This window comes from Bradyrhizobium sp. WSM2254 (genome assembly GCF_000472645.1).
In the GTDB taxonomy this organism is placed as follows: domain Bacteria; phylum Pseudomonadota; class Alphaproteobacteria; order Rhizobiales; family Xanthobacteraceae; genus Bradyrhizobium; species Bradyrhizobium niftali.
In genome coordinates this window covers 1-55,635 of sequence record NZ_AXAB01000027.1, presented here as the reverse complement: position 1 = coordinate 55,635, position 55,635 = coordinate 1, and the positions used below count along the sequence as shown (strand labels likewise).

At 64.9% G+C, this 55,635-nt stretch carries 54 protein-coding genes (1 of these 54 only partly in view); 35 read left to right on the top strand and 19 right to left on the bottom strand.

Annotated elements, in window-relative coordinates; genetic code table 11:
- Positions 1–359, top strand: the 3' portion of a protein-coding gene (locus tag A3M7_RS0120450) for a TetR/AcrR family transcriptional regulator (RefSeq protein ID WP_008136878.1). Its footprint begins 322 nt before the window's first position; only the last 359 of its 681 coding nucleotides appear in the window; its start codon lies off the left edge, out of view; its stop codon occupies positions 357–359.
- Between the two features lie 150 nt (positions 360–509).
- Here A3M7_RS0120450 and pyk read toward each other — a convergent pair whose 3' ends face one another.
- Entirely contained in the window at positions 510–1,946 is a 1,437-nt protein-coding gene (gene pyk, locus A3M7_RS0120445; protein ID WP_027545567.1) for a pyruvate kinase, read from the bottom strand.
- The gene (locus tag A3M7_RS0120440; protein ID WP_027545566.1) at positions 1,943–2,542 is read right to left on the bottom strand and encodes a DUF1036 domain-containing protein; all 600 of its coding nucleotides are present in this window, start codon (positions 2,540–2,542) and stop codon (positions 1,943–1,945) included. The genes pyk and A3M7_RS0120440 overlap by 4 nt, the downstream gene beginning before the upstream one ends.
- Positions 2,543–2,722: 180 nt before the next feature.
- On the opposite strand from A3M7_RS0120440, the gene A3M7_RS0120435 reads away from it, so the two are divergent.
- The 3 genes from A3M7_RS0120435 to A3M7_RS0120425 all read left to right on the top strand — a co-directional run bounded on the left by A3M7_RS0120435 (position 2,723) and on the right by A3M7_RS0120425 (position 4,102).
- Positions 2,723–3,028 (top strand): DUF1244 domain-containing protein, encoded by a 306-nt coding sequence (locus tag A3M7_RS0120435; RefSeq protein WP_027545565.1) that lies wholly within the window; start codon positions 2,723–2,725, stop codon positions 3,026–3,028.
- 196 nt (positions 3,029–3,224) lie between these two features.
- A complete protein-coding gene (locus A3M7_RS0120430; protein WP_008546273.1) occupies positions 3,225–3,497 on the top strand; it encodes a DUF2312 domain-containing protein in 273 nt (90 codons plus the stop codon).
- 185 nt (positions 3,498–3,682) lie between these two features.
- Entirely contained in the window at positions 3,683–4,102 is a 420-nt protein-coding gene (locus A3M7_RS0120425; RefSeq protein WP_027545564.1) for a hypothetical protein, read from the top strand.
- 155 nt (positions 4,103–4,257) lie between these two features.
- Here the strand turns inward: A3M7_RS0120425 and A3M7_RS0120420 are convergent, their stop codons facing one another.
- The 3 genes from A3M7_RS0120420 to A3M7_RS0120410 all read right to left on the bottom strand — a co-directional run bounded on the left by A3M7_RS0120420 (position 4,258) and on the right by A3M7_RS0120410 (position 10,203).
- Complete coding sequence (locus tag A3M7_RS0120420; RefSeq protein ID WP_245284295.1) at positions 4,258–5,853, bottom strand: DUF882 domain-containing protein; 1,596 nt, start codon at positions 5,851–5,853, stop codon at positions 4,258–4,260.
- 280 nt (positions 5,854–6,133) lie between these two features.
- Positions 6,134–8,356: a murein L,D-transpeptidase gene (locus A3M7_RS0120415; protein ID WP_027545562.1), complete on the bottom strand. Its 2,223-nt coding sequence runs from the start codon at positions 8,354–8,356 to the stop codon at positions 6,134–6,136.
- A 347-nt stretch (positions 8,357–8,703) separates the two neighbouring features.
- Positions 8,704–10,203 carry a sigma-54 dependent transcriptional regulator gene (locus A3M7_RS0120410; RefSeq protein ID WP_027545561.1) on the bottom strand — a complete coding sequence of 500 codons (1,500 nt, stop codon included), beginning with the start codon at positions 10,201–10,203 and terminating at the stop codon, positions 8,704–8,706.
- Positions 10,204–10,330: 127 nt separating this feature from the next.
- On the opposite strand from A3M7_RS0120410, the gene A3M7_RS0120405 reads away from it, so the two are divergent.
- Positions 10,331–12,283 carry a M3 family oligoendopeptidase gene (locus A3M7_RS0120405; RefSeq protein WP_027545560.1) on the top strand — a complete coding sequence of 651 codons (1,953 nt, stop codon included), beginning with the start codon at positions 10,331–10,333 and terminating at the stop codon, positions 12,281–12,283.
- Between the two features lie 19 nt (positions 12,284–12,302).
- Here the strand turns inward: A3M7_RS0120405 and A3M7_RS44695 are convergent, their stop codons facing one another.
- Positions 12,303–13,085 carry a sterol desaturase family protein gene (locus A3M7_RS44695; RefSeq protein ID WP_049823590.1) on the bottom strand — a complete coding sequence of 261 codons (783 nt, stop codon included), beginning with the start codon at positions 13,083–13,085 and terminating at the stop codon, positions 12,303–12,305.
- Between the two features lie 87 nt (positions 13,086–13,172).
- Between A3M7_RS44695 and A3M7_RS44690 the strand changes: the two genes are divergently transcribed.
- The 14 genes from A3M7_RS44690 to A3M7_RS0120330 all read left to right on the top strand — a co-directional run bounded on the left by A3M7_RS44690 (position 13,173) and on the right by A3M7_RS0120330 (position 25,787).
- Positions 13,173–13,871, top strand: a complete 699-nt coding sequence (locus A3M7_RS44690) for a TetR/AcrR family transcriptional regulator (protein WP_049823589.1) — start codon at positions 13,173–13,175, stop codon at positions 13,869–13,871.
- 72 nt (positions 13,872–13,943) lie between these two features.
- Positions 13,944–16,913 carry a patatin-like phospholipase family protein gene (locus A3M7_RS0120390; protein WP_027545559.1) on the top strand — a complete coding sequence of 990 codons (2,970 nt, stop codon included), beginning with the start codon at positions 13,944–13,946 and terminating at the stop codon, positions 16,911–16,913.
- A 68-nt stretch (positions 16,914–16,981) separates the two neighbouring features.
- The gene (locus A3M7_RS0120385) at positions 16,982–17,206 is read left to right on the top strand and encodes an AbrB family transcriptional regulator (protein ID WP_027545558.1); all 225 of its coding nucleotides are present in this window, start codon (positions 16,982–16,984) and stop codon (positions 17,204–17,206) included.
- Positions 17,207–17,220: 14 nt separating this feature from the next.
- On the top strand, positions 17,221–17,619 hold the full coding sequence (locus A3M7_RS0120380; protein ID WP_027545557.1) for a type II toxin-antitoxin system death-on-curing family toxin: 399 nt from the start codon (positions 17,221–17,223) through the stop codon (positions 17,617–17,619).
- A gap of 97 nt (positions 17,620–17,716) precedes the next feature.
- On the top strand, positions 17,717–17,869 hold the full coding sequence (locus A3M7_RS0120375; protein ID WP_008136857.1) for an aa3-type cytochrome c oxidase subunit IV: 153 nt from the start codon (positions 17,717–17,719) through the stop codon (positions 17,867–17,869).
- A gap of 138 nt (positions 17,870–18,007) precedes the next feature.
- The gene (locus A3M7_RS0120370; protein ID WP_027545556.1) at positions 18,008–19,135 is read left to right on the top strand and encodes a Re/Si-specific NAD(P)(+) transhydrogenase subunit alpha; all 1,128 of its coding nucleotides are present in this window, start codon (positions 18,008–18,010) and stop codon (positions 19,133–19,135) included.
- Between the two features lie 11 nt (positions 19,136–19,146).
- A complete protein-coding gene (locus tag A3M7_RS0120365; RefSeq protein WP_027545555.1) occupies positions 19,147–19,464 on the top strand; it encodes a proton-translocating transhydrogenase family protein in 318 nt (105 codons plus the stop codon).
- A gap of 39 nt (positions 19,465–19,503) precedes the next feature.
- The gene (locus A3M7_RS0120360; RefSeq protein ID WP_027545554.1) at positions 19,504–20,901 is read left to right on the top strand and encodes an NAD(P)(+) transhydrogenase (Re/Si-specific) subunit beta; all 1,398 of its coding nucleotides are present in this window, start codon (positions 19,504–19,506) and stop codon (positions 20,899–20,901) included.
- Positions 20,902–20,921: 20 nt separating this feature from the next.
- Positions 20,922–21,092: a hypothetical protein gene (locus tag A3M7_RS49750; protein ID WP_165448174.1), complete on the top strand. Its 171-nt coding sequence runs from the start codon at positions 20,922–20,924 to the stop codon at positions 21,090–21,092.
- A 22-nt stretch (positions 21,093–21,114) separates the two neighbouring features.
- Complete coding sequence (locus tag A3M7_RS0120350; protein ID WP_027545553.1) at positions 21,115–21,912, top strand: alpha/beta hydrolase; 798 nt, start codon at positions 21,115–21,117, stop codon at positions 21,910–21,912.
- A complete protein-coding gene (locus A3M7_RS0120345) occupies positions 21,866–23,344 on the top strand; it encodes a sodium:proton antiporter (RefSeq protein WP_027545552.1) in 1,479 nt (492 codons plus the stop codon). Before A3M7_RS0120350 ends, A3M7_RS0120345 begins: the two co-directional genes overlap by 47 nt.
- A 44-nt stretch (positions 23,345–23,388) precedes the next feature.
- Positions 23,389–24,486, top strand: coding sequence for a calcium:proton antiporter (locus tag A3M7_RS0120340; RefSeq protein WP_027545551.1), 1,098 nt, complete (start codon positions 23,389–23,391; stop codon positions 24,484–24,486).
- Between the two features lie 23 nt (positions 24,487–24,509).
- Positions 24,510–24,794 (top strand): cupin domain-containing protein, encoded by a 285-nt coding sequence (locus A3M7_RS0120335; protein ID WP_027545550.1) that lies wholly within the window; start codon positions 24,510–24,512, stop codon positions 24,792–24,794.
- A gap of 93 nt (positions 24,795–24,887) precedes the next feature.
- Positions 24,888–25,787 carry a hypothetical protein gene (locus A3M7_RS0120330; RefSeq protein WP_027545549.1) on the top strand — a complete coding sequence of 300 codons (900 nt, stop codon included), beginning with the start codon at positions 24,888–24,890 and terminating at the stop codon, positions 25,785–25,787.
- A gap of 120 nt (positions 25,788–25,907) precedes the next feature.
- On the opposite strand, the gene A3M7_RS0120325 is transcribed toward A3M7_RS0120330, so the two are convergent.
- Together A3M7_RS0120325 and rpsU are read right to left on the bottom strand one after the other, a co-directional pair.
- A complete protein-coding gene (locus tag A3M7_RS0120325) occupies positions 25,908–26,558 on the bottom strand; it encodes a tetratricopeptide repeat protein (protein WP_027545548.1) in 651 nt (216 codons plus the stop codon).
- Positions 26,559–26,774: 216 nt separating this feature from the next.
- Entirely contained in the window at positions 26,775–27,071 is a 297-nt protein-coding gene (gene rpsU, locus A3M7_RS0120320; protein ID WP_027545547.1) for a 30S ribosomal protein S21, read from the bottom strand.
- Between the two features lie 261 nt (positions 27,072–27,332).
- Here rpsU and aqpZ point away from each other — a divergent pair, with 261 nt between their 5' ends.
- Complete coding sequence (gene aqpZ, locus A3M7_RS0120315; RefSeq protein WP_027545546.1) at positions 27,333–28,055, top strand: aquaporin Z; 723 nt, start codon at positions 27,333–27,335, stop codon at positions 28,053–28,055.
- A 97-nt stretch (positions 28,056–28,152) separates the two neighbouring features.
- Here the strand turns inward: aqpZ and A3M7_RS0120310 are convergent, their stop codons facing one another.
- Positions 28,153–29,259, bottom strand: a complete 1,107-nt coding sequence (locus tag A3M7_RS0120310; RefSeq protein WP_027545545.1) for a 5-(carboxyamino)imidazole ribonucleotide synthase — start codon at positions 29,257–29,259, stop codon at positions 28,153–28,155.
- Positions 29,256–29,744: a 5-(carboxyamino)imidazole ribonucleotide mutase gene (gene purE / locus A3M7_RS0120305; RefSeq protein ID WP_011089851.1), complete on the bottom strand. Its 489-nt coding sequence runs from the start codon at positions 29,742–29,744 to the stop codon at positions 29,256–29,258. Before purE ends, A3M7_RS0120310 begins: the two co-directional genes overlap by 4 nt.
- Positions 29,745–29,886: 142 nt before the next feature.
- On the opposite strand from purE, the gene A3M7_RS0120300 reads away from it, so the two are divergent.
- Positions 29,887–30,609 (top strand): GGDEF domain-containing protein, encoded by a 723-nt coding sequence (locus tag A3M7_RS0120300; protein WP_027545544.1) that lies wholly within the window; start codon positions 29,887–29,889, stop codon positions 30,607–30,609.
- 108 nt (positions 30,610–30,717) lie between these two features.
- Here the strand turns inward: A3M7_RS0120300 and A3M7_RS0120295 are convergent, their stop codons facing one another.
- From A3M7_RS0120295 to A3M7_RS0120285, 3 genes are all read right to left on the bottom strand, one after another.
- Positions 30,718–30,969: a hypothetical protein gene (locus tag A3M7_RS0120295; RefSeq protein WP_027545543.1), complete on the bottom strand. Its 252-nt coding sequence runs from the start codon at positions 30,967–30,969 to the stop codon at positions 30,718–30,720.
- Between the two features lie 22 nt (positions 30,970–30,991).
- Positions 30,992–31,204, bottom strand: coding sequence for a hypothetical protein (locus A3M7_RS0120290; protein ID WP_027545542.1), 213 nt, complete (start codon positions 31,202–31,204; stop codon positions 30,992–30,994).
- A gap of 138 nt (positions 31,205–31,342) precedes the next feature.
- Positions 31,343–31,549 (bottom strand): YdcH family protein, encoded by a 207-nt coding sequence (locus A3M7_RS0120285; protein ID WP_027545541.1) that lies wholly within the window; start codon positions 31,547–31,549, stop codon positions 31,343–31,345.
- A gap of 329 nt (positions 31,550–31,878) precedes the next feature.
- On the opposite strand from A3M7_RS0120285, the gene A3M7_RS0120280 reads away from it, so the two are divergent.
- The gene (locus tag A3M7_RS0120280; protein ID WP_027545540.1) at positions 31,879–32,061 is read left to right on the top strand and encodes a YdcH family protein; all 183 of its coding nucleotides are present in this window, start codon (positions 31,879–31,881) and stop codon (positions 32,059–32,061) included.
- 113 nt (positions 32,062–32,174) lie between these two features.
- On the opposite strand, the gene A3M7_RS0120275 is transcribed toward A3M7_RS0120280, so the two are convergent.
- Positions 32,175–33,278: an NAD(P)/FAD-dependent oxidoreductase gene (locus A3M7_RS0120275; protein ID WP_027545539.1), complete on the bottom strand. Its 1,104-nt coding sequence runs from the start codon at positions 33,276–33,278 to the stop codon at positions 32,175–32,177.
- A gap of 203 nt (positions 33,279–33,481) precedes the next feature.
- Between A3M7_RS0120275 and A3M7_RS0120270 the strand changes: the two genes are divergently transcribed.
- The 8 genes from A3M7_RS0120270 to A3M7_RS0120235 all read left to right on the top strand — a co-directional run bounded on the left by A3M7_RS0120270 (position 33,482) and on the right by A3M7_RS0120235 (position 44,370).
- Entirely contained in the window at positions 33,482–36,169 is a 2,688-nt protein-coding gene (locus A3M7_RS0120270) for an EAL domain-containing protein (RefSeq protein WP_027545538.1), read from the top strand.
- Positions 36,170–36,310: 141 nt separating this feature from the next.
- Entirely contained in the window at positions 36,311–37,810 is a 1,500-nt protein-coding gene (locus tag A3M7_RS0120265) for a glycerol-3-phosphate dehydrogenase (protein ID WP_027545537.1), read from the top strand.
- Positions 37,811–37,840: 30 nt separating this feature from the next.
- Entirely contained in the window at positions 37,841–39,013 is a 1,173-nt protein-coding gene (locus A3M7_RS0120260; RefSeq protein WP_027545536.1) for an ABC transporter ATP-binding protein, read from the top strand.
- A complete protein-coding gene (locus tag A3M7_RS0120255; RefSeq protein ID WP_027545535.1) occupies positions 39,010–39,924 on the top strand; it encodes an ABC transporter permease in 915 nt (304 codons plus the stop codon). The genes A3M7_RS0120260 and A3M7_RS0120255 overlap by 4 nt, the downstream gene beginning before the upstream one ends.
- Before the next feature lie 4 nt (positions 39,925–39,928).
- The gene (locus A3M7_RS0120250; RefSeq protein WP_027545534.1) at positions 39,929–40,741 is read left to right on the top strand and encodes an ABC transporter permease; all 813 of its coding nucleotides are present in this window, start codon (positions 39,929–39,931) and stop codon (positions 40,739–40,741) included.
- A gap of 11 nt (positions 40,742–40,752) precedes the next feature.
- The gene (locus tag A3M7_RS0120245) at positions 40,753–41,250 is read left to right on the top strand and encodes a DUF6622 family protein (protein ID WP_027545533.1); all 498 of its coding nucleotides are present in this window, start codon (positions 40,753–40,755) and stop codon (positions 41,248–41,250) included.
- 178 nt (positions 41,251–41,428) lie between these two features.
- Entirely contained in the window at positions 41,429–42,328 is a 900-nt protein-coding gene (locus A3M7_RS0120240; RefSeq protein ID WP_084302329.1) for a TRAP transporter substrate-binding protein, read from the top strand.
- Between the two features lie 14 nt (positions 42,329–42,342).
- On the top strand, positions 42,343–44,370 hold the full coding sequence (locus A3M7_RS0120235) for a methyl-accepting chemotaxis protein (RefSeq protein ID WP_027545531.1): 2,028 nt from the start codon (positions 42,343–42,345) through the stop codon (positions 44,368–44,370).
- Positions 44,371–44,429: 59 nt separating this feature from the next.
- On the opposite strand, the gene A3M7_RS0120230 is transcribed toward A3M7_RS0120235, so the two are convergent.
- From A3M7_RS0120230 to A3M7_RS44685, 4 genes are all read right to left on the bottom strand, one after another.
- On the bottom strand, positions 44,430–45,281 hold the full coding sequence (locus tag A3M7_RS0120230) for a carbohydrate ABC transporter permease (RefSeq protein ID WP_027545530.1): 852 nt from the start codon (positions 45,279–45,281) through the stop codon (positions 44,430–44,432).
- The gene (locus A3M7_RS0120225; protein WP_027545529.1) at positions 45,278–46,150 is read right to left on the bottom strand and encodes a carbohydrate ABC transporter permease; all 873 of its coding nucleotides are present in this window, start codon (positions 46,148–46,150) and stop codon (positions 45,278–45,280) included. Before A3M7_RS0120225 ends, A3M7_RS0120230 begins: the two co-directional genes overlap by 4 nt.
- A 95-nt stretch (positions 46,151–46,245) precedes the next feature.
- A complete protein-coding gene (locus A3M7_RS0120220) occupies positions 46,246–47,631 on the bottom strand; it encodes an ABC transporter substrate-binding protein (RefSeq protein WP_027545528.1) in 1,386 nt (461 codons plus the stop codon).
- Positions 47,632–48,029: 398 nt separating this feature from the next.
- Positions 48,030–49,010 (bottom strand): LysR family transcriptional regulator, encoded by a 981-nt coding sequence (locus tag A3M7_RS44685; RefSeq protein WP_049823592.1) that lies wholly within the window; start codon positions 49,008–49,010, stop codon positions 48,030–48,032.
- Between the two features lie 116 nt (positions 49,011–49,126).
- On the opposite strand from A3M7_RS44685, the gene A3M7_RS0120210 reads away from it, so the two are divergent.
- Positions 49,127–50,200, top strand: coding sequence for a 4-oxalomesaconate tautomerase (locus A3M7_RS0120210; protein ID WP_027545527.1), 1,074 nt, complete (start codon positions 49,127–49,129; stop codon positions 50,198–50,200).
- A 54-nt stretch (positions 50,201–50,254) separates the two neighbouring features.
- The gene (gene dctA, locus A3M7_RS0120205) at positions 50,255–51,634 is read left to right on the top strand and encodes a C4-dicarboxylate transporter DctA (protein WP_156936946.1); all 1,380 of its coding nucleotides are present in this window, start codon (positions 50,255–50,257) and stop codon (positions 51,632–51,634) included.
- Positions 51,635–51,645: 11 nt separating this feature from the next.
- Here dctA and A3M7_RS0120200 read toward each other — a convergent pair whose 3' ends face one another.
- Complete coding sequence (locus tag A3M7_RS0120200; protein WP_027545525.1) at positions 51,646–53,574, bottom strand: AsmA family protein; 1,929 nt, start codon at positions 53,572–53,574, stop codon at positions 51,646–51,648.
- 304 nt (positions 53,575–53,878) lie between these two features.
- Here A3M7_RS0120200 and A3M7_RS0120195 point away from each other — a divergent pair, with 304 nt between their 5' ends.
- The 3 genes from A3M7_RS0120195 to A3M7_RS51300 all read left to right on the top strand — a co-directional run.
- Entirely contained in the window at positions 53,879–54,586 is a 708-nt protein-coding gene (locus tag A3M7_RS0120195) for a CoA transferase subunit A (RefSeq protein ID WP_011089830.1), read from the top strand.
- 16 nt (positions 54,587–54,602) lie between these two features.
- Positions 54,603–55,253, top strand: coding sequence for a 3-oxoacid CoA-transferase subunit B (locus A3M7_RS0120190; RefSeq protein ID WP_027545524.1), 651 nt, complete (start codon positions 54,603–54,605; stop codon positions 55,251–55,253).
- A gap of 276 nt (positions 55,254–55,529) precedes the next feature.
- On the top strand, positions 55,530–55,635 hold a 106-nt coding region (locus tag A3M7_RS51300; RefSeq protein ID WP_156936942.1), incomplete at its 3' end, for a helix-turn-helix domain-containing protein.

Genomic DNA, 55,635 nt, shown 5'->3' with positions numbered 1-55,635 from the left:
GGCTGGCCTGGGGCATCCTGGCCGAGCCGGTCGATGTCGATGTCAGCGCCTCGCGCCTGGCCAGCCGGCGCGAGATCGCCGGCGAGATCGCAGGCCGGATCGATGCAGCCGTGCGCGCCGGTCACCTGCCGGCGCAGGACACGGCGCTGGCCGCCACCGCGCTGCTCGGTGCGCTGCATGAGGCGCTGGTCGGGCCGCTCGCGCCTGACAATCTCGAAGATCCCGTCAAGATGCGCGATGCGGTGCAGACCGTGACGCTGCTGGCGCTGCGCGCCGTCGGCGTCATGGACGCCCGCGCCCGTGGCCTGGTGGTGCAGCAGACGCTGCTCCCGACGACGAAGGCGCTGGTGGGGGCTTAAATCGAGCGTGCGGCCGGGGCAGGGGCCTGATCGCGCTCAGGCCGTTGTCCGAACGCGCCTTTTCGAACAATCCGAGCAGGCTCGCCGGACTGGCCGGCTACTGTGCATGGGGTTGTTTTCGACGTTTTTGTTTGCCGGACGCCCGCGGACCTAGATATCCGCGCCGCCCTCGGGGCCGACCGAGGCGATGCGCACCATGTTGGTGGTGCCGGGGATGCCGAGCGGCACGCCGGCGACGATGATCACGCGCTGGCCGGCGCGGACGAAGCCGTCCCGGAACGCGATCTGGCCGGCGCGGCTCACCATGTCGTCCTGGTCGCGCGCGTCTTCCGCCACCACGCAATGCACGCCCCAGACCACCGCCAGCCGGCGTCCGGCCGCGATGTTCGGCGTGATCGCAACGATCGGCGGCTTCGGCCGCTCGCGCGCGACGCGCACCGCGGTCGAGCCCGAGCTGGTCCAGCAGATCAGGGCCGGCAGGTCGAGCGTCTCGGCGATCTGGCGCGCGGCGTCCGCGATGGCGTCGCCGGCAGTGGATTCCGGCGGGGGGCGCTGCGCGGTGAGCACGGAACGATAAATCGGGTCGCGCTCGACCTCTTCGCCGATGCGGTTCATGGTCGAGACCGCTTCGACCGGGAATTTGCCGGCCGCCGATTCCGCCGACAGCATGATGGCGTCGGCGCCTTCATAGACGGCGGTGGCGACGTCCGAGACCTCGGCGCGGGTCGGCACCGGCGACTGGATCATCGATTCCAGCATCTGGGTTGCGATCACCACCGGCTTGCCGGCGCGGCGCGCCATGCGCGTCATCTGCTTCTGGAGGCTCGGCACGCGCTCCAGCGGCAGCTCGACGCCGAGGTCGCCGCGCGCCACCATCAGCGCGTCGGAGGCCTCGATGATGTCGGCGAGGCGGTCGATCGCCTGCGGCTTCTCGATCTTGGCCATGACGGCGGCGCGGCCGCGGATCATCTTCTTGGCCTCGATCACGTCGTCCGCGCGCTGCACGAAGGACAGCGCGATCCAGTCGACGCCGGTGACCAAGGCCGCCTCGAGGTCGGCGCGGTCCTTCGGCGTCATCGCCGAGACCGGCAGGTCGGTGTCGGGCAGGCTGACGCCCTTGCGGTCGGACATCTTGCCGCCGACCACGACGCGCGTCACCGCGTGCTCTTTCGAGGTCTCCTCCGCGATCAGCCGTACCTTGCCGTCATCCAGAAGCAGCGCATGGCCGGGCCTGAGCGCAGCCAGGATCTCCGGATGCGGGAGATTGACGCGCGTGGCATCGCCCGGCGTCTTGTCGGAATCGAGCGTGAAGATCTGGCCGTTCTGGAGCTGGACCGCGCCTTCCGCGAAGGCGCCGAGCCTGAGCTTCGGGCCCTGGAGGTCGACCAGGATGCCGATCGGCCGGCCGTAGCTGCTCTCGACATTGCGGATCGTCGCCACTAGCTCCCGCATCTTGTCATGCGGGGTGTGGCTCATGTTGATGCGGAACAGGTCGGCGCCGGCCTCGAACAGGCGGCGGATCATCGCGAGGTCCGAAGAGGCAGGTCCCAGGGTCGCGAGAATCTTGATACGGCGAAGACGCCTCATGGCTTATTTCCAGACGGTGGCGAGGGGGCTGGCGGAAGGCCAGGCGCGGCGGGGGGCGTACCACTGGGCGGACTATTGGGCAAACCCGGAACGCCACCACCCGGGCCAACAGGGCCCGGCAGGCCGGGTACGCGCTGCTGCTGTGACGGCTGCTCGTTGGCGTCGGTGAGCTGAACCGTCCAGGCGCGCTGCTCGCCGGTGTCGACCTCGAAATAGCCGGTCCGGTCGTAGCCGCGCGCGAGGCAATCCTCGGTGCCGCGGATGGTGAATTCCTTGTCGCGCGAGCACATGAAGGCCTGGCCCGACCATTCGCCGCCGCGGTCGTAGTCGATCGCGTAGATGTAATAGTAACGGGCGACCAGCGTTCCGCGCAGCAGGGTCTCGCAGGAGCGGGAGGAAATGTTCCACCAGCCCTCGGTGGTCCAGCCCTCGGCGTCCTTGTAGCCGAGCGCAATGCCGACCCGGCTCGAGGTGTTGTTGCACAAGCGGAAATCGGCGGAGGCCGGGCTGGTCCAGAGGCACAGCACGGCAATCGCCAGCACCGGGACCAACCGGGCGAGCAGGCGAAGGGGAGCGCGGGGAGATTCGGCGATCATTGTCGCGGAAGCTATATCAGATCATTGACGATTTGGCGTAGAGGCGGGGAACTGCCCCAAAGCCGGGCTTGCGCCCGTTTGCGCCGCGATGTGGCAAAATCTGTGACAGGACCCCACCTGATTCCGTAAGGGTAACCGCCATCGGGGTCAGAGCCGGGTCGGAGCGTAAGGAATTCAGCTATGGCAATCGACGACAAAACCAGAACGGAGCTCGAAGCGGCCGCTTTCCGGCGCCTGGTCGATCATTTGAAGACGCGGACGGACGTCCAGAATATCGACCTGATGAATCTGGCCGGCTTCTGCCGCAACTGCCTGTCCAACTGGCTCAAGGACGCCGCCGACGCCCAAGGCGTCGCCCTGAGCAAGGACGAGAGCCGGGAGGCTGTCTACGGCATGCCCTACGAGACCTGGAAATCGAAATACCAGGGCAGGGCCACGCCGGAGCAGCTCGAGGCCATGAAGAAGGTCCATCCTCACGGGCACTGAACGGCGCCGGCGCGCATCGGCTGAGTCGCACCACACAACAGCTTTCTTCGAGCAGCCGCACGAAGGTGTGGGCGCGCTGTGGACGAGCGTGATGCTTGCTTGAACGCGGAGGGCACCAACCCTAAGGGTCTTCCAGCACGCGCGGTGACGGATGCCGGCGTCACCTCGTTTTGCCAGTTCCATTGGGAGTACCAAGATGGCCACCTCCGCCGCCGTCCGCGACGACGAGCCCGCGACGAAATTTGCCAAGGACCAGCTCAAATCCATCATCGAGCGCATCGAGCGGCTGGAGGAAGAGAAGAAGGCGATCTCCGACGACATCCGCGACGTCTATGCCGAGAGCAAGGGCAATGGCTACGACGTCAAGGCGCTGCGCACCATCGTGCGCCTGCGCAAGCAGGACCCCAACGAGCGCGCCGAGGCCGAGACCATTCTCGAGACCTACATGCAGGCGCTGGGGATGATCTGAGGCCTGTGTTGTCGTCCTGGCGTAAGCCAAGACCCATCGCCACGGGATGTGGTTGTTGCGAAGGCCGGCAGTTGCATTATCGTCGCGCGGGATCGGTACCGCGCGTCACCGATAGATTCCGCGGTATGGGTCCTGGTTTTTGCCAGGACGACACCGGTGTTGTGGGTCCATCGAGGGAGACCGCCGTGGCCGCGCCGCCAATGCCGCGCGAGGTGAGCCGCGCCTTCGACGCTCTTCCGGCGTCGATCGGCAAGCGGTTGCTTCAGGTGCGTGCGCTGATCTTCGCGACCGCTGCAGCGCATGACGACGTCGGCCGGCTCACCGAGACGCTGAAATGGGGCGAGCCAGCTTACATGACCGATGAGACCGGCAGCGGCTCTACGATTCGGCTCGGGCGCGTGAAGGGCGCCGAGCAGCCGGCCATTCTGTTCAACTGCAAGACGACACTGGTCGACACCTTCCGCGAGCGCTTTCCCGATCAGTTCGAATACCGGCAGACGAGGGCGTTGCTGTTGCCCGTATCCGGCGCGCTGCCAAGGCAGCCGCTGTCGATCTGCCTGTCGCTGGCGCTGCGCTATCATTTGGACCGGCGGGATCGGAAATAGCGTCGTCGTCCTGGCGAAAGCCAGGAGTTGACTGTAGCCCGGATGGAGCGCAGCGAAATCCGGGATGTCTCGCCACGCGGCGCCGTTCCCGGATTGCGCTGCGCTCCATCCGGGCTACGAGACTGAATTCCTGGAAACGACGGAGGTTATCGGCCTCAGCGCAACGCGGCGGTGCGCACGACGAAGGACCTCGTCTCGAGCTTCGCGGTGGCGCTGCCGGAGAAGCTGTCGCAGGACAGGCCCTGCATCGGATCGTCGGTGAAGCCCATCGCGATCACGGCCTGCGGCTTGACGAAATAGCCGCGCATCGCGGCCATATCGAGCTCGCCCATCAGCGTCACCGACATCGCGCGGCTGGCGCTCGGCGACAGCATGACGATCTTGAGCCAGATGCTCTCGCCCTTGGCCGCGGAGAGCCGGGTCGCGGTTGCCACCATGCCGTCGATGCTCTTGCCGACCACCGTGTTGATCTCGGTTGCCTGAGCGACGTTGCGGGACGCGGCGGGACGGGCCGAGCGCGGGATCGGCGCGGAAGCGGCGACGACGTTGGTACGGTCGACCGGGGAGGCGGCCGGCGCGTAAGCCAGCGCCTGAAGAGTTGCGTTGGAGACGCTCGCGGTCGGCTGCGGATCGGTCGCGGCGGCAAGCGCCTGGCGGGCCTTCAACGCGGCGACCTGCGCCGGTGTCGCCTGCTGTGGCGTAGCCGGGATGTCCCAGAAGCCGCGGGCATTGATGATGTCGGCCGGGGTTTCAGGTTTGCCGGCGGCCGGCTTGTCGGCCACGGGCTTCAGCTTGGGTGGCGCAACGATCTGCGCATCGGCCGAGGCGAGCTGGAGCGTGGCGGCGATCTGCGGCTTGGCGCGCGGCGTCGGCACCGGATCGGCCGGCTTGGCCGCGGCGGCGACCACGGTGGGCGCCACGGGCTTGGCGGCCGGGGCAGGTGCGCCCTCGTCGTCCTCGTCGCTGGTGGCGGCGGTCGGGGCCGACTTGCTCTTGAACAGGGCGGCGAAGAAGTTCGGCTTGCTGCCGGAATCGTCACCGTTGCCGCGGCGCTCGATCTCGGCCTTGGCGAGCTCATAGCCCTTCAGCGGCGTGCCGTCGGTCGGCAGATGTACCGTCTTTCCGTCCGGGAACACGCGGGCGAGCTGGTCATGCGTCATGCGCGGCCAGTGCCGGATGCTGCCGGTGTCCAGATGCACGAAGGGCGAGCCGGAGGTCGGGTAGAAGCCGACGCCGCCGCGCTGGAGGCGCAGGCCGGCGAAGCGGATCTGCTCCAGCGGCACGCCCGGAATGTAGAAGTCCATCGCATGCCCCAGCATGTGCTGGCTGAAGCGCGCCACGCCGGAGGAGCGGCGGCGGAGCATCGCGTTGGTGGCGGGGGAGCGGTAGGAGGAGATGATCTGGATCGGCTGCTTGCCGTCGACGTCGCGATAGACTTCCCAGAGGATGTCGAACAGGTGACGGTCCATGACCGTCTCGTCCTGGGTGCGCCAGTCGCGGAGGAAGTGGTTGAGCTGCTTCAGCGACGCCTCGTCGTAGCGGCCGTCGCGCTTGAAGGTAACGGTGAGGTCTTCGCCGGAATGGGTGTGGTGGAAGGAGAGCGTCTTGGTCTCGTTCAGCGCGGCGGCGTTATGGACCGAACCCGCGGCAGCAAGCAGCCACACGGCAGCGAGGCCGATCCGGGATCCGGCCTTCACTCCCGCATGGGACGACGACAGCACAGCGAATTGGCGTGCGAGTCCAGACAGCACGTATGAGCCCACCCAGTCGACGAGCGTTCAAAATCTCCCGCCAACCCCGTTAGCGCGCGAAAGAGGATGAACGCTTTCTTAAAGCGAGAAGGTTAATTCGAGGTTGACCTTCCCGCGCCCAAACCAAGTCAGAATACAAACCTAACCGGTTGAGTGTGGCAAAAAAACGCCCGCTGCCGGAGGCCAAGTGGGGGAGTGGTTAACGTTAAGCGACCCCATCCAGGGGACGGGGTCGCTGATTTCATTGCATAATTTTAGGAAACAAGAGGCCGGACCGGGCTCAGCGGGTGAACACCCGCTGCGGCCTACGGCCCACTGGAGCCGGCGGCGGGGTCGGCGCCCCGAACAGCCGCTCGAAGAAGTTCGGACCGGACGAGCCGAAGCCGCCGCCATTGTTGGCCACCGCCACGCCCGAGGGCAGCGTCGTCGCCGGGCGCGAATAGCTCGGCTGCGAGTGGGCGACGATGTTCTCGAGGTCCTTGCCGCGGCTGTTCTTCAGGATGTTGATCATGGTCGCGTCGCGGCCATAGACGTCCTTGCGGAATTGCAGCTTGCCGGCATCGTCCACGAACGCGGTCTGGTAGGTGATGTTGACCGGGATCGGCGTCGGGAATTTCAGGTCGATCTCGCTCTTGCCGTACATGCTGCGCACGCGCTCCGGCGTGTACTTCTCGTTCGGCATGGCGATGTTGAGCAGCACGGAGGCGTACTGATCCGGGTTCTGCACGCGCATGCAGCCGTGGCTGAAGGCGCGCTCGTCCCGGGCGAACAGGTTCTTGTCCGGCGTGTCGTGCTGATAGACCAGGAACTTGTTCGGGAAGTTGAAGCGGATGCGGCCGAGCGCGTTGGCTTCACCGGGCGGCTGCGAGATGTGCACCGAACCGTCGCGGTTCTGCTCGAGCTTGAGGCCCATGCGCTGAAGCACGGTCGGGTCCTGCTGAAGCGCCGGCAGGTATTCGTTGTAGACGATCGACGGCGGCACGTTCCAGGTCGGGTTGACCGTGATGTACTTCATCGTTTCGGTGAGCAGGGGCGTCGCATGCTGGCCCGGCTTGCCGGTGACGACGCGGGTGGTCCAGACCTGCTGGCCGCGCTGCATCACCTTCAGCGTGTAGTCGGGAATGTTGAGGATGACATAGGCATCGCCCAGCGAGGGCACGCCGAGGTCGCGCGGCAGCCAGCGCCAGCGCTCCATGTTCACCAATACCGTGTCGATCTGCCTGTCACGCTTCGGCGTGTTGATCGCCTTGACCGTCTTGTCGTCGAGGACGCCGGTCGCCTTGAGCTCGGCGCTGTTCTGGAATTTTCGCACGGCTTCGGCGACCGTGGCGTCATAGCGGGTGTCGCTGGCATTCTCGGTGATGCCGAGCTTGGCGCGGAGCTGCGGCACGCGCGGATCCTCAACGACGACCTCAGCCTGCTTCTTGCCGGCGGGGGTATATTTCAGCGCCGGGCCATCGGCGACCTCGACCACCGGGCCGTTGCCCTGGCCGCGGAGCTCCGCGAGCTTGGCCTTCAGTTCCTTGTAGAGCTTCTGCGGCGGGTTGTAGCTGTCGAGCGCCGCGGAAGCGTCAGCCGCGGTCGTGACCTTGGTGAGCACCTCGCTCGGGTCGACCGGGTGCTCGGGATAGAGGATGTCGGCGCTGACCTGCGACCAGTGCATGCGGCCGCTCTGCGCCTGGCGCGCATAGTCGAACATGCTGGCGGTGAGCTTGAGCTCGGCGTCGGCGAGCGCATCGGGGTTCGTGGCGGCGGCGAAATCCGGCACCGGATAGTCGGCCGGATTGAGGCCGTCGGAGGCCGCATCCTTCAGCCGCGCGATCACGCCCTTGGCCGCGGCGGTCAGGCTGCCGCCCTGGGTCCAGACCGGGGCGAAGTCGCGCGCACCGTAGAACTTTTCGATGGCGGCGCGCTCGTTCTTCCGGTCGAAATGGCGCGAGGTCTTGGCGCCGATGATGTCCTTGAGCCTGTCCGCGACCGGCTGGTCGGCGGCGGGAACGGCGCTCGCGGCCTTCACGGGCTCGGAGGCCGGCTGCTCCTTGGCGACGTCCTTCGGCGGCTCGGCCGGAGTCGCTGCGGCGGCGGGGGCCGTCGCAGTGTCGGCCTTGGCCGGCTCGGTCTTGGCAGGCTCGCTCTTGGCAGCTTCGGATTTGGCAGGTTCGCTCTTCGGCGCCTCGCTGGCGGGCGTGGTGGCGACGTCGGCAGGCTTGGTCCCGACCTTGTCGGGCGCAGGTGCGGCTTCGGCCTTCGCAGCTTCCTTGGCCGGCTCCTTCGCGGAATCCTGGACCGTGGCGGTGGTGTCGAGCTTGATGTCGGACGCGGTCGGGGGCGGGACGTTGGCGGGCTCGGGACGCGGGATCGCGGCTTCGATCGCCAGTTCGGCGGCGCTGCTGCGCACCTGATCCTGCGCCAGGGCTGAGCTGGCCGACACCGTGAGGAAGGTTGCCGCAACCGTCATCAAGACACGGTCAAAGCCTGCACGGTGGTTCAAACAGTCACGCATTGTGTCGCACCCCTCGGGTGAACTGTCCCTCGTGGAACAGCTTCGTTATCGCCTAATTGAGTTTCGGCTAAACCGCGCCGGCCTCTGGAAAGTTGCACGCCTGCACGCAACGATTCATACGCAGACGATATACAGGCCCCGGATTTGCAGCCAGCGCTACCCGGGACAACTCACGACAAACTGACTTCAAGGGAGCCTCTTGGCAACGGATTGTGGGCCTTGGCCACACGCTTTTCCCTCTGTCTGTCACTTCCAAGTCACGGTTCAAATCGCAGTCGAATTCTGTCGTCATGCGAACGGCTTACAGCGTCACCCTGCCGTCGCGCGAACCTCCGTTCGCATCAGGCTCAGTGCGTCTCCTCGCCGCTTTTCCCGCCATGTCCGGGAACCCCGGCCTCGTCGAGTTTTCGGTAGAGCGTGGACCGGCCGATTTTGAGGCGGCGGGCGACCTCGGACATCTGCCCGCGATAATGCGAGATCGCGAAGCGGATGATCTCGTTCTCCATGTCCTCCAGCGGGCGGACGTCGCCGGTCGCGGTCAGCATGGGAAGAGTTCCCACCGAGGGGAGCGGTGCAATCGGTATTTCGCTACCCGACGACACGACCGAAGGCGCCGCGATCGGCTCGAGCATCAGCGGCGCCGTCGGGATGTCGGTCGCGGGATGCGGCTGCGAGGTGAGCAGGGGGAAGTCGGCAAGGTCAAGCTGGTCGCCCTCGCTCATCACCACCGCGCGGTAGACCGCGTTTTCGAGCTGGCGGATGTTGCCGGGCCAGTCGAGCTGGGCGAGGTGCGCCACGGCCTCGCCGCTGATGCCGGTGATGTGGCGGTTCTCCTCGGCGGCAAAGCGCGCCAGGAAATGCCGGAGCAGATGCGGGATGTCCTCGCGCCGGGTCCGCAGCGAGGGGATCGTCAGCGGCAGCACGTGCAGGCGATAGAACAGGTCTTCGCGGAAATGGCCCTGCTTCACCCGTTCCAGCAGCCTGCGGTTGGTTGCCGAGATGATGCGGACGTCGACCTTCACCGGCTTGCGGCCGCCGACGGCCTCGACCGCGCCTTCCTGCAGCGCGCGGAGCAGCTTGACCTGCGCGGCAAGCGGCAGCTCGCTGACCTCGTCCAGAAATAGCGTGCCGCCATGGGCCTCGACGAACTTGCCGGTGTGGCGTTCGGTGGCGCCGGTGAAGGCGCCCTTCTCATGGCCGAACAGGATGGACTCGACGAGGTTGTCGGGGATCGCGCCGCAATTGACCGCGACGAACGGCTTGGCCTTGCGCTCGCCGCTGCCATGGATAGCGCGTGCGAACATCTCCTTGCCGACGCCGGACTCGCCCTCGATCAGCACGGGGATCGAGGAGTTCGCCGCCTTCTGCGCGGTGCGCATGACGCCCGCCATTGCTTCCGCGCGGGTGATGATGTCGGAGAAGGTCAGCCGGCCCTCGCGGCTGTGACGGATGCGCTGCAATTCGCCCTTGAGCGCGGAGGCGTTGAGCGCGTTGCGAAGCGAGACCTGGAGCCGCTCCATGCCGACCGGCTTGACCACGAAATCGGCAGCACCTGCGCGCATCGCCGAGATCACGTTGTCGATGCCGCCATGGGCGGTCTGCACGATGACGGGCACGCTGAGGCCGGCTTCGCGGATCTTCGCCAGCACGCCCATGCCGTCGAGGCCGGGCATCACGAGGTCGAGGATGACGCCGTCGATAGCAGGTGCATCGGGGGCGGTGAGGGCGGCGATCGCGGCGTCGCCGGAGTCCACGACGACCGTCTCATAGCCGCATTTCTGCACCATGTTCTCGATCAGCCGGCGGGCTACAGCGTCGTCGTCGGCGATCAAAATACTGGCAGCCATGGTGTTCCCCGCACGCTACTACTATCTGTCTCGAATCGGGGCACTCTGGCCGAAGCCGATTAACGCACTCTTAAACCTTGATGCCCCCGCCCGCCGTCGCGCTTGTTGAACACAGGTTTCCCACAGAATGACTTCGCGCTCCAAATCTGCCTTGAAGAAGCCCGCTCCCAGCAAACCCGCTCTCCGCAAGCCGAGCACCAGGAAATCCGCCGCCAAGAAATCCATCGTCAAGGCAAAGCCCTCCAAATCTTCACTCGCCAAGTCTTCACTCGCCAAATCTTCACCCGCCAAGCCTGCGAGCAAGGCCGGCAGGCTTCCTGAATGGAACCTCGCCGATCTCTATTCCGGGATCGACGCGCCGGAAGTGGCGCGCGATCTCGAAAGGATGGATGCCGATTGCGTCGCGTTCGAGACCGACTACAAGGGCAAGCTCGCGACAGGGACAGCAAACGAAGATGGCGGAAAATGGCTCGCCGAGGCGGTGCGACGCTATGAGGCGATCGACGATCTCGCCGGCCGTCTCGGCTCCTATGCCGGCCTCGTCCATGCCGGCGACAGCGTTGATCCCAAGATTTCAAAGTTTTACGGCGATGTCTCCGAACGGCTGACGGCGGCGTCCACCCATCTTCTGTTCTTCGCGCTCGAGCTCAATCGTGTCGATGACGATTTGTTGACCCGCGCGATGCAGGCGCCGGAGCTGGCGTATTACCGTCCCTGGATCGAGGATCTGCGCAAGGAGAAGCCCTATCAGCTCGACGACAAGCTCGAGCAGCTTTTCCTGGAGAAGGCGCAGACGGGTTATTCCGCCTTCAACCGGCTGTTCGACCAGACCATCTCCAGCCTGCGCTTCAAGGTCGGGCCTAAGGAGCTCGCGATCGAGCCGACGCTCAATTTGTTGCAGGACCGCGACGGCGCCAAGCGCAAGAGCGCGGCAGAGGCGCTGGCGAAGACCTTCAAGGCAAATGAGCGCACCTTCGCACTGATCACCAACACGCTGGCCAAGGACAAGGACATCTCCGACCGCTGGCGCGGCTTCAAGGACGTCGCGGATTCCCGCCACCTCAACAACCGCGTCGAGCGCGAGGTGGTGGATGCGCTGGTCGCCTCGGTGCGCGCGGCCTATCCAAGGCTGTCGCATCGCTATTACGCGCTGAAGGCGAAGTGGTTCGGCAAGAAGCGGCTTGCCTATTGGGACCGCAACGCGCCGCTGCCGTTTGCGGCGACCGACGTCATCGGCTGGCCTGATGCCCGCAACATGGTGCTGACGGCCTATCGTGGCTTCTCGCCCAAAATGGCCGACATCGCCGAGCGCTTCTTCACCGACCGCTGGATCGACGCGCCGGTGCGTCCGGGCAAGGCGCCGGGCGCGTTCTCGCATCCCACCACGCCGTCGGCGCACCCCTATGTGCTGATGAACTACCAGGGCAAGCCGCGCGACGTGATGACGCTCGCCCATGAGCTCGGCCACGGCGTGCATCAGGTGCTGGCGGCCAAGAACGGCGCGCTGATGGCGCCGACGCCGCTGACGCTGGCGGAGACCGCGAGCGTGTTCGGCGAGATGCTCACCTTCAGGCGGCTCCTGGCACAGACCAAGAGCGCCAAGCAGCGCCAGGCGCTGCTCGCCGGCAAGGTGGAGGACATGATCAACACCGTGGTCCGGCAGATCGCCTTCTATTCCTTCGAGCGCGCGGTCCACACCGAGCGCAAGAACGGCGAGCTCACCGCGACGCGGCTCGGCGAGATCTGGCTGTCGGTGCAGGGCGAGAGCCTGGGGCCGGCGATCGAGATCAAGGCCGGCTACGAGAACTACTGGATGTACATCCCGCACTTCATCCATTCGCCGTTCTACGTTTATGCCTATGCCTTCGGCGACTGCCTCGTGAACTCGCTCTACGCGGTCTACGAGAACGCGGCCGAGGGCTTTGCCGAGCGCTATCTCGACATGCTCGCCGCCGGCGGCACCAAGCACTACTCCGAGCTGCTGCGGCCGTTCGGGCTCGATGCCAAGGATCCCAAATTCTGGGACGGCGGCCTCAGCGTCATTGCCGGCATGATCGACGAGCTGGAGGCGATGGGCTGAGCGGCGCGGACGCTTCGCGCTAGCTGGTCGGGTTGGCCCTGCGGCCGAGGCTATTCTGCCCGGCCGCAGGTTCGTTCACGTCGGCGAAGGCGAGCATCGCGCCAAACCGGTCGGTCGCCGGCTTGTCGAAGCCGACCGCGCCCTCGAAGCTCGCAGGATTGCGAAAGGTGCCGAGCAGCATGTCCCAGATCGGCAGGTCGCCATAGTTGAAGGCGTGCACGTCACGCTGGTGATGGATGCAATGCGCCTCCGGCCGCTGGATGATGAAGCCGAGCCATTGCGGCGTGCGCACATTCATATGCTGGAAGTACCCGTAGAAGGCGGCGATGTAGCCGGTCGCGGCGGCTGCGACCGGATCGAGCCCGAGCACCAGCGTCGTGACCACGGATGCGATCGCAAAGAATGCGATCGTCTCCAGCGGATGGAACAGCGCCGCGCCCGACATGTCCATGCGCTGCGGGCTGTGATGGATCTGGTGGAATAGTCGCCACATCAGGGGGAAGGTGTGGGCGCTGCGGTGCCAGCCGTAATTGACGAGCGAGAGCACGGCATAACCGAGCACCGCGCCGCCGGCGACGCCAAGGCCGGTGAGGTCCATCAGCCTGTGCCGCTCCAGCCAGGCTTCCGGGATCAGTAATGGGGTCAACGTGGCAAGCAGGCCCTGCACGGTCAGGAAGCAGAAGCCCCTGAGCCGCCAATAGGGAATATCCGGGAATTTCCGCGCCGGGATCAGACGCTCGATTCCGAGCATCACGAGATAGGTCGCGGGCACCAGCAGGCTGAACAGGTCAATCGCAGACATCGCCTCAGCTCCAACCTTACACTGTAAGCTTTGCTTCACAATACAGCCTTTCGGTGTAAGGTTGCAAGCGGGTTCGATTCGGACGTCATGATCAAGAAAGCCAAAGCGCGCCGGAAAGCTCCGCCTGCGCCGCGCAAGCGCCGCGCCGCGGGCCACGGGGGCCGAGGACTGTCGCGCGAGCGGATTGCGGCCGTCGCGATGGCGCTGGTCGATCGCGACGGGTTGGCCCAATTCTCGACGCGCAGGCTCGGCGAGGAGCTCGGCTGCGAGGCCATGAGCATCTATCATCACTTCCCGAGCAAGGCGCACCTGATGGATGCGCTTGTAGACCTGATGCTTGCGGAGGCGCAGGTTGCGATGGAGCCGCAATGGGACTGGCGCGAGCGCCTGCGCCGAGCCGCCCACGGCTTCCGCGCCATGGCGCTGAAGCACCCTGCGTTCTTCCCGTTCTTCGCGGTGCATCGGCTCAACACGGCTGCCGGTGTCGCCTATATCGACGGCATCATCGGCATCCTGCGCGACGCCGGCTTTTCCGACCGCGAGGCGGCCATCTATTTCCGGGAACTCGGCTATTACCTCACGGGTGCCGCGCTTGATGAGACGGCGGGCTACGCCCGCGGTCCTTCCTCGGCCGAACCGGTCCCGGACGAAACGATCGCCGCGAACTTCAAGCATCTTGCGGCCGCTGCGCCGTATTTTCAGCCTGCGCATTTTGACGCGACGTTCGAGACCGGCCTCGAGATCCTGCTCGCCGGCATTGAACGTTCGAACCAGAGGCAAGACTAATCCTGTAGATACTTGATTTACTTTTTCAACCGCTGATTGCCGATTGCTTTTTATTGCTCGGGGGAGGCTCGCATGCCCGATCAGGGACAGGTCCCGCGACCTGGAGCGGCGCGGAACGCCGCAGCCTTCGAGGAGGAAACGCCCTGGTGCGAGAAGCATCAGCAGATCGTTCGCGACGAGATCGAGGCCATCAACACGCGCCGCGAGGAAGCCCGGCAACTCGATCCCGACGGCATCGTCGCCTGCCAGATGCTCGACGTCGTCGGGCTCGCCTTGTCCGGCGGCGGCATCCGCTCCTCGGCCATGTGTCTCGGCGTGCTCCAGGCGCTGAACCACCACGATCTGATCAGGCGGATCGATTATCTCTCCACCGTATCGGGCGGCGGCTACATCGGCACCTCGCTCAGCACGACCATGACGGTGACAGGGCGTTTCGTATTCGGCGAGCGGCCGGCCGGGGACACCGTGACCGCCAGCGAGATCAGCGATACGCCCTCGGTCGGGCACATCAGGAATTATTCCAACTACCTGGTTCCGGCCGGCTTCCGCGATCTCCTGACCGGGATTGCAATCGTGGCGCGCGGACTGATCGCCAATATCGGGCTGACGCTGCCGGCCGTGCTGCTGCTCGCCGCCGTCACCATCTGGTCGACGCCGCTGCGGAGCTGCCTGACCGTCGCGAACTTCTTCGGTGTCGATCTTGCCGACGGCGCTTCGCCGCAATGCGAGCTGCACCATTTCGGCTGGATCGCGGACCGTTTCGGCTTCACCGCGATCGGCGCGATCGTCGCGCTGGCGCTGCTTGCCTGCGGCGGAATTGCCTATCTGCGCTCACGGGCGGAGCGGGGCATCGGCCCAACCGTCTTCCTGACCTATGCCGCGGGCATCGCGTTCCTGCTCGGCATCGCGTGCGACTTCGCCCGCATCCTTCAGATCAGGAATTTCGCGCTGACGCTGGCAACGGCGATCATCGGCGTCGCCCTGTTCTTCGGCTGGGCGCTCAAGCAGTCGTTTGCAAGCCCCGAGAAACGCCAGGAGTTTCGCTCGCATTGGCCGACCGCCGGCGCGACCTTCCTGGTGCTGCTTGCCGTGATCGCGTTCTTCGAGTTCCAGCCCTTCATGCTGTCGCAGATGTTCGATGTCGTCGACAGCAACACGATCGGCGGGCCGGTCGGCGGCGTCGCCGTCACCTGGATCAAATCGCTCGCCGCGATTGCCGCGCCGATCGGCATATTCGTCACTGCCTTCAGGCAGCAGTTCGCCGAATTCCTGAAGGGCAACAGCGTATCTTCGCAATGGGGCTCGCTGGTGCTCGCGATCATCGCCAAGATCGCGCTGTGGATCGCGGGATTGGCGCTGCCGCTGATCATCTGGGTCGCCTATCTCTATCTGTCCTATTGGGGCATCGCCAACGATCCGATCGAAAAATGTCAGGCACCCCTGACCGCAATTGCGCAGAAAGGCTGTCTCGCCGCCAACAAATCGACCGTGCCCGCGTCGGGAAACCTGTCGGGCAAGATCGAGTTTGACGCTGCCGCCGGCACCTTCACGGCCGAGATCACGCCAAGGCCCGCCGCAACGACGGCGGCGACGGACTGGTTGACGCCGGTATCCCACGTTCCGGCCTGGCTCGTATTTGCCGCGGGCAATGTCGCAAGACAATTCGATTGGACGGATCGAGGCTCCGGCTACGCGCACAGCCTGCCCGTGGTGATCCTGTACACGCTCGTCGGCATGTTGCTGTTTGCGATCTCCTGGTCGCTGACGCCGAATGCCAATTCGCTGCATCGCTTGTACCGCGATCGGCTGAGCAAGGCTTTCCTGTTCGACCCCGGCCGCTCGGCCGACGGCAATATCGCGCGCGCCGAGGCGAGCCTCGACCAGGGGCGCGATCTCAAGCCGCTCGATCGCATGAAGTTGAGCGAGCTCTTCGCGGTCGCGGACGACGGTGCCACGACGAACGGTGGGCCGGCCGCGCCGAAGCTGCGGGCGCCCTATCATCTCATCAACACGGCGCTCAACATCCAGGGGTCGGACTTCGCCAACCGGCGCGGCCGCAATGCGGACTTCTTCGTCTTCTCGCCGCTCTATGTCGGCAGCGAAGCGACGCGCTACGCCAGGACCCCGGCGGTCGAGCGTCTGGAGCAAAGCCTCGACCTCGCCACCGCCATGGCGATCTCGGGGGCGGCCGCGTCGTCGAACATGGGCTCGAACTCGATCAGGGCGCTGACGCCGACGCTGGCGCTGTTGAACGTGCGGCTGGGCTACTGGCTGAGCAACCCGCGCTATGTCGGGGCCACTGCCCGGCCGCAGCGCCGCTCCACGCCGCTGTTCCTGTGGTCGGAAATCTCGGGCCGTCTCTACGAGAACAGTGACGGCGTCTATCTCACCGACGGCGGCCACATCGAAAATCTCGGCGTCTACGAGCTGCTCCGCCGGCGCTGCAAGGTGATCGTCGCGGTCGACGCGGAAGCCGACGCGCCGATGAATTTCTCCTCGCTGATGAAGCTCCAGCGCTATGCGCGCATCGATCTCGGCGTCCGGATCGATCTGCCCTGGACGCCGATCCGCGACCGCACGCGCGCCATCATGGCGGAAAATGCCGGGAAGTCCGCACAAGCATCCCCTGATGCATCGGACGAGGCCGCGGAGGACCATGTTCACGTGGCGATCGGCATCATCGACTATGGCGGCGATGACAAGGGCTATCTCGTCTATATCAAGTCCTCGCTCTCCCGCGACGAGAACGACTACATCCGCGACTACGCGCGACGTAACGACACCTTCCCCCACGAGACCACCGGCGATCAGTTCTTCTCGGAGGAGCAGTTCGAGGTCTATCGTGCATTGGGGTTCCACATGACCCATGGTTTCCTGGCCGGCGACCATTCCGTCGCGGTCGGTCCCGGCACGCATCCGCGCATGGTGCGATTTACCGAGGCGGGCGAGGAGGCCGTTGACGAGGTGCGCCGCTCGTTCGGATGGCCGGTCGTCCAGCGCCGGGCGCTGTCCTCACGCTGGATCGCGGGCAGGGAGCTGTAAAACATTTGTTGAACGACCCATGCTGGGATGTTATACAGGTGTATAACACTTCTTTCGCGAGCAAGATCATGAAGATCGAGATCAAGAAGATCGGCAATTCGGACGGGCTGTTGTTGCCGCGCGAGCTGATGCAGCGGCTCGACCTCAAGCGCGGCCAGCAACTTCACATCGTGGAATTGCCCGGCGGGGGTTTTCAGGCGCTGCCATATGATCCCGATTTCGAGCGGACGATGGAAATCGCCGACGAGGTCATGGACAAGTATCGCGATACGCTTGCCGCGCTCGCAAAGTAGTCGGCTCACTCAGAATGAGCGAGCCTGAAGAGCCGCTTTGGATCACCTACGAACAGGCTGTCGCTATTCATAGCAGGCAACTCCGCCGTTTCGGCGGTGCGCCGGGATTGCGCGACGAAGGGATGTTGCGCTCGGCGCTGGTGGAGCGGCCGATCAACAAATGGCGTTACGAGCAGGCTTCGCTCGATGAACTCGCCGCAGCCTACGCATTCGGGCTCGCAAGGAATCACGCATTCGTGGACGGGAACAAGCGCATCGCCTTCATGGCGATGATGGTCTTTCTTCACAAGAACGGCGTGGCCCTCAATCCCGATCCCGCGGAAGCAACAGCCATCGTCCTCTCCCTCGCCGCCGGCGAAGTCAGCGAGCAGAGCCTGACGCGCTGGATTCGCGACAATCGGAATTCCAAATGACCTGATTTGCGGGAAAACCCCGCCTGCCTGCCGTTGCCCTGCCCGGCGGTTTGCGCTATTGCCAGCCGGGAATTCGGCTTTCGACTGGGGACAATCCATGGCTGACCATAGCGAAGTGGCGTACACCACTGCCGACGGCAACGACTACGTTGCCCACGAGCAGACCTATGAGGGCTTCATCAAGCTGGTGAAATACGGCACGGCCTCGGTCGCGCTCATCGTGATCCTGATGGCGATCTTCCTCACCTGATCCATCGACTGCCGCACCGCCAGCGTCGTCGGTGCCCATAAAATTTGCATCCAAGCCGGATTGAAAAACCGGTATCCAACGTTGCGGGAGTAACGCTAAGTTCGCGTGCGCGCTTTTGCCCGCGTCGCCGGAGGGCCTATGAAGATCGCCGTTGCCAAGGAAATCGATCCGTCGGAGCCGCGCGTTGCCGCTTCGCCTGATACGGTGAAGAAGTTCAAAGCGCTCGGCGCCGAGATCGCCGTCGAGCCGGGCGCCGGCCTCAAATCGGGGCTGCCGGATTCCGAGTTCACCGCGGTCGGCGCCACCGTCAGCGCCGATGCGCTGAAGGACGCCGACGTCATCATCAAGGTGAAGCGCCCCGAGGCGTCGGAGCTTGCGCAGTACAAGCGCGGAGCGCTCGTCATCGCCATCATGGATCCCTACGGTAACGATGCCGCGCTGAAGGCGATGGCCGATGCCGGCGTTTCCGCCTTCGCGATGGAATTGATGCCGCGCATCACGCGCGCGCAGGTGATGGACGTGCTGTCCTCGCAGGCCAACCTCGCCGGCTACCGTGCCGTGATCGAGGGCGCCGAAGCCTTCGGCCGCGCCTTCCCGATGATGATGACCGCGGCCGGCACCGTGCCCGCCGCCAAGGTGTTCGTGATGGGCGTCGGCGTCGCCGGTCTTCAGGCGATCGCGACCGCGCGCCGTCTCGGCGCCATCGTCACCGCGACCGACGTGCGGCCCGCGACGAAAGAGCAGGTCGAATCGCTTGGCGCAAAATTCCTCGCCGTCGAAGACGAGGAGTTCAAGAACGCGCAGACCGCCGGCGGCTACGCCAAGGAAATGTCCAAGGAATACCAGGCCAAGCAGGCCGCGCTCACCGCCGAGCACATCAAGAAGCAGGACATCGTGATCACCACGGCGCTGATTCCGGGCCGGCCGGCGCCCAAGCTGGTCTCGGCCGAGATGGTCAAGTCGATGAAGCCCGGCTCGGTGCTGGTCGATCTCGCCGTCGAGCGCGGCGGCAATGTCGAAGGGGCCAAGGCCGGCGAGGTCGTCGACCTCGATGGCATCAAGATCGTCGGCTACACCAATGTCGCAGGCCGTGTCGCGGCCTCGGCCTCCAGCCTCTACGCGCGTAACCTGTTCAATTTCATCGAGACCATGATCGACAAGGCTAGCAAGGCACTTGCCGTGAACTGGGACGACGAACTCGTGAAGGCGACTGCGCTCACCAAGGACGGCGCCGTTATCCACCCGAACTTCCAGCCGAAAGCTTAAGGAGAGCCGCCATGGAGCATGTTGCACAGGTCGTCGACCCCTTCGTCTTCCGGCTGTCGATTTTCGTTCTCGCCGTCTTCGTCGGCTATTTCGTGGTGTGGTCGGTGACACCGGCATTGCATACGCCGCTGATGAGCGTGACCAACGCGATCTCCTCGGTGATCGTGGTCGGCGCGCTGCTCGCCGGCGGCGTCGCGAACGTCTCGAGCGGCTCGGGCTGGGCCCGCGCCTTCGGCTTCGTGGCGCTGATCTTCGCCTGCGTGAACATCTTCGGCGGCTTCCTTGTCACCCAGCGCATGCTGGCGATGTACAAGAAGAAGTCGAAGTAAGCGGCCACCTCGGGCTGAAGGGATCAATGGGGACCTGAGATGAACGCCAATCTCTCTGCATTCTTGTATCTCGTAGCGGGGGTGCTGTTCATCCTGTCGCTGCGGGGATTGTCGAGCCCGGCCTCTTCGCGACAGGGCAATTTGTTCGGCATGATCGGCATGGCGATCGCGGTCGCCACCACGCTCGCCAACCATCCGCCGGCTGACGGCCTGGCCTGGGTGCTCGTCATCGTCGGCATCGCCATCGGCGGCGCCATCGGCGCGGTCATCGCGCGCCGCGTGCCGATGACCTCGATGCCGGAACTGGTCGCTGCCTTTCACTCGCTGGTCGGCATGGCCGCGGTGCTGGTTGCCGCCGGCGCGTTCTACGCGCCCGAGGCCTTCGACATCGGCACGCCCGGGAACATCCATGCGCAGAGCCTGGTCGAAATGTCGCTCGGCGTCGCCATCGGTGCGCTGACCTTCACCGGTTCGGTGATCGCGTTCCTCAAGCTGTCCGCGCGGATGAGCGGCGCACCGATCATCCTGCCGTTCCGCCACATCATCAACATCGCGCTCGCCGTGGCGCTGGTGTTCTTCATCGTCGGTCTCGTCCTGACCGGCAGCGCGTTCGACTTCTGGATGATCGTCATCCTGGCGCTGGCGCTCGGCGTGCTCATGATCATCCCGATCGGCGGCGCCGACATGCCGGTCGTGATCTCGATGCTGAACTCCTACTCCGGCTGGGCCGCGGCCGGCATCGGCTTCACCCTCGGCAACTCCGCGCTGATCATCACCGGCGCGCTGGTCGGCTCCTCGGGCGCGATCCTGTCCTACATCATGTGCCACGCGATGAACCGGTCCTTCATCTCGGTCATCCTCGGCGGTTTCGGTGGCGAGACCGCCGCGGCCGGCGGCGGTACGGGCGAGCAGAAGCCCGCCAAGCTCGGCTCGGCGGACGATGCGGCCTTCATCATGAAGAATGCCTCCAAGGTCATCATCGTGCCGGGCTACGGCATGGCGGTGGCGCAGGCCCAGCACGCGCTGCGCGAAATGGCCGACATGCTGAAGAAGGAAGGCGTCGAGGTGAAGTACGCCATTCACCCCGTCGCCGGTCGCATGCCCGGCCACATGAACGTGCTGCTGGCCGAAGCCAACGTGCCCTATGACGAGGTGTTCGAGCTCGAGGACATCAACTCCGAATTCGCGCAGGCCGACATCGCCTTCGTGATCGGCGCCAACGACGTCACCAACCCGGCCGCGGAAGAGGACAAGACCTCGCCGATCTACGGCATGCCGGTGCTCCAGGTCTGGAAGGCCGGCACCGTGATGTTCATCAAGCGCTCGCTCGCCTCGGGCTATGCCGGCATCGACAATCCGCTGTTCTATCGCGACAACACCATGATGCTGCTCGGCGACGCCAAGAAGGTCACCGAGAACATCGTCAAGGCGATGTAGCGCGCGAAGGAAGTGGGACCGTGGCCATCAACAAGGAATGGCACCGGTCCCATCGCATGCCGCCCAAGGCGACGCGCGAGCAGCGCGTCAAATGGCACGCCGCGCATGCGGCGGCGTGCGGTTGCCGCGACGTTCCCGCGAGCATCCGGCTCGACGTCATGAAATTGCTGCGGAGCCGGCGCAAGCCCTGAGCCGGAGACCGGCCGCATCATCATGACCATCGTCAAGTGGATCGCCATCCTGCTCGCGGCCGTCTATTGCGCCGGTCTCGTCGTGCTGTATGTCCGGCAGCGCGAGATGCTGTTTCCGATCCCGCCGGTCGGTCGCACCGCGCCGGATGCCGCAGGCCTGCCCGAGGCGGAAGAGCATGTCCTGACCACGTCCGATGGCGAGAAGGTCGTCGTCTGGCACGTGCCGGCCAGGCCCGGCCGTCCCGTGATCCTGTATTTCCCTGGTAATGGTGATTCTCTCGCCGGCTGTGTCAGCCGTTTCAAGGCGATGACGGCAGACGGCACCGGCCTCGTCGCCTTGGCCTATCGCGGCTATGCCGGCTCCTCCGGCGCGCCGAGCGAAGAGGGCCTGCTGCGCGATGCCGCGGCCGCCTACGCCTTCACCACGGCGCGTTACGCGGCGGAACGAATCGTCGCCTGGGGCTTTTCGCTCGGAACGGGCGTTGCGGTCGCCATCGCCTCCGAACATCCGGTCCGCAGACTGATCCTGGAGGCGCCATACACGTCGGCGGTCGATGTCGCCGCCTCGCTGTACCGCTTCGCTCCCGTTCGCCTCCTGATGCACGATCAGTTTCGCTCCGACGAACGGATTGCGCGCGTCACGGTGCCGCTATTGGTGATGCATGGCACCAATGACCTTGCCATTCCGATCGGGTTCGGAGAGCGTCTGTTCGCGCTCGCGCATGAACCGAAGCAGTTCGTTCGCTTTGCGGGCGGCGGACACGACAACCTTGATGCTTTCGGTGCGGTCGAAACAGCAAAGCGCTTCATTGCTTCCTAGACGGCTCGTGACGCTGCGCGGCGGCGTGCCCGTCGCAGCGATCCTCGCGCTGTTGCCGCAGCCCGCATGGGCGGCGGCAGGGCTCGACGGCGCGGCCATGCGCTGGCCCTATGCGCTGCCCTTTGCCGGCCTCCTGCTGTCGATCGCGCTCGGGCCGCTGCTGTTTGCGAAATTCTGGCACCATCATTACGGCAAGATCGCCGCGGCCTGGTCGCTGCTGGCGCTCGGCTCGCTGGTCTGGCTCGCAGGAGGCATGGCGACGCTGGCCGCACTCGTCCATGCCATGCTTGCCGAATATCTCGGCTTCATCGTGCTGCTGTTCTCGCTCTATGTCGTGGCCGGGGGCATTCTCATCACGGGCGACATCAGGCCTACGCCGTCGGCCAATACCGGCATCCTCGCGCTGGGCACGCTCATGGCGAGCATCGTCGGCACCACCGGTGCCGCCATGATCCTGATCCGTCCGCTGATCCGCGCCAACCGGCCGCGGCGCCACAACGCCCACGTCGTGGTCTTCTTCATCATCCTGGTCGCCAATGTCGGCGGTGCGCTGAGCCCGCTCGGCGATCCCCCGCTGTTCGTCGGCTTCCTGCATGGCGTCGACTTCTTCTGGACCACCCGGACCATCTGGCTGCAGACGGCGATCGTTGCCGGATTGCTGCTGGCGATCTTCGTCGTCATCGACGTCTGGCGCTTCCGTAGCGAGCCGGTGCGGGGAGACGCCGGCCCCGCGAAGCCGCTGCGGATTCGCGGCCTCATCAACCTCGTGCTGATCGCAGCGATCGTCGCGAGCCTGCTGGCCTCCGCGATGTGGAAGCCCGGCATAGCCTTCGACATTCTCGGAACGAAGCTGGAGCTGGAAGACATCGCCCGCAATGCGGCGCTGCTCGCCATTGCCGCCCTGTCGGTGTGGCTGACGCCGGAGGAGCACAGGCTGGCCAACGGCTTCACCTGGGAGCCGATCCGCGAAGTCGCAAAGCTGTTCGCGGGCATCTTTGTCGCCATCATCCCGGGCATTGCCATGCTCGATGCCGGGCATCACGGCGCCTTCGCCTGGCTTTTGTCCGCCGTCACGGCACCGGACGGAACGCCGCGCGAGGTCGCCTATTTCTGGTTCACGGGCATGATGTCGGCGTTCCTCGACAATGCGCCGACCTACCTGCTGTTCTTCGAGCTCGCCGGCGGCGACCCGCAGGTGCTGATGCATACGCTCTCGGGCACGCTCGCCTCCATCTCCATGGGCGCGGTCTACATGGGGGCGCTCACCTATATCGGCAATGCGCCGAACTTCATGGTCGCCAGCATCGCCAGCGAGAACGGCGTCGAGATGCCGAGCTTTTTCGGTTATTTCCTGCGCGCCGGCGCCGTGCTGATCCCGCTGTTCCTGCTGCTGACCGTGCTGCCGGTCGCGCCGTTCCTGCACTGGCATTGAATCTGCGGGCTTGCTACTGCTCGACTGACAATTGGAGCCGGTGGATGAGCGCGCATAATCCGATGCCCCGGTCGGCCTGGATATTTCCGGCGCTGGCCGTGCTGATGTTCGCGGCCGTCAGTGCGACGGGCTACGTCTTCACGCTCTCGCTGGGCGGGCTCGTCTTCGCCGTCGTCCTTCTGGTCATCCTGTTCGGCACGGTGTTTGCCGCCGTTCATCATGCCGAAGTGATCGCCGAGCGGGTTGGCGAGCCCTATGGCACGCTGGTGCTGACGCTCTCGGTGACGATCATCGAGGTGGCCCTGATCACCACGATCATGCTGGGCGACAAGCCGGCGCCGGAACTGGCGCGCGACACCGTGTTCGCCGTCGTCATGATCGTCTGCAACGGCCTCGTCGGGCTCTGCATCTTTATCGGCGGCCTGCGCTATCGTGAGCAGGGGTTTCAGCTCTCCGGGGCCAACGTCTATCTCAGCGTCCTGTTCGCGCTCGCGACCATCACGCTGATCATGCCGAATTACACGACCACCACGCCGGGCCCGGTCTATTCGGCGGTTCAGCTCGGCTTCGTCGATGTGGTGACGCTCGCGCTCTATGCGGTGTTTCTCTACACCCAGACCGTCCTGCACAAGGATTACTTCGTTCATGAACGGGCGAAGGGCGAGGGCGGGGAGGCGCACCTGTCGGTCGGAGCGCTTGCGCTTACCGTGGGGATGCTCCTGGTCTCGCTCCTGGCCGTCGTGCTGCTGGCCAAGAAGTTCTCGCTCGTGGTCGATGCCGTGGCCGCCAGGATCGGCGCGCCGCCGGCCTTCGCCGGGCTTCTGGTCGCGCTCCTGATCCTGATGCCCGAAGGTGTCTCGGCCATCGCGGCGGCCCGCAAGAACGATCTTCAGAAGAGCATCAACCTGGCGCTGGGCTCCTCGCTCGCGACCATCGGCCTCACCATCCCGGCCGTCGGCATCGCCACCTACGCCTTCGACAAGGAGCTCGAGCTCGGTCTCAGCGGCCAGGGCAGCGTCCTTTTGCTCCTGACCTTCTTTTTGAGCATGCTGACCTTCGGCACGGGCAGGACCAATGTCCTGTTCGGCCTGGTCCATATGGTGGTATTTGCCGTCTACGTGTTCATGGTTTTCGTGCCCTGAAGCGATTCTCCAGGAGATTTTCGATGCTTGCCGCCAAGTCCGAGGTTCAGATCGACAACGAAGAGGTCCGGGTGACCGAATGGCGGCTCGCCCCGGGCAGCGCGACCGGGCACCACACCCACGGGATGGACTATGTGATTGTTCCCGTCGTTGCCGCCGAAATGACCATCGTGGCACCCGGCGGCGAGCGCTCCAAGGCGCAGCTTGCGGCCGGAAAATCCTACTTCCGCAAGGCCGGCGTCCAACACGACGTACTTAACGAAACCTCAACTGAGATCGTGTTCCTTGAGATCGAGCTGAAGCCGTAAGTCTGGCTTACCGTTTGCCATCGATCCGTCGCAGTTGATCCCTTACAATGCCCCAAAGTTCCCGCATCAGATCGCGCGGGGAGTGGCCGAGAAATGCTGAAATACCTCGCTAAAATCTCGATGGATATTTTCCCCTCGGTGCTCGCGACGATCATCGGGGCGTACATCGTTAATCACTACATCAACGCCAAGCCGGCGGCCGATACCCCTGCGGCCGTGGTGGCACCTGCCGAAGCCGGCAAGAACGGCAAGCCCGCCGACGTCGCCAACCTGCCGGCGCCCGGCGTCAAGGCCAAGGGCGTCTCCGAAAAGAGCGTTTCCGAGAAGAGTGCGACGGACAAGGCTGCGGCCGAGAAGCCCGCCGACAAGCCTGAGACCAAGGCTGCGGACGTCGCTCCCGCCGACGCCGCCTCGCATGGCCGCCCCCCGGCGCGCGAGAAGGCGGCCGCGAAGTCGACCCCCGCAGCTACTGCCCCGGTGGTGGAGGCCAATTCTGCGCCGGCCGCGACGTCCCCGGCTGCGACCCCCGACGCCAACGATCTGGCGCGTGCCGCCATCGAGCGTCTTCGCAAGTCGCCTGAGGGCAAGGCTGCCGAAGCCAAAGCCGCCGAGACCAAGCCGGTCGAGCGGACCCCCGAGCCCGCGGTGCGCGAAGCCACCCGCGTCCCCGAGGCCCCGCGTGTCGTCACCACGGAGCCGTCCGCGGTCCGTCCGCTGCCGCCGCCGATCACGGTGTCCACGCCCTCACCCGAGGCGTATGGCAATGGCGGTTCGTCGCCGTCCTACACGGCCTCGGTCGGCAATGACGACCCGAATCGGCTGACGCCGCCGGCTGACATTCCCGTGCCGGTGATCGCGCCGCCGCTCGACCTGCGTGCCGATGCCGGCGCAACCATGCCCCGGCCGAAGAAGACCAACGTCGCGGACGAGATGCTGTCGGGCATGAAGTCGATGTTCCACTCCGTCTTGCCGAAGAGCTCCACCCCCGATTAAGGTGCTGGCTTAGAGCGTTTTCGGGCGAAGTGGACCCCGGTCCGCGTGAAGAAAACCCCTCACACCGAGATCCCAGAGCTTCGGGTCTGATCCAGTCAGAACCGAAGCCATAGCTGCTTGTCAGCCGCCGACGCGGGCGAGGCCGCTGCGGGCGGCATCATCGCGTGGACGAAGTGCGACAGCCTTGGTGTAGGAGGCCGCCGCCTTGGCCTTGTCGCCCAGCCGCTCATAGGCCTGCCCCCGCGCGGTCCACACCTGGGCATTGTGCGGATCGGCCTCGGAAGCCTCGTCGAGATCGGCCGCAGCCTCCTTGATCTTGCCGAGGGCGAGATGGCTGATGGCGCGGCCGAGCAGCGGCTCGGCCTTTTGCGGGTTGAGCCCGCTCGCGGCGGTGAAATCGGCGATGGCGAAATTGTGCTCGTTATTGCCCTGGTAGATCAGCGCGCGGCCATAGAGCGCCTGCGCGTTGTAGGGATCCAGCCCGACCGCGCGATTGAATTCGTCCAGCGCTGCTGCCGTCTCGCCTGACTTGGCCAGGGTCTGGGCCTTTGCGGTGCGGGCCTGGGCCTCAGTGACGTTGCCGGGGCTGACCGCGCTCTCCGTGGCGACCGCCGGCTTGGGGGCCTCCTGCGGCTTTTCCTTCTCCGGCGTCAGCGATCCCAGATCGAAGGAGCAGCCGCACAGTGCGATCCCCATCAAGGCCAGCGCGAGCGGCTGCCGCCAGATCTGGCGCAGTCGCGCCAAGCCACGCTCGGGGAAAGGGGAGGCCATCTACGGTTCGCTCGCGCTAGAGCATGATCCGGAAAAGTGTGCCGCGGTTTTCCGAAAAGATCATGCTCAAACAACAATCTAAAGCGCGATGACCAACCTCATCGCGCTTTAGCGCCGCATCGGTAGTGCCCCGTCCCAGAAAGGCACTGCTCACAAACAATAACGCGGGCCAGCGGCCCGCGTTATCGAAAACTGAGGTCTTAAAAACTCGGCGAATCAGCGCGGTCCGCGCGGACCTGCACCCGGGCCGCCACGGCCGCCACGCTCACCACCGGGGCCAGCGCCGAACACCGGCTTCGGCTTCATCGGCAGCAGGCCTTCACGCTGGAGCTTCTTGCGGGCCAGCTTGCGCGCGCGGCGCACGGCTTCGGCCTTTTCGCGAGCCTTCTTCTCAGAGGGCTTTTCGTAGTGACCGCGGAGCTTCATCTCGCGGAAAATACCCTCGCGCTGCATCTTCTTCTTCAGCGCCTTGAGGGCTTGATCGACATTGTTATCGCGAACGAGAACCTGCACGCGGCATCCTCTTCAGTGGACAGGATTTGAATTCTGGTAAGTCAAAGGGGATGGCAAAACGCACAAGCCCTTAGCCTTGAGCGCGCGGATGTATCAGACAAAACCCTGGATGTCCACCTGCCAAGCGGGGTTTCGGGCCAAGTTCAGCCATTAAATAAGGCGAAAAGACCTCTGTGCGGCCCCGATTTGGGAGATTTGGCGTCCTTGACGGGGCTGCGACCGGAGCTTCGTTCCGGAAACTTTGAAATCAGGGGACGACACATGGATATGAAGAAATATGCTGCCGAGGCCATCGGCACCTTCTGGCTCACATTCGCAGGTTGTGGCAGCGCGGTGATCGCAGCCGGCTTCCCGCAGGTCGGAATCGGCCTGGTCGGCGTGTCCCTGGCGTTCGGCTTAAGCGTCGTCACCATGGCCTACGCGATCGGTCACATCTCGGGCTGTCATCTCAATCCGGCTGTCACGGTCGGCCTTGCCGCCGGCGGGCGCTTTCCGGCCGGCCAGATCCTGCCCTATGTGATCGCGCAGGTCTGCGGTGCGATCGTTGCCGCCGAACTGCTCTACGTCATCGCCAGCGGCGCCCCAGGCTTCGACGTCACCAAGGGCTTCGCGTCGAACGGGTACGATGCGCATTCGCCCGGCCAGTACAGCATGGTGGTCTGCTTCATCACCGAGGTGGTGATGACCATGATGTTCCTGTTCGTCATCATGGGCGCAACTCACGGCCGTGCGCCCGCGGGCTTCGCGCCGCTCGCGATCGGGCTCACGCTGGTGATGATCCATCTCGTCAGCATTCCCGTCACCAACACGTCGGTGAACCCGGCGCGCAGCACGGGCCCCGCGCTGTTCGTCGGCGGTTGGGCGCTGGCGCAGCTCTGGATGTTCTGGGTCGCGCCACTGATCGGCGGCGCGCTTGGCGGGGTGATCTATCGCTGGCTCAGCGAGGAGCCCGCCGGCGTCGTGGCAGGCGTGAAGACGGCCTAGAGCGTTTTCGAGCGAAGTGGATACCGGTTCGCGTCAGAAAAACGCGTCAGAACAAACCTAGTCGGCAAGCGGGATCGCGGCGGTTGCCGCGGTCCCGTCACTTCTCCCGGGGCGGCCGGACTTCGGTGACATGGCCCATCTTGCGGCCGGGGCGCGGTCCGCCCTTGCCGTAGATGTGGATGGTCGCGCCCGGAACGCTCAGCCACTTCTCGTAATCGTTGATCTCGTCGCCGATCAGATTGGTCATGGTGACGATCTCGCCGTGGCGGACCGGCTTGCCGAGCGGCCAGCCGGCGATGGCGCGGATGTGCTGCTCGAACTGCGAGATGGAGGCGCCGTCGAGAGTCCAGTGTCCGGAATTGTGCACGCGCGGGGCGATCTCGTTGACCAGCACCTTCGGCCCGGTGCCGTTGGCGAGCACGAACATTTCCACCGCGAGCACGCCGACATAATCGAGCGCGCCGGCGATCTTGCCGGCGATGCTGCGCGCTTCTTCCGCGAGCGCATCCGGAATCTGTGCGGGCGCGCGGGATATCTTCAGAATGTGGTCGCGGTGCTCATTCTCGGTGACGTCGAAGCACTCGACCTGGCCCGTCGCCGATCGCGCCGCAATCACGGAGATCTCGCGCTCGTAGGGGATGAAGGCTTCGAGGATCGCCGATTTGGTGGCGAGGCTGGTCCAGACCTTGGCGATGTCGTCGCCCTCGCGGATGATGGCCTGGCCCTTGCCGTCATAGCCGAAGCGGCGGGTCTTCAGCACGGCCGGAAGACCGATCCTTACAATCGCCTCGCGCAACGAGGAGACGGAGGTGACGTCGGCATAGGCTGCGGTGCCGATGCCGAGCCGCGTCACGAAATCCTTCTCCGCGAGCCGGTCCTGGGTCGTCTCCAGGATCTTGCGGTTGGGCAGCACGGGGCGGCGCGCATCCAGCACCATCGCGGCCGCGGCCGGCACGTTCTCGAATTCGTAGGTGATGACGTCAACGTCGTTGGCGAACAGCTCGAGCGCCTCGACGTCGGCATATTCGGCGCAGGTCGCGTTCAGCACAACGTCGAAGGCCGGCGAGTCAGGATCGGGCGAGAACACCTGGCAGCGCAGGCCGAGCCGCGCCGCGGCCATCGCCAGCATCCGCCCCAATTGTCCGCCGCCGAGGATTCCGATGGTGTCGCCGGGCTTCAGCTTCACCTGCTTTGCGTCAGTCACGCCTTGTCCTCCGGGCGCTCGGCAACCGCCTCGGTCTGCGCCTTGCGCCAGGCGGCGAGGCGGTCGGACAAGGCCGGGTCGGACAATGCCAGTACGGCGGCAGCAAGCAGCGCCGCGTTGATCGCGCCGGCCTTGCCGATGGCAAGGGTGCCGACCGGGATGCCCGCGGGCATCTGCACGATGGAATAGAGCGAATCGACGCCCTTGAGCGTCTTCGATTCGACGGGAACGCCGAAGACGGGGAGTTCCGTCAGCGCCGCCGCCATGCCCGGCAAATGTGCAGCGCCGCCCGCGCCGGCGATGATGATCTTGTAACCCGCCGCCTTGGCGCCCTTGGCGAAAGCGACCAGCCGGTCGGGGGTGCGGTGGGCCGAAACGATGCGGGTCTCGGCGGCAACGCCGAGCGCTTCAAGCGTGTCGGCGGCATGCCGCATCGTGTCCCAGTCCGACTGGCTTCCCATGATGATGGCGATCGGCGCGGTCATGACGTTAATTGTGCTCGGGAAAACAGAAACATAGGCCAGATTAACGGTTCCGGCCGGCGGCTCGCAAGGCGGTGGCAAGGAGAAGGGAATGCACTATCCTGTCTTGGTGAATCCCCGCAAGCCTTCATTGAGCAGGATGCCCATGAAGAAACCAAAAAGGGCAAGCGCTGCGAAGGCCAAAAAGGGCCGGAAGACCAGTGCCAGCCGATCCAAAGCCGCCCCCAAGCGTTCAGTCAGGCGTGGGGTCAAGGCGCCGCGGCGCGGAGCGTCGGCCGATGATGGGGGCAACGACGGTGCCAAGGTCATCCGCGGCCTGCGGACCAAGCTCAAGCAGGCCTTGCAGCGCGTTGCCGAACTCGAGGCGGCCGCCGACACCGATTTCCTGCTCGAGATTCCGAACCGGCGCGGCTTCGAGCGCGAGCTCACGCGCGCCATTGCCTACATGAAGCGATATCACGCCAGCGGCGCGCTGATCGTCCTCGATGTCGATCGGCTGAAGCCGATCAACGATTCCTTCGGCCACGCCGCCGGCGACGAGGTGCTCAAGGCGATCGTCGGCGCGCTGACGCGGCAGGTCCGTGCCTCCGACGTGGTCGGCCGGCTCGGCGGCGACGAGTTCGCGCTGCTGCTGTGGAATCTCAACGAGACCGATGCCAAGGCGAAGGCCGCGGTCTTCGAGCAGACGATCGACGAATTATCCTTCGTCTTCCGCGGCCAGCATGTGACCGCGGGCGCCTCTGCCGGCGTCGCATTGCTGGGGGCGCAATCCGACGCGGGCCGCGCCCTGGAGGAGGCGGATGCCGCAATGTATGTGCGCAAGGCGTGCCGGCGGCACGAGCCGCGGATCAGGCTCGTCAGCAACTGAGCATGATCCGGACCCGAAGGGCCGCGTTAGCGCAAAGTGTGCAGCGCTTTTCCTCGCGACAAACGCGAAACGCGTTTGCGCGGAGATCATGCTCAAACAATAAATGCCCTACAACGTGGCCAGATCTTCCGGCACGTTGCCGAACTTGCGCAGCAGCGTAGCGTCGCCGAATTCGCCGGTCATGGGATCACCGCTGCGGCAAAACGCGATCGCGCCGATGTGGCCGGCGCCGCGCGCCAGAATCTCGGCGCGCCGCAGCGCTGCCGTCGAGGACTGACATTCCTCCGCGGCGCCCGCGACCGGTGATCCGTCGTCATCGATCAGGAAGGGCATTGCAACGTAGTAGGTGACGTCCGACATGGCGTTGCTCCGGTCATCAACATCAGGCGGCGCTGCTCCGCGCCTTGCTGCGAGAGGTCTCCGGAATGCAGCCGGCTGAAATCGCCGCCTGCAATTCCTCGAGTTCCGCCTCCAGATATTCGTTGGCCATGATCAGCGCCTTGATGGTGCTGCGCAGATTGCCGTCGCACATCGCGATCGCCTGATCGCAGGCCTGTTCATAATGGCTGTTGTCCAAAAGGGCGGTTGCCGACATCTGCGTTGTCCTTGCTGGTTCCTTGGGCGCTTCTCTGGGCGTTTCCTGGGGGCGTTGGATGCCGGAATGTTCCTATTTTGTTCTTTTGGAGTCAAGCGGATTCACTGCGGCGCCCTGCCGCGAAAAGCCCGCTGGGGATCAGGCGATGATGTCAGGCGTGATCTGGTCTTCGATGAAGGCGATGCGGTCGCGCAACAACAGCTTGCGCTTCTTCAGCCGCTGTAACCGCAATAGGTCGGGGGCTGGCGATTGATGCAGTGCATCGATCGCGGCATCGAGATCTCGGTGTTCCTGCTGCAACCGGGCGAGCTCGGCTTCGAGTTCGCGCTCGTCTTCATGGGTCATGTCTGCGGTGGCCGAAAAACCGATGGCGTGAGATTTAAGGCTGTGGATGCCCTGTGGAAATTATCGTCCTTGCGCGCCGTGACCGCAAGCGATCTCGGGCCGTCGCTCACCGATCTCTCGCAAGATATTTTCAACGGTTCGCTGCGGCGCTGCGCAAGCGCATTGATATCATGGATTTTTCCCAGCGTGGTTCCTTACTCACGCTTCGTTACATATGAATTTTCAAAAATGACATTGCGACGACGGATATTCGTCGACAGAACGAATCGGTGATGTACACTTGCTCGTCCGGATCGAATCCAAGGTCACCCCTACCGAGGAGGTTTCGAATGACAATTCAGGCACATCTGGTTGAATTGGAACGGAAGCACAAAACTCTCGAAAACGAATTGCACGAAGCTCTCGTGCACCTTTCAACAGACGACCTGCAAATTGTTGAGTTGAAGCGCCGGAAGTTGATGGTCAAGGACCAGATCGAGCGTCTGAAGCAAACTAGCGACACGCTCCACTAGTAAACCCCGTAACAGTGCAAAGTTTGATCGTACCCTTTCAGGCAGGGGTGAGAGCCGTTGCGCTCATCCCTGTTGGAGGGTGCAAAAGCGCGCAAGGACATTTGCGCGGCGCCCTAGATTCCTGCGAGCTCGGCGACGTGATCCGCGATCGCGAGCGAGGACGTCAGTCCCGGCGATTCAATCCCGAACAGGTTGATCAGGCCTGCGACGCCGTGATCGCGCGGGCCCTGCATCAGGAAATCCTGCGTGGCGACCGCCGGCGGCACGATCTTCGGGCGGATGCCCGAATAGCTCGGCATCAACGCGCCGTCAGGCAGCGTCGGCCAGTATCTCCGGATTGCCGGATAGAAGCGATCGGCGCGTGACGGATCGACCTCGTAGTTGATCGTCTCGATCCACTCGACGTCAGGGCCAAAACGCGCCTGCCCTGCCATGTCCAGCGTCAGATGCACACCGAGGCCGCCGGGCTCGGGGACCGGATAGATCAGGTGCGAGAACGGCGCCTTGGCATTGCAGCTGAAGTAATTTCCCTTGGCGAGATAGGCCGGCGGAATCCGGTCCAGCGGCATGCCGTCGATGTTGCGCGCCACTGTTGTCGCCGCGAGGCCCGCAGCGTTGACGAGCAGGCTGCATTGCAGCGCCATCGGTGCCTCGCCGCCGGCCTCGACCTCGATCACGCCGGCGGCCGCCTTGGCGCGGATCAGCGGGGTGTGAAACGCGAAGGCCGCGCCGGCTTCCTCGGCTTCACCGCGCAGCGAGAGCATGTAGGCGTGACTGTCGATGATGCCGGTCGAGGGCGAGAGCAGCGCGGCGTCGCAGGCGAGCGCCGGCTCCAGCGCGCGTGCGGCCTCACCCGTGAGCAACTGCATGTCGAGCACGCCATTGGCCTCGGCGTGCGCCTTGATCGATTGCAGCTTCTCGGTTTCCTTCGCATTGGTCGCGACGATCAGCTTGCCGCAATTCTTGTGCGGGATGCCGCGCTCGCCGCAGTAGCGGTAGAGCGCGTGCTTGCCGCTGACGCACATGCGCGCCATCCAGCTCCCGGCGCGGTAGTAGATGCCGGCATGGATCACCTCGCTGTTGCGCGAGGAGGTGATGGTGCCGATGGCCTCGGCCTCCTCGAGCACGATGACCTCGCGCCCGGCCTGAGCCAGCTTTCGAGCTACCGCGAGCCCGACCACGCCGGCTCCGATGACGATGCAGTCGACCCTATCCATGGTTGTGCAGGAGGTCCGCTGGAAGCGCCGGTGGCATCAAGCCCGGGAACGACGGCGCGGGGTCATTTTCCGTTAAGGAAGCATTTATCATGTCAGGGCAATTGCCGTATTTCACGTCAGATTTTTTCTGTTGCGCGTACAGGCGTTTACCCGATCCAAACCCGTGAAGCCAGACAATCCGACGTTGAAATCGCGGGTGGCTGATGGCTGAGAAGAACTGGCACGCGGACAGCACGATGCCGATTGCTGTGCAGGCCGTCGTGTGCCTGATCGGCACGGTCGCGCCTGCGCGTGCCTTTGCGCTGTCGGACAGCTTCGCTCCGCCGAGCTCGCTCGACAACCTCGATCCCAACCTGATCTGGGAAGCCCTGATCGGGGGCATCGTCGTCTGCGCGTTCCTGGTGGCAATCGCGTTGTGGATCCACTCCGCGCTGCGCCGGACCAGGCGGTTGCAGCTGCGGCGCAACGCCTTCGTCTCCTCCGCCATGAACAATCTCAACCAGGGCGTGGTGATGACCGATGCGCAGCGGCGCGTCATCTTCTGCAACGACCGCTATCTCGAGATCTATGGCCTGTCACGGTCGGATCTGTGGGCCAACATGAACGGCCACGACCTCCTCGAGCTGCGACGCAAGCGCGGGGTCCTCGGTGGCGTCTCCGACAAGGAGTTCTACGAGAAGGCGGCAAGCGCCAACGGTCTGATCGCCGAACTGCCTGATGGCCGGGCCATCCTGGTGAAATATTTCGTGCTGCCGAACGGCGGCTCGGTGGCGACGCATCTCGACGTCAGCGAGGAGCGCAGGCTGTCGCGGCAACTCGCCTCGACCAAGCAGTTTCTGGAAACGGTGCTGGACAACGTGCCGGCCTGCGTCGCCGCGAAGAACATCGAGGACGGCTGCTACATCTTCGCCAACAGCGCCTATGAGCGGTTCTGGGGTTTCTCGCGGGACCAGGTCGTCGGCAAGAACGCGCGCGAGCTGTTTGCCCCCGTCTCGGCGGACAGAATCGAGGCGACCGACCAGGCCGCGCTCAATTCGCCGGACGGTCAGTTCCGCAACGAGTTCGAGGTCGACCGCGGCGGTGAACGGCGCATGGTAGCCTCGATCCGGATCGTGGTCCGCAACGAGAACAACAAGCCCGAATTCCTGCTGCTCGTGTTCGAGGACATCACCGACCGCCGCTCGCTGTCGCAGGAGCTGGAGAGCACCAAGAAATTCCTCGAACTCGTCGTCGACAACATCCCGGTGGCGCTGATCGTGGAGCAGGTCAAGGACGGCCGCTATCTGCTCGCCAACCGCAGCGCCGAGTCGATCCTCAACCGCAGGCGCGAGGAAGCCACGGGCCTGACCGCGTCCGACATCTTCAATCCCAAGGAAGCCAAGCTGATCATCGCGCGCGACGAGGCCGCGATCAAGAAGCGCGGGATGATCACCGAAGAGCATCCGATCTCCACCAAGGACGGCCTGCGGCTGTTCCTGACCCGCCGCGCCACCGTGCTCAGCGATGCCGGCGAGCCGCAATATCTGATCAAGACCCACGAAGACGTCACCGACCGCCGGCAGACCGAGTCGCGCATGGCGCACATGGCTTATCACGACGGCCTCACCGATTTGCCGAACCGCGCCGCCTTCCTGCAGGCGCTGACCCAGATGATCGAGGCCTGCGAAGGCACCGGCGAGGAGTTCGCCGTCCTCTGCGTCGACCTCGACGGCCTCAAGGAGGTCAACGACGTCTTCGGCCATGCGCTCGGCGACAAGCTCCTGGTCGAGGTCGCCCAGCGGCTCCAGGATTCCGCGCGTGGCGGCGTGGTGGCACGCCTGTCCGGCGACGAGTTCGGCCTGATCATCGACGGCAAGCAGCCGGAGGCGGGTCTTGCGCTGGCGCAGCAGCTCGGCGAAGCGGTCGCGCGGGAATTCCAGATCGACGGCCGGCCGGTCCGCGCCGGCGTCACCACCGGCATGTCGATCTTCCCGCACAATGGCGCCGACGGCGCCTCCCTGCTCGCCAATGCCGGTGCGGCGCTGTTCCGCGCCAAGCAGAAATCGCGCGGCACGATCAGCCTCTACCAGCCGGAGATGGACCAGCAGATCCGCGATCGCCGCGTGCTGCATCAGGACCTGTCGATGGCGATCAAGAACGGCGAGCTCTCGCTCGCGTTCCAGCCGCAGGGCGCCGCCGGCCATAGCGTCGCCGAAAGCGAGATCATCGGCTTCGAGGCGCTGGCGCGCTGGCAGCATCCGGTGCGCGGCCAGGTCTCGCCGGCCGAATTCATCCCGATCGCCGAGGAAAGCGGCCTGATCGTCGAGATGGGCGAGTGGATCCTGCGCGAGGCTTGCCGCGAGGCGGCGTCCTGGCCCAAGCCCCTCCAGGTCGCGGTCAATCTGTCGCCGGCGCAGTTCATGCACGGCGACGTGGTCGGGCTGGTCCATTCGATCCTGATCGAGACGGGGCTGGCGCCCGGTCGGCTCGAGCTCGAGATCACCGAGGGTGTGCTGATCGAGGATTTCGATCGGGGCCTGGCGCTGCTGCGCCGGCTGAAGGCGCTCGGCGTGCGCATCTCCATGGACGATTTCGGCAGCGGCTATTCCTCGCTGAGCTATCTCCAGGCGTTCCCGTTCGACAAGATCAAGATCGACCGCGCCTTCATCATCAATCTCGGCCGCAACCCGCAATCGGCGGCGATCGTGCGCGCCGTGATCGATCTCGGCCACGGCCTCGAAATGTCCATCATCGCCGAGGGCGTCGAGACGCTCGACCAGCTGGCCTTCCTCGCCAAGGAGGGCTGCGACGGCGTGCAGGGCTATCTGCTCGGCAAGCCGCTGCCGATCGGGAAGTATGCCGGCCTCGTCGGCCGCGCCGAAGCCGTGGAGCTCGCGCTCAAGACCGGCTAGAGCGTTTTCGAGCGAAGTGGAAACCGGCTCGCGTCAAGAAAACACGTCAAAACAGGAATCCGGAGCCGCGTTCCGATACCATCGGAACGGAAATGGCTCTAGTGATGAGAGCGCTTCGTTTCGCTCCTTCTCGACGGCTTCATGGCGGATTACGACCTTGCGATCATCGGCGGCGGCCTGAACGGTGTCAGCCTCGCGCGCGATGCGGCCGGCCGCGGCCTGCGGGTCATTCTGTTCGAACAGGGCGATCTCGGCGGTGCCGCCTCGTCGGCGACGCCGCGGCTGATCCATGGCGATCTGTCGGTGCTGGAGCGCCGCGGGTTCTGGCGGGTGCGCCGGGCGCTGGCCGAGCGCCGCACCTGGCTCCGGATCGCGCCGCATCTGGTCCGGCCGATGCGCTTCGTGATTCCCGCCCATTCCGAGGAGCGCCCGCCATGGCTGCTGCGGGCCGGCCTGTATGTTTATGACGGCCTCACGAACCGGGGTGGCCTGCCGCCATCAGCGACCCTCGACATCACGCATCATCCGGTCGGCAACGCGCTGAAGCGCCCGTTCGGAACAGCCTTCGAATATTCGGACTGCGTCGTCGATGATTGTCGCCTGGTGGTGCTCACGGCGCTGGATGCCGCCGAACGCGGCGCCGCGATCCATACCGGGGCACGCTGCGTGCGCGCTGACAGAACCGACACATGGCGCCTTGCGGTGGTCGATCGCGGCCACCGCCGCGCGATCACGGCGCGGGCGCTGGCCAACGCCACCGGCGGGTGGACGTCGATGGTGGCGGACACCGTGCTGCGGCAGCCGCTGCCCGCTATGGCCGCCATGCAGATGAGCCAGATCATCGTGCCGCGGCTGTTCGATTCCGGGAACGTCTACGTCTTCCAGAACAATGATGGACGGCTGATCTTCGCCCGGCCCCTCGAACGCGACTTCACGCTGATCGGCACGGTCACGCATGCTTTCACCGGAGATCCCGCCATCGTCGCGATGGCGGGCGCCGACGTCAGCTATCTCTGCGAAGCGGCCAGCCGCTATTTCCGCGAGCGCGTCGCCCCGACCGACGTGGTCCGCACGGTCTCGGGCGTCAACCTGACGCTGGCGTCCGCGCGGGGACGCGACGGCACGACGCTGTTCCATGCGCGCCGGCGCAAGGCGCCGCTGATCACGCTGTTCGGCGGTGACGTCACCACCTCGCGCCTGCGTGCGGAGCGGGCGGTGACACGGCTGACGCCGTTCTATCCGATGTCGCCGCGCTGGACCGCCGGGGCGGCGCTGCCCGGCGGCGATTTCGCCTGGGATCGTTTCGATACTGAAGTCGACCTTGCACGCGACCGCTGGCGCTTTCTCTCGGAGGAGGAGGCCCAGCGCCTGGTCGCGGCCTATGGCTCGCGACTGCCGATGGTGCTCGGCGAGGCAAAGAGCCGTGACGAACTCGGTCCCGCCTTCGGCCCCGAACTGACCGGCGCCGAGGTGCGCTATCTGATCGGCCACGAATGGGCACGCTTCCCCGAGGACGTCTTGTGGCGCCGCTCCAAGCTCGGTCTGACCATGCCGGCAGCGGACCGCGACGCGCTGGCCGCGTTCATGGCGGATGTGAACGATCGGCCCGAACCGGTTGAGCAAAGGCCGATCGGCCGCTAGCGTGCAGCGGAATCGGGGTTGGCAGGGACCATGGCGGAAGAGTTGCCCGGAACGGACGTCGCGGCCGATACGGCCGCCGGAGATGTATTTCCCGTAGCGGGTCAGCCTTTGCTGCGCATCGAGGGCGTCGCCAAGACGTTCGGGACGTTCCGGGCCGTGGACGGCGTGTCACTCGACATCAAGGCCGGCGAGTTCTTTGCCCTCCTTGGCCCGAGCGGCTGCGGCAAGACCACGCTTCTGCGCATGCTCGCCGGCTTCGAAGCGCCGGACGAGGGGCGCATCCTGCTCGGCGGCAAGGACATCGCGCAGGCGCTGCCGCACGAGCGCCCGATCAACATGATGTTCCAGAACTACGCGTTGTTTCCACACCTCTCGGTGCGCGACAACATCGCCTTCGGCCTGAAGCGTGCCGGCATGGCGCGCGCCGACATCGCCACGCGCGTCGCGGAGATGGTCGCGCTGGTGAAGCTCGAGGGGCTCGAGAAGCGCAAGCCCGACCAGCTCTCCGGCGGCCAGCGCCAGCGCGTGGCGCTGGCCCGCGCTTTGGCACGCCGCCCGCAACTGCTGCTGCTCGACGAGCCCCTCGCCGCGCTGGACAAGAAGCTGCGCGAAAGCACGCAAGGCGAGTTGATGGAGCTCCAGCGTCGGCTCGGCATGACCTTCATCATCGTCACCCACGATCAGGAGGAGGCGATGACGATGGCGAGCCGGATCGGCGTGATGAAGGCCGGCAAGCTCGCCCAGGTCGCTGGCCCCCGCGAGCTCTACGAGGCACCGCGCTCGCGCTGGATCGCGGAGTTCGTCGGCGACGTCAATCTGTTCGACGCCGAGTCCAGATTGCGCGACGGCCATCGTCTGGTCATCGGCACCCGTGATGCGGGTACGCTGGTGGTCGCCGAGCCGCGCGAGCCGGTCGGCGCGGGAAAATTGTCGGTCGCGATCCGTCCCGAGAAGGTCAAGCTGTCGCGCCGCGGCCCGGTGAGCGAGGCCGGCCGTGAAACGGCAATCAACCGGCTGGACGGCGTGATCGCCGACATCTGCTATCTCGGCGGCACCACCACCTACAAGGTGAAGCTCGACACCGGCGGGACGGTGCAGGCTTCAGTGGCCAACAGCGCCCGCCTCGACGTCGACGCCTACAGCGTGAACCAGAACGTCGTCGCCTGGTTCACGCCCGACGACTGCATGGTGCTGCCGTCATGAGCTCCCGCCGCATCTTCGCGCGACCGGCGCGCTTTGCCGCGATCGCTCCCTATGTCTGGATGGTGCTGTTCTTTCTGGTGCCGTTCGGCTTCGTGCTGAAGATCAGCCTGTCGCAGACCGCGATCGCGCAGCCGCCTTACGAGCCGGTGTTCGACCTGACGGCGGGGTGGGAATCGCTCGAGGCGGCCTTTGCCGCGCTGTCGTTCGACAATTTCAGGCTGCTCGGCTCCGATGACATCTATGTGTACGCCTATGTGCGCAGCCTCACCGTTGCGGTCACGGCGACGGCACTGCTGCTCCTGATCGGCTATCCCATCGCCTATGGCATGGCGCGGTTGCCGAAGCGCTGGCAGGCGGTGGCGATGGTGCTGGTGATCGTGCCGTTCTGGACCTCGTTCCTGATCCGCATCTATGCCTGGATCAACATCCTTCAGCACGACGGCCTGCTCAATCAGATCCTGCTCGCGCTGCATCTGGTCAGCCAGCCGGTGGTGTGGCTCTCCACCGATACCGCGATGTATATCGGCATCGTCTACTCCTATCTTCCGTTCATGATCCTGCCGCTCTATGCGACGCTCGCCAAGATGGAGCCGGCGCTGGAGGAGGCGGCCTCCGATCTCGGCGCGCCGCCCTGGCAGGTGTTCTGGCTCGTCACCTTCCCGCTGTCGCTGCCCGGCGTCGGCGCCGGCGTGCTCTTGTGCTTCATCCCCATCGTCGGCGAGTTCGTGATCCCCGACCTCCTGGCCGGCTCCAATTCGCTGATGATCGGCCAGACCCTGTGGCTTGAATTCTTCACCAACAAGGACTGGCCGGTCGCGTCCGCCGCGGCCATCGTGCTGCTGGTGGTGCTGCTGGTGCCGCTGCTGCTGTACGAACGGCTCCAGAAGCGGCAACTGGAACAGGGACGGTGAGCCGATGCGCAAGGTCTCTCGCCTGTCCCGCTTCAATGTCGCCTCGCTCGCGCTGGGGTTGGCATTCCTCTATCTGCCGATCCTGATTCTCGTCATCTATTCCTTCAACGCCTCGCGGCTGGTGACGGTGTGGGGCGGCTGGTCGCTGCGCTGGTATCACGAGTTCTTCAATGATCGCGCGATGATCGAGGCGGCCTTGATGAGCCTGCGGGTCGCGGTCTCCTCGGCGACCATCGCCACGCTGCTCGGCACGCTCGCCGCGGTGGCGCTGTCGCGCGGCGAGAGGTTTCGCGGCCGGACGCTGTTCTCCGGCATGCTCTATGCGCCGCTGGTGATGCCGGAGGTGATCACCGGATTGTCGCTACTGCTTTTGTTCGTGGCGCTGAACGCCGAGCGCGGCTTCTGGACGGTGACGATCGCCCATACCACGCTGACGATGTGCTTCGTCGCCGTGGTCGTGCAGTCCCGCCTCGGCTCGCTCGACCGCTCGCTGGAGGAGGCTGCGATGGACCTCGGCTGCAACCCGGTGCGCGCGTTTGTCGCCGTCACGCTGCCGTTGATCGCGCCCGCGATCGTCGCCGGCTGGATGCTCGCCTTCACGCTGTCGCTCGATGATCTCGTGATCGCGAGCTTCACCACCGGCCCCGGCTCGGCGACCTTGCCGATCCGGATCTATTCGGAGGTGCGGCTGGGCGTGAAGCCCGAGATCAACGCGATCTGCACGCTGGTGATCGCCCTGATCGCGGTCGTCATCGTCATCGCCTCGCTCGCCTCGAAGCTGTCGAGCTCGCAGGGCGAGAGCGCGGCGCCGCTTTAGAGGGGCCGATCGTGACATTCGCCTATCAGGTCCTGGTCCACACGCCGCTCTGGGTCTTTGCGTTGTTCGCCTATCTTGTCTGGCAGGGCATCAAGGCGATGCAGCCGCGCACGACGTCGATCTGGCGCGCGCTGATCGTGCCGGTCGTGTTCATCGTCTGGGGGATGTCGCGGATCGGCTTCGGCCACCGGGACAGCGTTTGGCCGCTGGTCGCCTGGATCGCGGCCGCGCTGGCGCTGCTGCCGCTCGGTGTGCTGACCCCGCGTCCGTTCGACGTCGATCATACGACCGGGCAGATCATCCGTCCGGGCAGTGCGTTTGCCCTGATCCGCAATCTCATCGTGTTTGCCCTGCAATACGCGGTCGGTGTGATCTCGGCGATCGACGCCAGCGATCGCGCGCTCGCGATCATCATCGGACGAGCCATCTCCGGCGCCACCGCCTGCTATTTCATCGGCTCGACGATCGCACTGCTGATCGCATATCGACGCAAACGCGCTGAAGGATGATCAGTGTGTGCGGTGCTTGGGCACCGCCCGGAATCTAGGTTAATAATTCATATAGCTTATCTCGCTATCGTCGCCTCGCTTGGGGACGAGGGCGATGAAGCGGCTTTATATTGGTGTGGCCAGCACGGTTCTGGCGTTACTCAGTCTCGCTGTTCGGCCGTCGGCCGGAGCGACACAGATGGTGTCGCTGCTGTACAATGGCTCGCCGCAGTCGCCGCAGCAGATCGGCTCCGACGAATTCCGCCGCAAGCTCGCCGAGCTCGCACAGGGCCGCATCATCCTCGATACACGCGCTGGCAACGCGCTGGGCAGTGAGACGGCGATCCTTGCCGCCATGCGCAGCGGTGTGGTCGACATGGCGACGCTGTCCGGCTCGGTGGTCAGCTCGGCCGTGCCTGAATTCGGCGTTTTCGACGTGCCGTTCCTGTTCCGCGATGCGGCGCAGGCCAAGGCGGTCGCAGAGGGGCCGGTCGGCGCACTGTTCGCCAAGCATTTTGCCGACAAGGGGCTGGTGCTGCTCGCGATCGGCAAGCAGGGCTTTCGCAACGTCACCAATTCGAAGCGGCCGATTCACTCTCCTGCGGACCTCCGCGGCCTGAAGATCCGCGTGCTGCCGAACGACGTCTATCAGATGACCTTCAAGGCGCTCGGCGCCGAGGTCGTGCCGATGGAGTTCACGCAGGTGTACTCCGCGCTGAAGGATGGCCGAATCGACGGGCAGGAGAACCCGGTCATGACGATTGCCACCAGCCATCTCGAGGAGGTGCAGAAATATGCCAGCCTGACCGGGCATTTCTTTGCACCGATCGCCTTCGTCGCCAATCGCGAGGCGTTCCAGGCCCTGAAGCCCGCCGACCAGGCCGCCATCGTCGCCGCAGCCAAGGCTGGTGCGGAGGCGACCTGGCAGAGTGGCGTCGCGGAGGAGACAAAGAAGCTCGAGGAGCTGCGCAAGGCCGGCATGGAGATCATCGAGAAGGTGGATCGCCAGCCCTTCATCGATGCCGTGAAGCCTCTGGAGCCCGAATTCGAGAAGCGCTTCGGCAAGGATCTGCTCGCCCGGATCCGGGCTACGCCGTAATCGCGGGAAACATCATGAACCTGTCATTGCTCCTGTCGCGCATCGGCATCCGCCCGCGCATCTTCGGCGGATTCGCGCTGGTCTTGGGTTTCCTCTGTGTGCTCGCGCTGCTTGCCGTCATGCGGCTGTCCGAGATTGGCGGCACCGTCGGTGATCTCGTCACCAGCGCCGATGGCGATGCCGGCATGGCGAGGGTGCACGCCGCGTTGCTTTCGTCGAATGTCACCGTCGAAAAATTCATCCGCACGCGCAATCTCGGCGACCGCGATAGCGCCATGAAGGCGATCGACGGCTTTGGCCAGACCTTTGACCAGGTCGACCAGCAATTCGCCCGCCTGCCGGCGATTGCCGCCGGTCGTAGCGCGCTGGTGGATGCGCTCGGGACCTATCGAAAATCCTTCGCGGCGGTCGCCGCTGCCGTCGATCGCCTGCGCAGCGCAAGCACCAAGAGCGAGGCCCTCGGCGCCTCGGCAGGCCTCGACGTCGGCGCGATCAACGTCGCGCTTGCCAACCAGCCCGACCGTCTGCTCCAGCCGCTGCGTCTGGCCGGCACGGTGGATGCGATGCGCGTCTCGATGCTGCGTTTCACCATCACCCAGGCTCAGGTCGACGCCGACGATGCTGGCATGACGATCGGCTATGCGCTGGCCGCGGTGGCCGATAGCGAGGCGGAGATCGCCGACGTCGAGGCGCCGCGACTGAAGAATCTGATCGCGGCCCTCAAGAAGGTGCTTGCCGATCAATCGGCGACGCTGACGGAGCTGTCCGCCGCGATGAGCGAGCTGCGCAAGGCGCAGGCCGATCTCATCAAATCCAGCAGCACGATCGATGCCAAGGTTGCGGAGATCAGCCGGGCGCTCGGCGCGACGCGCACCGAGCAGAGCCGGCTGACGGCTGGGTCGGTCGATCAAACCCGCAATCTCGTGTTCACGGTGGCCGCCGCCGCGCTCGTCCTGGGCGCATTGCTGGCCTGGCTGATCGGACGCAGCGTGTCGCGCCCCATCGGCCAGATGACCTTGCGCATGCAGAGCCTTGCGGCGGGCGAGCTCGACGAGGCGATTCCGGGCGGCGGGCGCGGCGACGAAATTGGTCACATGGCCGGCGCGGTCGAGGTGTTCCGCCAGAGCGCGCAGACCGTCCGGCGCATGGAGCAGGACGCTGCGGCGCAGCGCGCCGCAGCCGAGACGGAACGCGCGGCGATGATGGCGCAGCTCGCCGACCGCTTCGATCGCGGCATGGAGGGCGTCATTGGCGGCGTCTCGAGTCGTGCCGAAGAGATGGGGCAGAGCGCCGGAAGTCTTGCTCGCATCGCGGAGCGGGGTCGCTCGCTTGCCGAGCAGGTCGCCGCGACATCGGCCCAGGCATCCTCGAATGTGCAGACCGTTGCGGCGGCGACGCATCAACTCGCCGCCTCGATCAAGGAGATTTCGAGCCAGGTCTCGCGCTCCGTATCGGTGTCGGATCAGGCAAGGGGTGAAGCGTCGCGGACCGAGGCGCTGATGCGCGCGCTGTCGGATTCTGCCGAGCGGATCGGGACGGTGGTCCAGCTGATCCAGGCGATCGCGAGCCAGACCAACCTCCTGGCCCTCAATGCCACGATCGAGTCGGCGCGGGCCGGCGATGCCGGCAAGGGCTTTGCCGTGGTCGCCAACGAAGTGAAGAGCCTCGCAACCCAGACCGCGCGCGCCACCGAGGAGATCGCGGGGCTCGTTGCCGAGATACAGGGCTCGACCGGACAGTCGGTCGCTGCGATCGGCCAGATCGGCAGAACCATCGCCGAGATGACGGAGATCGCGACGACGATTGCCTCAGCCGTCGAGGAGCAGGGAGCGGCAACCAGCGAGATCGCGCGCAATGTCGAGCAGGCCGCGAACGGGACATCGGCCGTGACCGACCAGATCGGCGCCGTCCGCACCGTCGCCGGCGAGACCGATGCCGGCGCCGAAGCCGCGCTCACGGCCGCCTCGGCCTTGCAGGATCAGGCACGTGCGCTCAAGAAAGATGTCGCAGAGTTCTTGCAGACCGTGCGCAAGGCAGGGTGAGAGTATCTCCCCGCGGCTGCCCTTCTACGGGCGCACCGCGGGAAGCGCGCGTCTGACATTCAGGACTTCACCGCACCCGCAGTGAGCCCGCCCACCATGTAGCGCTTGAAGGCGTAATAGATCGCGGCCGGCGGCAGCGCGTAGATGAAGCCGGTGGTCATCAAGAGCTCCCACGGCGAGTCGTCGGCGGCGAGGAAGTTGCCGAGGGCCACGGGCAGCGTGATGTTGGTGTCCTTGGAGAGCAGCAGGAATGCGTAGAGATACTCGTTCCAGGCGAGCAGCACCGCATAGGTGCCGATCGCGACCAGCGACGGCATCATCAGCGGCAGATAGACCAGGCGGAACAGCTGCAGCGTGGTCGCGCCGTCCATCACGGCGGCTTCATCCAGCTCGACCGGCAGCTTGTCGGAGGCCTGCTTCAGCACCCAGATCGCGTAGGGGCTGGCGATCGTCACCATGGCCAGGATCAGCGCCCAGTGATTGTTCAGGAGGCCGTAATTGCCCATGGTGCGGTACATCGGCACGGCGAGGAACGCCGCCGGGATGAAATAGGTGAACAGCGCCAGGTTCATCACCCAGCGGCCGCCCGGCACCTTGAGCCGCGAGATCGAGAATGCGGCGGCGGTCGCGATGAACAAGGTCAGCCCGCCTGCGGCCAGCGCGATCACGGTCGAATTCCAGAACTGAATCCAGAAGTCGCGCAGGAAATAGTGCTCCTGGTAGAACACAATGTGGAAGTTGTGCAGCGTCGGATGATCCGGCCACAGCTTGCCCGAGAACGCGTCCTCCTTCGGTGAGATCGCGAACAGGAACATGTGGTAGATCGGAATCATGGTCCATATGAAGACCGGGATGCCGATCAGCAGCAGCTTGGCCTCGTTGCCAACTTCGCGGAGGGTGGGAAGCTTCATCGCGACAACCGTTTCATCATGAAATAGACCAGCGGCAGCACCAGTGGCATCGCGACGACGATGGAAGCCATCGCGAGCGAGAGCTGGTCGAGCCGGAGATAGCGGATGCCGAGCGTCGACAGCACATGCGTCAGGTCAGCCGGGCCGCCGCCAGTGAGCAGATAGACGCTGTTGAAGTCCCCTAGCGTCCAGATCATCGAGAGCAGCGTGCAGGTGACATAGAGCGTCTGCATCGACGGCCAGGTGATGAAGCGGAACTTCTGCCACCAGCTCGCGCCATCCACCTCGGCGGCCTCGAACAGATCGTGCGGTATCGCAAGGCGTCCGGTGATCAGGATCAGCGTCCAGAACGGCAGCGATTTCCAGATGTGGACGCCGATCGCCATGGTCAGCGCCACCGTCGGGTCGTTCAGCCAGTTCGGGCCGTCGTCACCGGTAAACGAGAAGATGAGGTGGTTGATCACGCCCCATTCGGGATTGAGCATGAAACGCACCGACAGGATGGTCGGGATCGACGGCACCGCCCAAGGCAGGATGAAGATCACCGAGAGCCATTTGATCCAGGTGCGCTGCTGGGCGAAGAAGCCGGACAGGAACAGCGCGATCAGCATCTTGATGTTGATGCCGATGACCAGGAAGATCAGCGTGTTGACAGCGGCGCGCGCGAAGATCGGGTCGTTGTAGAGCGCGACATAGTTCGCCGGTGCCCGCGCCAGCCACAGCCCGTAGCAGACGGGATAGACGACGAAGGCGAGGAAGACCAGCAGATAGGGCGCGAGCAGCACGATGCCCCAGACCTGCGCCGGGGTCAGCCGCGACGACAAGGGCGGCGCGGGGATTGCCTGATCGCCAGAGAGCGTGATCGCCATTCTTTTCGAACTCTTCAAAGAGATGCCGGCCGCGAAACGCGGCCGGTGTTGTTCTTATACCTCTCCCCGCAAAGCGGGGAGAGGGGAAGGGTGATTTAGCCCGCGACCTGCTTGATGCGGGCGATCAGCTCGTCGACCGCCTTGTCCACCGGCACCTTCTCGCTGACCACGCGGTTCATCGCCTTGGCCCAGACGTTTTCGTTGTTCAGGATCGTGAACTTCCAGTTCTTGGTGAAGTCGAACGCGGCGGTGCCGCCCTTGAACTGCGCATAGACCGCCTTGCGATGCCGGTCGGCCTGCCAGAACGGGCTTTCCTGGCTTTCCTTGGTCACCGGGAACCAGCGGCCAAGCGCACCCTCGATATAGGGCCGGACGTTCTCTTCCTGGAGCAGGAAGGCGATGAACTGCTTGGCCTCAGGCTTGTTCTTGGCCACGTTGAAGACCAGCCCGGTCTTGACGTCGGAGCGGTAGCGGATCGTCGTGCCGTCCGGCGCCTTCGGGAAGGAGGCGGTGATGATGTCTTCCTCATACGCCTTCTTGCCGGCCGCGCGCTGTTCGGGCGTCAGCGTCTGGTTGTTGGAGTCCTCGAACCATTTCGCCGCGATCGAGATCGTGAAATTGTGGGTCATCACGATGGTCTTGTTGTGGAACGCGACGTTGTTGTCCGGATCCTTCCAGGTCGTGGACGAGGGCGGGGTGCAGCCCTTGATGTAGGTGTCGGTGTAGTCCTTCATCGCCTTGATCAGGTTCTCGCGGACCTTGGGATCGTCGACCAGGAGCTTGCCGTCGTCGTCGACCAGCTTGACGTGGTAGGCGTCCATGAAGGTGTAGAACGACTGGAAGGCGTCGGTGGATTCGACGCCCATCGGCTGGCCGACGGCGTAGATGCGCTGGCCGGTGGCCTTGCGGATCCCCGGCTGCACCTTGTCGCACCAGAACGTCCAGTAGCCTTCCCAGTCGTTCGGGATGTCGCTCTGCTTGAAGCCGGCCTTGTCCAGCATGTCGTTCCAGATCTGGACGTGCATGCTCTGCTGCTTCAGCGGGAAGCCGTAATAGGCCTTCTTCTTGGTGACGTCGTTATAGAGGATCGACGCATCCAGCGTGTTCTGCACGAACCGATCCTTGATCGGCTCCATGATGTCGGTGAGGTCCTCGAGCTTGCCCTCATAGGCCCACTTGCCCTGCACCTGCACGTCGTAGGTGTCGGCATAGGCAACGTCCGGCACGGTGCCCGAATCGAGCGCGGCGACCGTCTTCGGAATCATGTCCTGGATAGCGTACTGCGACAATTCGACCTTGATGCCGGTCTTGGCCTCGAACTTCTTGATCGTCTCGATGAGCGCGTCGTCTTCGGACCGATAAAATCCCTTGCCCCACCAGACCGTAATCGTCTTCTGCTGCGCAAATGCGGGTGCAGCGGCTGCGAACAGCCCCGCCGCAGCGACCGCCAGTGTAACTGCGCCAATAACCTTGGATCTCACGTTTTTCTCCCTCAAACGGCCGGTGTTTTTAACCGGTCGTATAAAACACTAGCGCATGGCCGCCAGCCGATCTAGCGGCATCTTGTCAGACCTAGGTCGTGGGCCTTGCACCGGAGGAGATGCTTAATGTGCGCATCGATCCAATCGCTGCATCAATTCGCGGCAATCAATTCGGGTTCTGCGTTCTGATCGCCTGACCATGTGCATCCGTACCTGCTCGGGACTGGCGAAGCCCGGCTTTGTAAGCGGTATGAGGACTGAACGCAGCGCAGTCGGCTGGCCACACCACGGTGCTGCGGCCGGAGGACCCAAAATGCCTCTGAAAACACGGCGGGGCTGATCCGAGGAACTTCCGGTTCGACAGGGGAACGGTCTTGCAGCGCTGCGTTGCTGAGCTATCAGCTTTTCCTCTTCAGGCCCGCCGAAACGGCGTTCGAATTGGCCTGAGCGGATCGGGGCTTCGGCTTGTCTTGCCTGCGCGCCCCGGAAGGCGTGTGCCACGCCTCGAGGAGCATCTTGAGAAACTGGCTCGCGTGGGAAGATAGCGTCGCCCCGTGCCTGCGCACGATTCCGATCGTCCGCGACACTTCCGGCTCGATCAAACGAACGGTGTGAATGATGGGGTGACCGGCCGCCGGCGTCGCGAGCCTCGGAAGCACGGCGATGCCGAGTCCCGCTTCGACGAGGCCAAGCGAACCGGAGAGGTGAGCGACTTCATAGGACCAGTTCAGCTGCAGGCCGTGTCGCGCCAGCGCATTGTCGATCAGCGCGCGATTGCCGCTGTTGCGACCGACGGTGATGACCCGGTGCGACAGGATCTCCGACCAGCTGACCTGTTTGCGCGACGCCAACGGATGGTCATGGCGGCAGGCCAGGACGAAGGGATCCTCAACAAGTTTCTCGAATTCGATTTCGGCATGCGACGCACCGATGAAATTGATGCCGAAGTCGGCTTCTCCGCGCGCGACCGCCTCCAATCCCTCATTGGCGCCGATGTCCAGGATCCGGATGCGAATGCGCGGATACGCTTCGGCAAACCTGCCGATCGCACGCGGCAGGAAATAGAACACCGCTGTCGGCACCGCAGCCACCGAGACCAGGCCGGAACTTCGCGCGCCGATATCGTGGATGGCGAGCACCGAGGTCTCGAACTCGTCGATGAGGCGGCGCACCTTCGGCAGGAAATCGCGGCCGGTCATGGTGAGATTGACGTGACGCGTCGAGCGTTCGAGCAGCGGCGCACCGAGACTTTCTTCCAGCTTCTGTATGCGTCGGCTCAGCGCAGGCTGCGACAGGTTCAGCGCCCTGGCGGTGCGCACGAAGCTTCCCGTCTCCGCCACGGTGATGAACGCCTTGAGGTCGAGAAGTTCTGCGTTCATGGCACGCTCCATTGTATCGATAATCGGAATAATACATCAGATATTTGCATTTCACAAAATAGTTCGGTCGAGGGATGCTCCGGATTGAGCGAAGTTGTCGCGAACGGAACAGCACCATGAACGATCAGATTGCCATTCCCTGTGTGGTCATGCGCGGGGGCACCTCGCGCGGACCGTTCTTCCTGGCCCGCGATCTTCCGGCCGCCCCCAAACTGCGCGACGCGATCCTGCTATCTGTGATGGGAGGGGGGCACGATCTTGGAATCGATGGGATCGGCGGCGGCAATGCCGTTATCAACAAGGTCGCGATCGTTGGACCGGCATCGGTGCCAGGCGCCGATGTCGACTACCTGTTCGCCCAGGTGCGTGTTCGTGAAGGCATCGTCGATACCTCCCCGAACTGCGGAAACATGCTCGCGGGGGTGGGGCCATTCGCAATCGAAGCCGGCCTGGTCGCCGCCGCCGCGGATCGCACCCATGTGCGGATTCACAATGTCAACACCGGCAAGCTGATTGACGCGACCGTTCCGACCCCCGCAGGGCGCGTGACTTACGACGGTGAGGCGCGGATCGACGGCGTACCGGGAACGGCCGCGCCGATCGAGTTGTCGTTTCCCAACGCGGCCGGCGCACGCACTGGTTGTCTCCTGCCCACCGGACGACCGGTCGATCGCATCGAAGGGATCGATGTGACCTGCATCGACGCGGCGATGCCCGTCATGCTGGTCCGCGCGGCGGATCTGGGGTGGTCCGGCCGTGAGGCTCCCTCCGACTTCGCCGACGGCGGCTTTCGCGCGCGTCTCGAAGCTTTGCGCATCGAGGCCGGACGCCGGATGGGCTTTCCAAATTCCGCGACCATGGTGATTCCGAAGCCGGTTCTGATTGCGCGCGGAGGCGAGGCGACGTTGAACACCAGGTATTTCATGCCGCATGAGTGCCATAACGCGCTGGCGGTGACCGGCGCTGTCGCGATCGCGACGGCATGCGTCACGCCCGGGACGATCGCGGCAGAGATGGTCGGACCATTGGCGCCGCCGGTGCCGATCACCCTCGCCCATCCCTCCGGCCAGCTCGTGGTTCTGCTGGAGCCCGGCCCGGTCGCCCGGGTGCTGCGGACGGCCCGCCGAATCTTCGAGGGCCACGTCTTCGCCCGTCGATCGCACGTGCCTCATTTGGTGCTGGCGGCCTGAAGCCGGACTGCTCTTAAACCGCAAGAATAACACAAGGGAGAAACGAGAATGCAGATGCGAGCGCCGGCTGGGTCCGCGAGCAGCGAGCCGCGAAAGCCGTTCTACCGGATTCTCTACGTCCAGGTGCTGATCGGTCTCATGCTGGGTGTCCTCACGGGCCATTTCTGGCCCGAATTCGGCGCCGCGCTGAAGCCCTTTGGCGACGGCTTCGTCAAGCTGGTCAAGATGATGATCGCGCCGATCGTATTCTGCACCATCGTGAGCGGCATCAACAGCATCAGCGATTCCCGCGAGGTCGGCCGCACGCTGGTGAAATCCATGGCGCTTTTCTACCTGCTGACCGTGCTCGCGTTGCTGGCCGGGCTGATCGCCGTGTCACTGATCCAGCCGGGCGTTGGCATGCATGTGTCCGTCAATACGCTGGATCCGTCGGTGGCCGCGAAATTTACTAAGCAGGCAGGTGCGACCGGATTTGCGGACTTCATGCTGCACATCATCCCGCACTCCTTCTTTGGAGCGTTCGCCGATGGCGACGTGCTGCCGGTGTTGCTCGTCTCCATCCTGATCGCCTTTGGCCTGAGCCGCGCCGGCGATGGCGGCGTTGTGGTGACGAAGGCGGTCGAGTCGTTCTCACAAGTTCTGTTTGTGTCCTTCGGCTTCATCATGAAGCTCGCTCCGCTCGGCGCCTTTGGGGCGATGGCGTTCACCGTGGGGCGCTACGGCATCCGATCGATCGGCTCGCTCGGACTGCTGATTCTGACCTTCTATATCGCCTGCTCTGTCTTTGTGGTCGTCGTGCTTGGGACGCTGGCGCGGCTGAACGGCTTCAGCCTGTGGAAGACGATCCGCTACTTCAAGGAAGAGCTGCTGATCGTGCTCGGCACGTCGTCGTCGGAGCCGGCGCTGCCGGGCGCGTTGCGCAAGCTGGAGCAGCTCGGATGCCGGAAAGGCGTGTCAGGGCTCGTGTTGCCGATGGGCTATTCCTTTAATCTGGACGGCAGCGCCATTTACCTCACCCTGGCGTCCATCTTCATCGCGCAAGCCTGCGACATTCATCTATCGTGGGGGCAGATCGCGGCGATGCTCGGACTGATGCTGCTGACGTCCAAAGGGGCGGCAGGTGTCACCGGCAGCGGCTTCGTTGCGCTTGTCGCGACCCTCTCCGTCATGCCGGATCTGCCCGTGACCGGCGTGGCGCTGCTCGTCGGCATCGACCGGTTCATGTCGGAGGCGCGGGCGCTGACCAGCATGATCAGCAACTGTGTCGCGGCCATCACCATTTCGCTGTGGGAGGATGCCTGCGATCGCGAGGTATTGGCCCGTGAACTGGGGCAGAGCCTCACGCGCGAGGTCGCGGCGGGGACGGCGATCGGCGGAGCAACAGTGGTGCAGGAAAACGAGAGCTGGATTTCGACGACGCAATCGGCCGCTTGAACCCGATCACTCTAGTTCGACTTCGCATTTTCCTTGGCGTTCTCCGCCGTCGGCGAGTCTGCCGGGGCGGGACGCTTGCCGCCGCCGGTGATGCGCTCGATCGCGGAGCGCACGGCGTCGCCCGCCTTGCGGTCCTTGAGCATGTCGAGCAGGGGTGCGGAGGCCGGCGAGCGGCGGATCAGGCTTTCCGGATCGGGGAAGATCAGGGGATCATCCCAGGGACCCTGCACCACGAAGGGCAATTCGAAGCCCGAGGCGCTGTTGAGGCTGGCCACGCCCTTCATGTCGTATTCGCGCGTCGGCACCGAGGCGGTGCCGGTCATCGTGATCTTCGCCGCCGGCCCTTCGACGCGGATGTCCTCGGCGGTGGCGACCCCGTCGGAGAATTTCACCGCGATGGTGAGATTGTCGTAAGGCGTCGAGCCGTTGCGGAAATTGCCGCCGCCGGACAGCGGCCGGCGCTCCAGCCGCTTCAGGAGCTGTTCGGCATTGAAGCCCGAGATCGCGCCGTCATGCCCGGTGACGGTGGCGCTGCCGTCGAGGGACTGTACGAGGCCGAACGGGCTCGAGCCGGAGGCAACGAGGGAGACGTTGATGTTGCCGCGGCCGGACAGTTTGTTGAGGCCGAACAGTTCGGAGGCGCAGGCCTGGAGGTCGACGTCGGTGAACTGGAATTGCGCCTTGATGTCGGCGACGGCGTCGGCGCGCGCGATGCCGAACGAGCCCTTGGCGATACCGCCATAGATCTGGGCCTCGCCCACCGAGAGCGCCAGCGTGCCGTTGCGCAAACTGGCGCCGATCGCGGTGCGGCCGAGCTTCGACGGCCCGACCGTCAGCCGCGCCGCCGACAGGCGCATGTCGAGGTCGGTGGTCGAGAGCCCGTTGAGATCGAACAGCTGCCTGTTCCAGTCGCGCGCGCCGCTCGCGAGCAGGCGGAAGGTCGAGATATAGGGTGTGAAGTCGAGCGTGTCGGCGGCGAGCGTCGCCTGGAGCGTCTGCCGGCCGTTGTTGGCGTAGGTCATGACGCCCTCGGCGGCATTGCCGTCGAGCTCGACATTGACGTTGGTGAGCGCGATCGATGCGCCGACGACATTGGCGCGCGCCTTCAGCGCGAAACGGCCGAAGCCACCGCTGGCGGGCTGCGGCTGGCCGGTCCAGCGCAGTGCGTTGCGCAAGGACGGGCTGTCGATCGTGAGCGTGCCTTCCATCATCGGGCTGGTGCGGTTGGCGACGCTGCCGTCGAAAGCGAGCTTGAGCGGGGCGCTGGCGATCCGCGCCTTCAGGCCGGAACGGTCGCCGGAGAGGGCGGCGACGAAATCGGCGAAGCTGATCGAGCCGTCGACGCGTTCGCCGCGCCAGTCGAACTGGCCGGTCGCGGCGAAGGAGCGCGAGATCGAGGGCCAGGCCAGCGACAGGTCGATGTCGTCGAACTGCTCGGTGGCGTGCGTGGCGGCGTCCTCGTAGTTGAGCACGCCGTCCTGGATCCGGATCTCGGAGAACGAGACCTGATTTTCGGCGCCGGGCTTCATGGTGCGCGCAATGGTCTGGATGAAGGGCGTCCAGTTGCTCTCGCCGTCCGGCTTCAGGCTGACATGGATGCGCGGCCGCAGCAGCGTCAGGTCGGCGATCTCGAACCGTTGCAGCAGCAGCGGCAGCAGCCGCAGATTGGCGGTGAGCACGTCGACACGGAGCGCGGGATCGCTGGTGCCGCCGCCCTTCAGGCCGACGTCATGGAAGGAGATGTAGCTCGCCGGCAGCAACGAAATGTCGATGGCGCCTGCGACATTGAGCTCGAGCCCGGTGACGTCGCGGATCTGCGCTTCCACGGCCTTGCGCAGCGCGTCGCGGTTGATGAGCCAGGAGGTCGCGATCAGGGCGATCAGCGCGACGCCGAGCAGCGCCGCGATCGGCGTCCCGAGGCGCTTCATTCCTTGGGCCATGGTCAATGGCATGTCCTGATCGGGTTGGTCGTTGGAGCCAGAAGGGCGGGCCGGGAAACCCGCGCGCCCCACGCCCAAGTCCTGTTACGTTACAAGTCCTGTTAGGTTAAGTGTCGCAACTTGATGGGTTTTCTTGTCGCTTTCAAGGCCGCGGGCGGTCTTGCCCACGGCGTGGGCAGCTTCTACCACCGCCCCGCGGCGCGGAGAACCCCGTATCATTGACGGCTTCGGACGATTTCGCCTAATAATCGCCGCCAATAAGGCGCGACGCCCGCAAGCCGAAGGTTCAGTCGAGGTTTTTTGCATGAACAAGGTCTATCCCGACGCCAAGTCGGCGCTCGACGGCATTCTGAAAGACAACATGATGATCATGTCGGGCGGCTTCGGCCTCTGCGGCATTGCCGAGGAGCTGTCGGACGCGATCCGGGAGTCCGGCGTCAAGGGGCTGACGGTCGTCTCCAACAATGCCGGCGTCGACGGCATCGGGCTTAGCCGCCTCCTGGAAACCCGGCAGATCAAGAAGATGATCTCGTCCTATGTCGGCGAGAACAAGCTGTTCGCCCAGCAATTCCTCGCCGGCGAGCTGGAACTCGAATTCAACCCGCAGGGCACGCTGGCTGAGCGCATCCGCGCCGGCGGCGCCGGGATCCCGGCCTTCTACACCAAGACCGGCGTCGGCACGCTGATCGCCGAAGGCAAGGAAGTGAAGGAATTCGACGGCGAGAAGTACCTGATGGAGCGCGGCCTGTTCGCCGACCTCGCCATCGTGCACGCCTGGAAGGGCGATACCGCCGGCAACCTCATCTACCGCAAGACCGCGCGCAACTTTAACCCGATGATGGCGACCGCCGCCAAGATCACGGTGGCCGAGGTCGAGCATCTGGTTCCGGCCGGTGAACTCAATCCCGACCACATCCACACGCCCGGCATTTTCGTGAAGCGCATCGTCGAGGTCGGTACGGCCAAGAAGCGCATCGAATTCCGCAACACCCGCCCGCGCACCGCCGCTTAAGCGTCAGGAGACTCACATGGCCTGGACCCGTGAACAGATGGCTGCGCGCGCCGCCAAGGAACTGCGTGACGGCTACTACGTCAATCTCGGCATCGGCATCCCGACGCTGGTCTCGAACTTCATCCCTGATGGCGTCGATGTGAGCCTGCAGAGCGAGAACGGCATGCTCGGCATGGGACCGTTCCCCTATGAGGACGAGGTGGATGCCGACCTCATCAATGCCGGCAAGCAGACCGTGAGCGAGCTGCCCTCGACCTCGTATTTCTCGAGCGCGGATTCCTTCGGCATGATCCGCGGCGGCCACATGGATCTGTCGATCCTCGGCGCCATGCAGGTGGCCCAGAACGGCGATCTCGCCAACTGGATGATTCCCGGCAAGATGGTCAAGGGCATGGGCGGCGCGATGGACCTCGTCGCCGGCGTCAAGCGCGTCGTCGTGGTGATGGAGCATTCCGCCAAGGACGGCTCGAAGCTGCTGAAGAAGTGCAATCTGCCGCTGACCGGCGAGCGCGTGGTCGACATGGTCGTCACCGATCTTGCCGTATTCACCATCGACAAGCACGGCGACGGCGGCATGGCGCTGATCGAGCTCGCCGACGGCGTGACGCTCGACGAGGTCAAGGCCAAGACCGAAGCCGAATTCCGCGTCGCGCTGAAGAACACCTGAGACGGCGGTCGCGCATAATCGTGAGATGGCCGGGCTTCGCCCGGCCATTTTCGTTTGATCGTGCAAGATGGCCAAGGACGATGACGCCTGCGAGATAGCGGGGCGCGACCACATTCTCGGTGTCGTCCTGGCGAAGGCCAGGACCCATACCGCGAGGTCTATAGGGTGCGGTCGGTGATAGTCCCGGACGACTAGTCTTCGCTAAACTGTATTCGGTGGTTATGGGTCCCCTGAGTTCACAAACGAAGTGCAACACTTCCAACTGGAGGTGTTGCCATGGGGCGGACTTACAAACAGCTCTCCCTTGACGATCGATGCGAGATTGCCCGCCTTTCGGCCAATGGCAACTCGGTCGGGCAAATCGCGGCAGCTTTGGATCGCC

Excerpts from the sequence above, each read along its gene's own strand:
- pyk (WP_027545567.1), bottom strand. The coding sequence starts at position 1,946 with ATGAGGCGTCTTCGCCGTATCAAGATTCTCGCGACCCTGGGACCTGCC.
- A3M7_RS0120440 (WP_027545566.1), bottom strand. The coding sequence starts at position 2,542 with ATGATCGCCGAATCTCCCCGCGCTCCCCTTCGCCTGCTCGCCCGGTTG.
- A3M7_RS0120435 (WP_027545565.1), top strand. The coding sequence starts at position 2,723 with ATGGCAATCGACGACAAAACCAGAACGGAGCTCGAAGCGGCCGCTTTC.
- A3M7_RS0120430 (WP_008546273.1), top strand. The coding sequence starts at position 3,225 with ATGGCCACCTCCGCCGCCGTCCGCGACGACGAGCCCGCGACGAAATTT.
- A3M7_RS0120415 (WP_027545562.1), bottom strand. The coding sequence starts at position 8,356 with ATGCGTGACTGTTTGAACCACCGTGCAGGCTTTGACCGTGTCTTGATG.
- A3M7_RS0120410 (WP_027545561.1), bottom strand. The coding sequence starts at position 10,203 with ATGGCTGCCAGTATTTTGATCGCCGACGACGACGCTGTAGCCCGCCGG.
- A3M7_RS0120405 (WP_027545560.1), top strand. The coding sequence starts at position 10,331 with ATGACTTCGCGCTCCAAATCTGCCTTGAAGAAGCCCGCTCCCAGCAAA.
- A3M7_RS44695 (WP_049823590.1), bottom strand. The coding sequence starts at position 13,085 with ATGTCTGCGATTGACCTGTTCAGCCTGCTGGTGCCCGCGACCTATCTC.
- A3M7_RS44690 (WP_049823589.1), top strand. The coding sequence starts at position 13,173 with ATGATCAAGAAAGCCAAAGCGCGCCGGAAAGCTCCGCCTGCGCCGCGC.
- A3M7_RS0120390 (WP_027545559.1), top strand. The coding sequence starts at position 13,944 with ATGCCCGATCAGGGACAGGTCCCGCGACCTGGAGCGGCGCGGAACGCC.
- A3M7_RS0120385 (WP_027545558.1), top strand. The coding sequence starts at position 16,982 with ATGAAGATCGAGATCAAGAAGATCGGCAATTCGGACGGGCTGTTGTTG.
- A3M7_RS0120380 (WP_027545557.1), top strand. The coding sequence starts at position 17,221 with ATGAGCGAGCCTGAAGAGCCGCTTTGGATCACCTACGAACAGGCTGTC.
- A3M7_RS0120375 (WP_008136857.1), top strand. The coding sequence starts at position 17,717 with ATGGCTGACCATAGCGAAGTGGCGTACACCACTGCCGACGGCAACGAC.
- A3M7_RS0120370 (WP_027545556.1), top strand. The coding sequence starts at position 18,008 with ATGAAGATCGCCGTTGCCAAGGAAATCGATCCGTCGGAGCCGCGCGTT.
- A3M7_RS0120365 (WP_027545555.1), top strand. The coding sequence starts at position 19,147 with ATGGAGCATGTTGCACAGGTCGTCGACCCCTTCGTCTTCCGGCTGTCG.
- A3M7_RS0120360 (WP_027545554.1), top strand. The coding sequence starts at position 19,504 with ATGAACGCCAATCTCTCTGCATTCTTGTATCTCGTAGCGGGGGTGCTG.
- A3M7_RS0120350 (WP_027545553.1), top strand. The coding sequence starts at position 21,115 with ATGACCATCGTCAAGTGGATCGCCATCCTGCTCGCGGCCGTCTATTGC.
- A3M7_RS0120345 (WP_027545552.1), top strand. The coding sequence starts at position 21,866 with ATGCTTTCGGTGCGGTCGAAACAGCAAAGCGCTTCATTGCTTCCTAGA.
- A3M7_RS0120340 (WP_027545551.1), top strand. The coding sequence starts at position 23,389 with ATGAGCGCGCATAATCCGATGCCCCGGTCGGCCTGGATATTTCCGGCG.
- A3M7_RS0120335 (WP_027545550.1), top strand. The coding sequence starts at position 24,510 with ATGCTTGCCGCCAAGTCCGAGGTTCAGATCGACAACGAAGAGGTCCGG.
- A3M7_RS0120330 (WP_027545549.1), top strand. The coding sequence starts at position 24,888 with ATGCTGAAATACCTCGCTAAAATCTCGATGGATATTTTCCCCTCGGTG.
- A3M7_RS0120325 (WP_027545548.1), bottom strand. The coding sequence starts at position 26,558 with ATGGCCTCCCCTTTCCCCGAGCGTGGCTTGGCGCGACTGCGCCAGATC.
- aqpZ (WP_027545546.1), top strand. The coding sequence starts at position 27,333 with ATGGATATGAAGAAATATGCTGCCGAGGCCATCGGCACCTTCTGGCTC.
- purE (WP_011089851.1), bottom strand. The coding sequence starts at position 29,744 with ATGACCGCGCCGATCGCCATCATCATGGGAAGCCAGTCGGACTGGGAC.
- A3M7_RS0120300 (WP_027545544.1), top strand. The coding sequence starts at position 29,887 with ATGAAGAAACCAAAAAGGGCAAGCGCTGCGAAGGCCAAAAAGGGCCGG.
- A3M7_RS0120295 (WP_027545543.1), bottom strand. The coding sequence starts at position 30,969 with ATGTCGGACGTCACCTACTACGTTGCAATGCCCTTCCTGATCGATGAC.
- A3M7_RS0120290 (WP_027545542.1), bottom strand. The coding sequence starts at position 31,204 with ATGTCGGCAACCGCCCTTTTGGACAACAGCCATTATGAACAGGCCTGC.
- A3M7_RS0120285 (WP_027545541.1), bottom strand. The coding sequence starts at position 31,549 with ATGACCCATGAAGACGAGCGCGAACTCGAAGCCGAGCTCGCCCGGTTG.
- A3M7_RS0120280 (WP_027545540.1), top strand. The coding sequence starts at position 31,879 with ATGACAATTCAGGCACATCTGGTTGAATTGGAACGGAAGCACAAAACT.
- A3M7_RS0120275 (WP_027545539.1), bottom strand. The coding sequence starts at position 33,278 with ATGGATAGGGTCGACTGCATCGTCATCGGAGCCGGCGTGGTCGGGCTC.
- A3M7_RS0120270 (WP_027545538.1), top strand. The coding sequence starts at position 33,482 with ATGGCTGAGAAGAACTGGCACGCGGACAGCACGATGCCGATTGCTGTG.
- A3M7_RS0120265 (WP_027545537.1), top strand. The coding sequence starts at position 36,311 with ATGGCGGATTACGACCTTGCGATCATCGGCGGCGGCCTGAACGGTGTC.
- A3M7_RS0120260 (WP_027545536.1), top strand. The coding sequence starts at position 37,841 with ATGGCGGAAGAGTTGCCCGGAACGGACGTCGCGGCCGATACGGCCGCC.
- A3M7_RS0120255 (WP_027545535.1), top strand. The coding sequence starts at position 39,010 with ATGAGCTCCCGCCGCATCTTCGCGCGACCGGCGCGCTTTGCCGCGATC.
- A3M7_RS0120250 (WP_027545534.1), top strand. The coding sequence starts at position 39,929 with ATGCGCAAGGTCTCTCGCCTGTCCCGCTTCAATGTCGCCTCGCTCGCG.
- A3M7_RS0120240 (WP_084302329.1), top strand. The coding sequence starts at position 41,429 with ATGGTGTCGCTGCTGTACAATGGCTCGCCGCAGTCGCCGCAGCAGATC.
- A3M7_RS0120235 (WP_027545531.1), top strand. The coding sequence starts at position 42,343 with ATGAACCTGTCATTGCTCCTGTCGCGCATCGGCATCCGCCCGCGCATC.
- A3M7_RS0120230 (WP_027545530.1), bottom strand. The coding sequence starts at position 45,281 with ATGAAGCTTCCCACCCTCCGCGAAGTTGGCAACGAGGCCAAGCTGCTG.
- A3M7_RS0120225 (WP_027545529.1), bottom strand. The coding sequence starts at position 46,150 with ATGGCGATCACGCTCTCTGGCGATCAGGCAATCCCCGCGCCGCCCTTG.
- A3M7_RS44685 (WP_049823592.1), bottom strand. The coding sequence starts at position 49,010 with ATGAACGCAGAACTTCTCGACCTCAAGGCGTTCATCACCGTGGCGGAG.
- A3M7_RS0120210 (WP_027545527.1), top strand. The coding sequence starts at position 49,127 with ATGAACGATCAGATTGCCATTCCCTGTGTGGTCATGCGCGGGGGCACC.
- dctA (WP_156936946.1), top strand. The coding sequence starts at position 50,255 with ATGCGAGCGCCGGCTGGGTCCGCGAGCAGCGAGCCGCGAAAGCCGTTC.
- A3M7_RS0120200 (WP_027545525.1), bottom strand. The coding sequence starts at position 53,574 with ATGGCCCAAGGAATGAAGCGCCTCGGGACGCCGATCGCGGCGCTGCTC.
- A3M7_RS0120195 (WP_011089830.1), top strand. The coding sequence starts at position 53,879 with ATGAACAAGGTCTATCCCGACGCCAAGTCGGCGCTCGACGGCATTCTG.
- A3M7_RS0120190 (WP_027545524.1), top strand. The coding sequence starts at position 54,603 with ATGGCCTGGACCCGTGAACAGATGGCTGCGCGCGCCGCCAAGGAACTG.